The following is a 56076-nucleotide window of genomic DNA, read 5'->3' as shown; positions in this document are numbered from 1 at the left end:
CGGCGGAACAGGCGCCACAAGTGCACCTTGACGGTGTGTTCACTGATCTGCAGTTGCTCCGCGATGTCGCGGTTGCTCAGGCCACGGTCCAGCATGACCAGCAGCTGTTTCTGGCGTTTGGAAAGCTTGTCAGGAATGGTGGGAGCGTTTTCGTCTTCCACCTCGTCGGTCAGGAATTCGCGCAGCACCTTGGCGATCTGCGCCGCACCGGCCGACTTCTCCACGTAAGCGTCGGCACCGGCTTCGCGGGCCAGGTCTTCGTAATCGGATGAGGGTGAAGCCGACAGCACGATCAGCGATGTGTCGGGCAACATCTGGCGGACTTCGCGCACACCGGACACGCCGTTGGTGTCGGGCAGTTTGAGGTCGAGGCAGACCAGCTCTGGCTCACCGTGTTCGGCGATGGCCTTGCTCACGGACGCCAGCCGCTCAAGCTCAATCACCTGGGTCGAGGCCCGAAGGCGGCGAAGCAGCATGACGACGGCCTCACGCATGAGCGGGTGGTCGTCAATAACAAAAATACTCATATCGGGCTGTGCTGGTAATAAATGGTTTCAACCGAAGAGCATATCGGCAACTTTAACCTTTGGCGATAGCCGCCTCCGGCGAAAACAGTTCGGAGATGGGACTTGTTGCACGATATGCGTCGCGCGTCATGGGGCTTCCATCGAATACCCTACATGGTACGCGCATGGGAAGCGGGATGTTAGCCAAAAGCAGGCACCCTCCGGTGAGGCCGTCAGTGGGGATCTTTGCCGTGCCGGGGTCACGCGGGTTCAGTCGGCCTGCTCGCTGAAGGACTGCAGTGCAGCCGACACTGCCGCAGGATCGCCACGGGACGCCAGCTGACCCGACAGGGCTTCCAGCGCCACGTTGCCTTCGCGTTGCAGGCGCATCATGGCTTGAGCCGCATCACGTGGAGCGGTGAAGCCGGTGCTTTGCAGAAGAAGCGCGCCCTGGGCGTCGAGCAGCTTGAAATAGAACAGGCCGTCCGGTTCCCGGTATTGCTTGAAACTGGGGGCAGCACTCTTGCTGCCCTTGCTGACCACGGGAGCCGCCGCCAACTGAAGCGGGCGCAACCCGACGGCGTGGCGCAGTTTTGATGTGAATGGCGTGGCGATGGCGCGTGCTTTTTCAGCGCCTGCTTTCAAGGTCTTTTCAATCCGCTCGGGCTCCTGAATCAATTCGTCGTAGACCAAACGAAGCGGTGCAATTTCCCGGTCAAGGCGTTCGAACAAGACCTGCTTGGCCTCGCCCCAGGCGATGCCGTCGGCGTAGGCTTTTGCCAGCGCAGCGGTTTCTTCGGTCGAGGCGAAGGCCTGGTAGAGCTGGAACAGCGCGGAACCATCGGTGGACTTGGGCTCGCCCGGTGCGCGCGAGTCGGTCACGATGCCCATGATGAGTTTCTTCAACTGCTCGCGCGGCACGAACAGCGGGATGGTGTTGTCGTAGCTCTTGCTCATCTTGCGGCCATCAAGCCCGGGCAGGGTGGCCACGTGTTCTTCGATGGCGGCCTCGGGCAGCGTGAAGTGTTCGCCGTAGAGGTGGTTGAAACTGGCCGCGATGTCGCGCGCCATCTCGATGTGCTGGATCTGGTCACGCCCCACCGGCACCTGGTGCGCGTTGAACATGAGGATGTCGGCCGCCATCAGCACCGGGTACATGAAGAGTCCGGCGGTCACGCCAGCGTCAGGGTCGGCGTTGGCCGCGGTGTTCTTGTCGACCGACGCCTTGTAGGCGTGCGCGCGGTTGAGCACGCCCTTGCCGGTCACACAGGTCAGGAACCAGGTGAGTTCAGGAATCTCGGGAATGTCCGACTGGCGGTAGAAGGTGACCTTCTCGGGGTCGAGCCCGCAGGCCAGCCAGGTGGCGGCGATTTCCAGCGTGGAGCGCTGCACGCGTGCGGGCTCGCCCACCTTGATGAGCGCGTGGTAGTCGGCCAGGAAGTAAAAGCTCTCCACCTGGTCCAGGCGGCTGGCGCGCACGGTGGGACGGATGGCGCCGACGTAGTTGCCCAGATGGGGTGTGCCCGATGTGGTGATGCCGGTGAGGACGCGTTGGGTTTTCATGGGCAGGGTTCAGAGAATCAACAGGCGAAGCGGCGTGAGCAGCACCTCAATGAGGCTGCCGGTGAGCATCATCAATGGACGCAGCCAGAGGTTGCCCACCACACCGCTGATGACCAAGGCCATGACGATGAAGAAACCCCAAGGCTCGACGCGTGAGACCAGCTCGGCCTGGCGCATGGGCAGCAGGCCCACCAGAATGCGCCCGCCGTCCAGCGGGGGGAGGGGAAAGAGGTTGAAAGCGAACATGACCAGATTCACCAGCACGCCCGCGCGGCACATCTGCAGGAAGAACTGTTCCTGCACGCCCATCGCGGCCAGCACATAGAGCAGCATGGTCCAGGCGATCGCCTGGAACAGGTTGGCACCGGGCCCGGCAAGTGCGACCCACACCATGTCGCGCTTGGGGTTGCGCAGGCGCCCGAAGTTGACCGGCACCGGCTTGGCATAGCCGAACAGGAAGGCCCCGGCGGTGGCGAAGTACAGGATCAACGGCATCGCGATGGTGCCCACCGGATCGATGTGCTTGACCGGGTTGAGCGTGATGCGTCCCATGAGTTCGGCGGTGCGGTCGCCGAAGTGCCGGGCCGCGTAACCATGCGCTGCCTCGTGCAGCGTGATGGCGAACAGCACCGGAATGGCGTAGAGGGCGACGGTTTGAACGATCTGGGCGAAATCCATGGAGGGTGCGCTGAGGGCAAACGCGTATTGTCCCAGACTGGGCGAGAGCCCAGCCGGGGTGGCTCAGAGCCCGAGTGGACCGAGGGCGCCCTGACCTGCGCGGATCACTTCGGGTTCCCCGCCACTGCCCATCGGCGTGAGGTCGATCACCGTGGTGGGCTCCAGCGCACAGGCCCCGGCGTCGATCACGCCGGCCAGCTCGTGCTGCAGACGTTCGCGGATCTCCTGGGCGTCGTTCAGCGGATGGCTCTGGCCGGGCAGGATGAGCGTGGTGGAGAGCAACGGCGCACCATGCAGGCCGAGCAGCTCCAGCAGTGTCTTGTGCTCGGGCACGCGCAGGCCGATGGTCTTGCGCGAGGGGTGGCTCAGGCGCCGCGGCACCTCCTTGCTGGCCTCCAGGATGAAGGTGTAGGGGCCAGGTGTTGCGAGTTTGAGCAGCCGGTACTGGCGGTTGTCGACCCGAGCGTAGCTGGCGAGTTCACTCAGGTCGCGGCAGATCAGCGTGAGGTGGTGCTTGTCGTCCACCTGCCGAATGCGGCGAAGGCTGTCGGCTGCTGTCTTGTCGTCGAGGTGGCAGACCAGGGCGTAGCTCGAATCGGTGGGCACGGCCAGCACGCCACCGCGCTCGAGCAACTGCACCGCCTGCTTGAGCAGGCGCGGCTGGGGATTGTCGGGATGGACTTCGAAGAACTGGGACATGGCGCGATTGTGATCCCGCTCAAGCCTCGGGTTGGTCCACTGGCAGGCGTCGGTCACGCGCGGTGAGCCAGCTGGCGGTGGCGCCGCACAGAACGATCATCGCAATGCCGATGAGCTCCAGGCGGCCCGGCACATGGCCGAACACGACCCAGCCACAGAACATGGCGAAGCCGATCTGGCCGTAGAGGTAGGGCGTGAGCGTGGACGCCTGCGTGCGTTTGAACGCCAGGATCAGCAGAAAATGACCGACGGTGCCCATGAGGCCGATCAGGCACAGGAGCGCGAAGGTGGCTGCGTCGGGCACGGTCTGCCACACCACGGGCAGCACCAGGCTGGCGAGCAGCGCGCCGACCCAGCCGGTGTAGAAATGCATGGTCATGGGGTCTTCGGTTCGCGCCATCTTGCTGGTCAGAATCTGGAACCAGGCGTAGGTGAACACCATCACCAGCGGCAGCAGACTGGCCCAGCCGATCACATCACCACCGGGTTGCACCACCAGCAGCGCGCCGGCGAAGCCGCCGCACACCAGCACCCAGCGCAGCGGCGACACGCGCTCGCGCAGGAACAGCGCAGCCAGCAGCGTGACCACCAGCGGCGTGATCATGACGATGGCGGTGAATTCGCCCACCGGCATGTACTGCAGGGCGACGAACGAAATCGCGCTCACGGCCAGCAGCAAGGCACCTCGCAACACCTGGAAGCGGGGGTGGGCGGTTTGCAGCAGGCTGCGCCCGCGCAATGGCAGCATGACCGCCGTGACCAACACGGCGTGGAACGCGTAGCGGAACCACACAGCCATCAGCACGGGCACAAAGGCGCCGACGTACTTCACGGTGGTGTCCAGCACGGCAAAGAATGCCGTGGCCAGGACCAGAAAGGCGATGCCCAGCGCGGCCTGCGCGGGCGGATAGCGCGTCGGCTCCACCATCACTGCAGGATGCGCGACTGCAGCAGCTCCCACACCGGCGTGACGCTGCCGGGCAGGTCGGGCAGTTTGCCCAGGTCCATGTGGCTCTCTTCCGGGCTGTGGAAATCGCTGCCGCGCGATGCGGCGAGGCCGAATTCCTGGCAGTAGCCCGCGTACTTCGCGTAGTCGGACTGGTTGTGCGCACCGGTCATCACCTCCACCGCCTGACCGCCGTGGTTCTTGAATTCGGTGAACAGCGCGAACTCTTCATTGGGCGTGAGCTTGTAGCGGCCCGGGTGGGCGATCACGGCCACGCCGCCGGACTGCGTGATCCAGCCCACCGCGTCGGCCAGCTTGGCCCAGCGGTGTGGCACGAAGCCGGGTTTGCCCTCGGTGATGTATTTGCGAAAGACGTCGTTGGTGTCCTTGCTCACGCCTATTTCCACCAGATAGCGCGCGAAGTGGGAGCGAGAGATGAGTTCGGGGTTGCCCACGTACTTCAAGGCGCCTTCATAGACACCTTTGATGCCCACGCGGGCGAGGTCTTCGCTCATGTCGCGGGCCCGCTGTTCGCGCCCGCCGCGCGTGGCCCGCAGGCCGGTCAAGAGCGCGGGATGCGTGTGGTCCATGCCCAGGCCGACGATGTGCACCGTGATGCCGAGGAAGGTCACCGAGATCTCGACGCCTGTGAGGTAATTCATGCCCACCTCACGCGCAGCCGCCATGGCACGATCCTGTCCCCCGAGTTCATCGTGGTCGGTCAGGGCCCACAGCTCCACGCCGTTGGCCTGGGCGCGCTGCGCCAGCGCCTCGGGCGTGAGGGTGCCGTCGGAGACGACGGAGTGGCAGTGCAGGTCGGCGTTGGTCAATGTGTTCACCGAGTCATTTTAGGTTTTACCCATTCACCCTGTGTTTCGCAGGCCGGCCGCGATGCCGTTGATCGAAATGTGGATGCCGCGGCGCACGCGTTCGTTGCGATCGGCGTCGTTTTCACCAGCGCGGTAGCGCCGCACCAGTTCCACCTGCAGGTGGTGCAGCGGGTCGATGTAAGGGAAACGGTGGCGCATGGAGCGCTGCAGTGCGGCGTTGTTGACCAGGCGCTGCTTTTCACCGGTGATGAGCGCCAGCGCATCGGCCGTGCGGTGCCACTCGGCCTCGATGGCGGTGAACACCTGCTTGCGCAGGCGCTTGTCGGGCACCAGCTCTGAATACAACGAGGCGAGCGCCAGATCGCTCTTGGCCAGCACCATGTCCATGTTGGAGAGCAGGGTGCTGAAAAACGGCCACTGCTTCACCATCTTTTGCAGCAGCGCCTTTTGTGCGGCCACGCCTTTGGGGCCGTCGCGGTGCAGGAAGGTGTGCACCGCCGAACCAAACCCGTACCAGCCCGGCAGCGTGAGGCGGCACTGGCCCCAGCTGAAGCCCCAGGGTATCGCGCGCAGGTCCTCGATCTTCTGCGTGGCCTTGCGCGAGGCCGGGCGCGAGCCGATGTTGAGCTCGGCGATCTCGCGGATCGGTGTGGATGCGAAGAAGTACTCGGCGAAGCGCGGGGTGTCGTAGACCAGTGCGCGGTAGGCGGCCATGCTCTGGCGCGAGAGCTCGTCGGCGGCGGCCAGGAAAGCGGCGGGGGCGTTGCGCGTGGGCTTGAGCAGCGTGGCCTCCAGCGTGGCGGCCACCAGGGTTTCGAGGTTGCGCCGGCCGATTTCCGGGTTGGCGTACTTGGAGCCGATCACCTCGCCCTGTTCTGTGAGGCGGATCTGGCCGCGCACCGTGCCCGGCGGCTGCGCCAGGATGGCCTGAAAACTTGGACCGCCGCCACGTCCCACGGTGCCGCCTCGACCATGGAACATCCGCAACTGGATGGGTCTTTCCCGGCCCTGGTTGAGGGTGTCGAACAACTCGACCAACGCGATCTCGGCCCGGTACAACTCCCAGTTGCTGGTGAAGATGCCGCCGTCCTTGTTGCTGTCGGAGTAGCCCAGCATGATGTCCTGCTCGCAGTAGCCGTCGGCCGCGCCCCGTTCGACCATGGCGCGCACGCCGGGCAGGGCCAGGTACTCGCGCATGATGGGTGCGGACTGCGCAAGATCTTCGATGGTCTCGAACAGCGGCACCACGATCAGGTCGCACACCGCGTCGTCATTCAGCGTGCCGCGCATCAGCCCAGCCTCTTTTTGCAGCAGCAGCACCTCCAGCAGGTCGCTCACGGTTTCGGTGTGGCTGATGATGGCGTGGCGAATGGCCTGCGCGCCGAAGCGCTCGCGCCCGCTGCGCGCGGTGTCGAAGATGGCCAGTTCGCCCAGCGTGTGGGCCGAATAGGCAACACCGGGCACGCGCAAGGGTCGCGCGTCGTTGAGCTGGCGAAGCAGCACGACGCGCTTGCCGGCCTCGTCGAGTTGCGAATAGTGCGGCTCGATGCGCGCCGTGGCGAGCAGCTCCGCCACCACCTCCTCGTGTTTGTCTGAGCTTTGCCGCAGGTCGACCGTGGCCAGATGAAAGCCGAACACCTGCACGGCGCGCATCAGCGGCTGCAGGCGCGCGCGCGCCAGTGCGGCGCCGTGGTGCGACTTGAGCGAGTCTTCGATGGTGCGCAGGTCGTCGAGCAGCTCGGCTGCGCTGATGTAGGCGTCTTGTGGAGCCACGGCGTGGCGCGCCGCCTCGCCGCCGGTGAGGTGGTGAAGCGTGGCCGCGAGGCGCGCGTACATGCCGGTGAGTGCGCGGCGGTAGGGCTCGTCCTGTCGGTGGGCATTGGTGTCGGGCGAGCGCTTGGCCAGGGCTTGCATGGCCTGGCTCACGCTGGTGAGCATGGCCGACACGGAAAGCTCGGCGCCCAGGTGGTGCAGTTGGGTGAGATGGTGGCGCAGCACCATGTCGGCCTGGCTGTGCAGCGCAAGTTCGAGTGTCTGCGCGGTCACGTTGGGGTTGCCATCCCGGTCGCCACCGATCCACTGGCCCATGCGCAGGAAGGGCGCGATCACGGCGTTCCCGCCACTGTCGCCCAGACCTTCCTCGAGCTCGCGGTACAGACGCGGAATCTGCGTAAGGAAGGTGGCCTCGTAGTAGCTCAGCGCATTCTCGATCTCGTCGGCCACGGTCAGCTTGGTGAAGCGCAGCAGGCGCGTTTGCCAGAGCTGGGTGACACGGGCGCGGATCTGCGCCTCGATGTCGTCGCGCTCGCGCGGCAGGCGCTCCTGTTCGTCGCGCTCGCCGAGCAGCCGCGCGATGGCGCGCTCGGCGTCCAGGATGCTCTTGCGTTGCACTTCGGTGGGGTGGGCCGTGAGCACGGGCGAGATGTGGCTGTGTGCCAGCGTGTCGACGATGGCGCCCGGTGCGATGCCGGCCTTGTGCAGGCGCTGCAGCGTGCGCGCCAGACTGCCTTCCTGCAGCTCACCGGCGCGCTCGTGCACGGCGCGGCGGCGGATGTGGTGGCGGTCCTCGGCCAGGTTGGCCAGGTGACTGAAGTAGGTGAAGGCGCGGATCACGCTCACCGTCTGGTCACCGCTCAGGCCCTTGAGCAGCTTCTTGAGCGCCTTGTCGGCCGACTGGTCGGCGTGGCGTCGGAACGCGACCGAGAGCTGGCGGATCTGTTCGATCAGCTCAAAGGCCGCCAGGCCTTCCTGCTCGCGGATCACATCGCCCAGGATGCGACCCAGCAGGCGGATGTCGTCGATGAGCGGCTGGTCCTTGTCGGCGCGGCTGGAGGGGCGGGGGCGGGTTTGCGCGATCGTTCGGCTCATGGTGTTGTGAGATGAGAGGCCTGCCGACGGGGCCGGGTGATCTGGAGAAAACCCGGTCGAAGGGTCATGCTAGCATCCAAAAACACCCTGCCCGGTTACGAACCGGGTACCAAATTCCGCGCGTTGTGCCGCCCCCAGATCCTCCCCTCCCTTCATGTCCACTTCCACCTCCCAGGCCATCACCATCGCCACCCGCGAGAGCCGTCTGGCGTTGTGGCAGGCCGAACACGTCAAGGCCTTGCTGGAAGGCCTGGGCCACCGGGTGGCGCTGCTGGGCATGACCACGCTGGGCGACCAGATTCTGGACCGCAGCCTGTCCAAGGTCGGTGGCAAGGGCTTGTTCGTCAAGGAACTCGAAGTGGCGCTGGCAGAGGGCCGCGCCGACATCGCGGTGCATTCGCTCAAGGACGTGCCGATGCAGCTGCCCGACGGCTTTGCGCTGGCCTGCGTGATGGAGCGCGAAGACCCGCGCGATGCCTGGGTGTCGCCGGGTTGCGCAACGCTGGCCGAGTTGCCGGCAAACGCGGTGGTGGGCACCTCCAGCCTGCGCCGCCTGGTGCTGTTGCGCGAATCGCTGGACCGCCTGGGCCGCACCGATGTGCGCATCGAACCCCTGCGCGGCAACCTGGACACGCGCCTGCGCAAGCTCGACGAAGGCCAGTACCACGCCATCGTGCTGGCCGCGGCCGGCCTCAAGCGGCTGGGCCTGGGCCAGCGCATCCGCCACATCTTCGAGCCGGCCGACTCGTTGCCCGCCGCCGGCCAGGGGGCTTTGGGCATCGAGGTGCGATCGGATCGGCAAGACCTCGTCGATGCGCTGGCGCCGCTCGCGCACACCGCCAGCTGGCAGCGCGTGGCGGCCGAGCGCACCGTATCGCGCGCCATGGGTGGCAGCTGCTCCATGCCCCTGGCGGCCTACGCCGACTGGCAGGCAGACGGCACGCTGAAGCTCGACGCCGCCTGGGGCGATCCGCAAGGCCGGCATGCCGTGGTGCGGGCGAGCGGGCAGGCGCGCGTGCACACGCTGGCCGAGGCCGAGGCGCTGGGCCAGCGCGTGGCCGCCGACCTGCGCGCGGCCGGCGCCACACCGCCGTTGGTGGAGGTCTGAGGCCTTGAGCGAGACCACCGCCCAGCGGCCCGTGCCCAGCCGCCTGGCGCGACTGATCGTCACCCGTCCCGCGGGTGAAGCCGCCCACTGGGTGCAAGCGCTGCGCGCCCAGGGGTGGCCAGCGCAGGCACTGCCCCTGATCGACATTGGCGAGCCGGCGTCCGTCGAGGCCAGGGCTGCCTTGCAGTTCTGGCGCGCGAACTGGTCACAAGTCGATGCGCTGCTGTTCGTGAGCGGCGCGGCCGTGAGCCATTTTTTTGCCGAAGAGGCGGTTGCGCGTCCGCTGGCGCCATTCAAAACACGCTTCTGGGCCCCCGGGCCTGGCACGGCGCGCCAGCTCGAACAGGCGCTCGGCGCCTTGGGCATTGCACCCGAGCGCATCGACTCGCCGGCAGCCGACGCCGCGCAATTCGATTCCGAGCATCTCTGGCCCGTGGTCGCCCCGCAGGTGGTGGCGGGAAGCCGGATCCTCATCGTGCGGGGATCGACCATGGAAGCGCCTGCAGCCGAGGGCTCTGTGCCCGGGCATGGGCGCGACTGGTTGATTCGGCAATGCGAGGCCCGGGGTGCCCGGGTGGAAGGCTGTGTGGCCTACGAACGACGCCCGCCGGTGTTCGACGATGCCGATCGTGCGCTCGTGGCGCAGGCGACCCTGGCAGGCAGTGTGTGGCTGTTCAGCAGTTCCGAGGCGCTGGCTGCGCTGTGCGTGGCGCAGCCATCGGCCCGCTGGACGGCGGTCACGGCGCTGGTGACGCATCCGCGCATTGCCCAGGCTGCGCGCAACGCGGGCTTCGGGCGTGTGATCGAATCACGTCCCAGCCTGCCCGACGTGTTGCGCGTCCTAGAATCAGAGTGCACTGCACCATGAGCTCCAACCAACCTGTTCACCCCTCCACCGACACCGCGGCGCCCACCGCGGTGCCGATCCACGCAGCGCCGCTGTCTGCTGCTGCAGCGGGGCGCCGACCCGGCTCGGGGCTGACGTGGCTGGCCGTGCTGCTGGCCGCGCTGGCGCTCGTGCTGGCCGGCTTGCTGTGGCAAAAGCTCAGCCTCACCCAACAGGAGCTGGCCCGCCGCGCCCAAGACAGCGGCGAGCAGGCCGTGGAGGCTCGCACCATGGCCGCACAGGCCGAGGCGCTGGCGCAGGAGCTGCAGGCGCGGCTGGCCGTGGCGGAGGTGCGCTTGTCCGAAGTGAGCCTGCAGCGCAGCCAGCTCGAAGAACTCATGCTGGCGCTCTCACGCTCGCGCGACGACAACCTGGTGCAAGACCTGGAGTCGGCAGTGAAGCTCGCGCAGCAGCAGGCCCAGCTCACCGGCAGCGCCCAGCCGATCATCTCTGCGCTCCAGGCAGCGGACCAGCGCATTGCCCGAGCCGCCCAGCCACGGCTGAACCCGGTGCAGCGCGCCATTGCACGCGACATCGAACGCATCCAGGCCGCCCCGCTGGCCGACATCCCCGCGCTGGCCTTGCGGCTGGACGAGTTGGCTCGGCAGGTGGACGAGTGGCCCGTGCTCAACCAGGTGGGCTTGCAGAAGGCGGCGGCGCCTGCCGCACGCAAGACCGCAGCGGAGCCCGCGCCGGTGGCTGCGAAGAGCCCTGCCACGCCCGTCATCGCTGCGCCAGCCGCCCCCGCAGCCCAGGAGCCCGCTCTGGAGAGCGAGCCGGATGCCGAGCCGGGTGGATTCAGCCAAGGCTGGACGCGTGTCTCCGGCTGGTGGAGCGCCTTGTGGGAGCGCACCTGGACCGAGGTCACGCGCAGTGGCCGCGAGCTGGTTCGTGTGAGCCGCATTGACCGGCCCGAGGCCGCGTTGCTGGCGCCCGAGCAAGCGTTTTTCCTGCGCGAAAACATCAAGCTGAAGCTGCTCAACGCCCGTCTGGGGCTGCTGGCCCGGCACATGGCCGCCAGCCAGGCCGACGTGGTTGCGGTGGAGGCGTCCATCGCGCGCTACTTCGACACCGGCGCACCCCGGGTGGCCAGCGCGCAAGCCTTGCTGGGTCGCCTGCGCCGCGATCTGGTCGACAGCGAACTGCCGCGTCCGGAAGCGACCCTGTCCGCCCTGGCCGCGGCTGCGGGAGGCCGCTGATGCGCCGCCGTCAGCGGGGCGCGATGCGCAACGTGTTCTGGTTGCTGGGGCTGGCTGCCGTGGCGGTGGCGCTGGCGCTGCTGGTGGGACACAACGCGAGCACGGTGACGCTGTTCTGGCCCCCCTACCGGTTCGACGTCTCCTTCAATTTCGTCCTGTTCTGCCTGATCGCCGGCTTTGTGCTGCTGCACGCCGCGTTGCTGGCCATCGGTCTGGTTCGAGACTTGCCCGAACGGGCTCAGCGCTGGCGCAGCCAGCAGATCGAGCGCTCAGTGGTGGGTTCGGTCATGGACGCATTGGCGCACCAGCTGGCGGGCCGTTTCGTGCGTGCGCAGTCGGCAGCGCAGCACGCGCTCAATCAACTCAAGACCGTCGCGCCAGGCCAGTGGCCGCGGCGCGACCAGTTGCAGGTGCTCGCGCACTTGCTGGTCGCCGAAAGCGCGCAGTCGTTGCAGAACCGCGAGCGACGCGACGAAAATCTGCAGGCCGCGCTGGATCCAGCCTTGGCCAAGGGAGCGCCCGATGCGTCCGAGGGTGCCTTGTTGCGCGCGGTGCGCTGGGCAGTGGAAGACCGCGATGTGGAGGCTGCACGCAGCCGTCTGGCCGAGCTGCCGCAAGGCGCGGGCCGCCGCATCCAGGCGCTGCGGCTGAAGCTGCGCGTCGCGCGCCTGGGGGGCGCCACCTCGGAAGCGCTGGAGACCGCGCGCCTGCTCGCCAAGCACAAGGCGTTTTCACCCGAAGCCTCGCGCAGCATCGTGCGCGGGTTGGTGCTCGACGCCTTGCGCGAAGCACACGACATGGCGCAGCTTGAGGTCGTGTGGAATGGCCTGGACGCCAGCGAGCGCGCCATGCCCGAGCTGGCCCTGGCCGCCGCGCGGCGCGGCAACCAGCTGGTGCTCCAGCGCAGCGACGCTGACGGGGATGAAGCCCGCGCGGTGGCCGCTCGTCTGCGCTCGTGGCTGGAGCCGTTGTGGCAGGACTTCGACGCCCTGACGCCCGTGCAGCAACGCCAACTGGTCACGGCCTTCGAGCCCGGCCTGCCGCAGCTCGACAGCGCCTGGCTCGCTCGACTGGAGCAGCAACAGCGCCTGTCGCCGAACAACGCCTTTCTTCAGTACCTCGCCGGGCAGGCCTGCATGCAGCGCCAGCTCTGGGGCAAGGCCAGTCAGTTGCTCACGCAGGCCAGCCACGGCTTGAATGACGCCGCGCTGATGCGCCGCACCTGGCGCTCGCTGGCCCTGCTGGCCGAAGAGCGCGGCGACGAGACGGCGGCCCAGTCGGCCTGGAAACAAGCCGCGTTGCTGGACTGAGCGCCTGCTCACCCGGCAAAAGAAAAGCGCCCGAGGGCGCTTTTCTTTTGGGGTCCATACCTTCAGGCGCTTGCGCCTGAAGGTGGGCCGATCAGCGTGTTTCGAAAGGCAGCTGCATGTCGCGCAAGTCCTTGCGCGTTTCGACCAGCACCAGCGGGCCGTCGTCCAGCACCACCGCCGGCTTGGGCTCGCGCGGCACGTGCACGGGCTTGGGCTCGGCGGCGATCGCGGCTTGCACCTGGGCCACTTTGTCGGCGTTGGAGTTGACCCACTCCAGACCGCTGGACTGGGCGACTTGCTGCATCTCTTCCATGGGCAGCGAGAAGCCGGCCACCTTGGGCAGACCGCGGGCCGCGGGCGCCTCGGCCACCACCGGCGCTGCGGGCTTGGGTGTCGGCGCGCGAGGGGCGGGTGTCGGTGCTGGCGCGGCCACCGGGGCTGCCACCGGTGCCATCACAGGTGTGGCGATTGCGGGTGCCGGTGCGGCAGGCTCTGTCACCGGTGCTGTGATCGGAGTTGCGACGGGAGCAGGCGCGGCCACGGGAGCCTCGCTGACCACCGGCGTGAGCGCCGCATCTACCGGCAGGCTGAAGTAGCTGCGCGTGGGGGCTTCGTCCACCGGCTCGTGCACCAGTGTCGAGGCCGCGGCGAAGGCCACTTCGCTGGCCGGCATCTCACCGGCGGGTGCTGCCTGGCCTTCGCCGCCTTCGGGGGCGCCGTTGGCATCGCGTGGGCCGCGCTCGCGGCGGTCGCGGCCATATCGGTCACGGCTGCGGCGCTCGCGCGGGGCGCGCGGTGTGCCATCGGCACCGTCGGCCATCTCGCCTGCGCGAGGTGCCTCTGTGCTGTCGCCAGTTTCCTGTGTGACTGGAGCGACATCACCCTGGATGATAGGGGTCTGGCCTTCAGCGCCTTCGGCTGGACGGCGGCGGTTCTCGCCACCGCGCCCACCACGACCGCGGCGCTGGTTGTCGCCGCCTTCGTTCGCGTCGCCTTGTGCGACGACCTGCGTTCCGTTCACCAGTTCAGCGGGTGCTGCGCCCTCCACCGGTGCCACGTCGCGGCGGTTGTCGCGGCGGCCCTCACCTCGGCGGCCTTCACCGCGACCTTCGCCGCGTTCTCCACGGCCCTCACCGCGTGGTTCACCACGCGCTTCGCTGCGGCCTTCGCCTCGCGGCTCACCGCGGCCGCGGCCTTCGGCACGTCCTTCAGAACGGCCTTCCGGGCGTCCTTCCACACGGCCTTCGGCGCGTGGCTCGCCACGGCCTTCGATCGGACGGTTCTCGCGACCGCCTTCGCGCCCACCACGGCCACCTTCGCGGCCACGGCCTTCGGCGCCGCCGCGTCCACCGCGGCTGCGGCCATCGCGGCCACCTTCACGACCACCGTCGCGCTGACCACGACCATCGGAGCGCTCTTCGCGTGCGCCGGGTTTGGCGGCGGCCGGCGCGGCCACCACGGGCTTGGGTGCTGCGACGGGCGTGTCACCGCCACCGAACAGGCTCTTGAGCCAGCCGAAGAAGCCCTTTTCAGCGGGAGCAGCCGCCGCAGGCGCGGCCACAGGGGCTGCGGCAACAGCCTTGGCTGCCACGGGAGTTGCCACTGGCGCCGCCACCTCGGGGCGGGGTGCCGCCACAGGAGCCGGACCGTCGGGCAGCACGCCCTTGATCACAGGTTCCTGCTTGTTGGTGCGTTCCTGGCTGCGGCGCGTGAAGCCAGTGGCTTCGTCCGGCTCGTCGGCCAGCTTGTAGCTGGCGTCCAGATTGTCCAGGCGCGGGTCGTCGTGCTTCAAGCGCTCAAGCTTGTAGTTGGGCGTGTCCAGCGACTTGTTGGGCACGAGCAGCACGTTGATGCGTTGCTTGAGTTCGATCTTGGTGATCTCGGTGCGCTTCTCGTTGAGCAGGAAGCTGGCCACTTCGACCGGCACCTGCACCAGCACGGCGGCCGTGCTGTCCTTGAGCGACTCTTCCTGAATGATGCGCAGGATCTGCAGCGCCGACGATTCGGTGTCGCGGATGTGGCCCGAACCACCGCAGCGCGGGCAGGGGATGGAGGAACCCTCGTTCAGTGCGGGCTTGAGGCGCTGGCGACTCATCTCCAGCAGGCCGAACTTGCTGATGGCGCCGAACTGCACGCGGGCGCGGTCCTGGCGCAGCGCGTCGCGCAGGCGGTTTTCCACGTCGCGGCGGTTCTTCGACTCGTCCATGTCGATGAAGTCGATCACGATCAGGCCGCCCAAGTCGCGCAGGCGGGCCTGGCGCGCCACTTCGTCGGCGGCTTCGAGGTTGGTGCGGGTAGCGGTCTCTTCGATGTCGCCGCCCTTGATGGAGCGGGCCGAGTTCACGTCCACGGCCACCAGCGCTTCGGTCTGGTCGATCACGATCGCGCCACCGCTGGGCAGCTGTACGGTGCGGCTGTAGGCGGTCTCGATCTGGTGTTCGATCTGGAAGCGCGAGAACAGTGGTGCGTCGTCGCGGTAGCGCTTCACGCGATGGCCGTGCTCGGGCATCACGTGGCTCATGAACTGGTGCGCTTGTTCAAAGATGTCGTCGGTGTCGATCAGGATCTCGCCGATGTCGCCGTTGAAGTAGTCGCGGATGGCGCGGATCACCAGGCTCGATTCCTGGTAGATCAGGTAGGCGCCCTTGCCGCCCTGTGCCGCGCCGTCGATGGCGTTCCACAGCTTGAGCAGGTAGTTCAGGTCCCACTGGAGTTCGGGCGCGTCACGGCCGATACCGGCGGTGCGCGCGATGATGCTCATGCCGTTGGGGTATTCGAGCTGGTCTAGCGCCTGCTTGAGTTCCTGGCGGTCTTCGCCCTCGATGCGTCGGCTCACGCCGCCTCCGCGTGGGTTGTTCGGCATCAGCACCACGTAGCGGCCGGCCAGGCTCACGAAGGTGGTGAGGGCTGCGCCCTTGTTGCCGCGTTCTTCCTTTTCGACCTGGACCAGCAGTTCCTGGCCTTCGCGGATCACATCGTTGATGCGGGCCTGATTGACCGGCACACCGGCGGCGAAATACTGGCGCGAGATTTCCTTGAACGGCAGGAAGCCGTGGCGGTCTTCGCCGTAGTCCACAAAGCAGGCTTCCAGCGAAGGTTCGACGCGGGTGACGACGGCCTTGTAGATGTTGCCTTTGCGCTGTTCGCGCCCTTCAATTTCGATTTCGTAGTCGAGCAGTTTTTGCCCGTCCACAATGGCCAGCCGGCGCTCTTCGGCCTGCGTGGCGTTGATCAGCATGCGTTTCATGATGCGATTTCCTTCGTTCAAACACACAAGGACGCCCGGGTTCGAAAACCACAGGCGTCAACTCGCCGTGAACCAGCGGAAAAAGCGAACGGGGGAGGAATTGCCGGAGAGCCGTTGACCCGCAGTTCGGGGTAGGCGTTCAACACAGGCGGGCACCAAGGTGCCGCGTCGAACCGCCAGGTCAGGGCGTAGGCGCGTGGAGTTGGGTGAGCAGGGAAGGCTGGATGGCTGTCAATGACATGGATCTGGCCGGGTTATCTCTGTGTTCACTTTGTCCTCGACCAGCTTCACTTGGGAAAGCTGGTCGATTGGGGTATTCCGTAGTCGGGTTCGCTGTTTTCATCAACTGGTTCGCCCGCAGCGTCTACCGCACCTTGACCGCACCGGGATTCCATGGGGAATGGCCGCGGGTGCGATGGGAGGTGCCGGGTGCTGCGGGTGGCAACCTTCTCACGTCGGTCTCCCGCTTTGTCGGGCCGGGAGGTCTGTGCCTTCAGTGCTTGCCGTAAACTCAAGGCAAATCAATCACTTACAGCACGTGACGAGAGTGACGCATTATAGACAGCCAACCGTCACCGTGGTGTCCTATTTCCCCTCCGAATCCCTTGCTTCAGCCCCCGAACTCCGCAGCCGCCGCCGTGCGGCACCTCACGGTGGACGAAGAGTCGGCCGGGCAGCGCCTCGACAACTTCCTGTTCCGCGAGCTCAAGGGGGTGCCCAAAACCCACATCTACCGCATCATCCGCTCGGGTGAAGTGCGCCGGAACAAGGGCCGGGTCGGGGCGGACGATCGGGTGCAGGCCGGTGACGTGTTGCGCATTCCGCCGATACGCCTGTCCGAGCGGGCGGAAGAAAAGCAACTCAATCCTGCACCCGCCCGGCAGTTTCCGGTGATTTTCGAGGACGAGGCATTCCTGGCCATCGACAAGCCCGCCGGTGTGGCGGTGCACGGGGGCAGTGGCGTGAGTTTTGGCGTGATCGAACAAATACGCCAGGCCCGCCCCGACGCCAGGTTGCTTGAATTGGTCCATCGCCTCGACCGTGAAACCAGCGGCTTGCTGCTGATTGCCAAAAAGAAAAGTGCACTCAAGGCCTTGCAGGATCAATTCCGCGAACGCGAAACCGGCAAGACCTATCTCGCGCTGGTCAAAGGGGTTTGGCCCGCGCGCCTGAAGGTGCTGGATCAGCCATTGCACAAATACTTGCTGGCCGATGGCGAGCGGCGCGTGAAGGTGACAACCAAGGAAGACCCCGATGGCATGCGCTCGGTGACCCTGGTGAAGGTGGCGGCGCGCGTGCCCGTGCCCACTGCACTGGCCTCTGTGCTGCCTGAGGGCCTGAGCTTGCTGGAGGTGACCATCAAGACCGGCCGCACCCACCAGATACGGGTTCACCTCGCCAACGCCGGTCATCCGATTGCCGGTGACGACAAATACGGTGATTTCGAACTCAACCGTCAATTGGCGCGTGCGGGATTGAAACGGATGTTTTTACACGCCTGGCGCCTTCGATTGAGTCACCCCGTCGCGAATACGCCGGTGGAGTTGCACGCGGACTTGCCCGACGAACTGCGACCGTGGTCCGGTGGTTGGACGGGAAAAGGCGATTAGAATGTAGTTCCGCATCGGCAGCTTTTAATCGCACATTCCGATCGATTCCATCTTTATAAGGATTTATCAATGGCCAGCTATTCCGAACTCATGGCGCAAGCCCAATCCCTGATGGCGCAGGCCGAACAGGCACGCAAAGACGAACTCGCTTCCGTGATTGCCGATATCAGGGCCAAGATGAAACAATTCGGCATTTCGGTGGCCGATCTGGGTGGTGGGACCGGCGGGAAGAAGCCGGCCAAATCCAAATCGGCGTCGGCACCGAAATACCGAGGCCCCAACGGCGAGCTCTGGGCGGGCGGCCCGGGCCGCAAACCCGAGTGGGTGCGTGCCGTGCTGGCTTCCGGCAAGAGCGTCGACGACTACCTGATCTGAGCCTTTTCCGGCTTTTGCAAGGCCCGCCTCTGGCGGGCTTTGTTTTGCCCGCCTCTGGCGGGTTTTTGTTTTCCGAGACGTCTCACCGGGTGCTCGCGGCTCGCTATCCTTGCGGCATGACCAGGATCCTTCTTGTTTGCATGGGCAACATCTGCCGCTCACCGATGGCCGCCAGCGTGATGCACGCCGAAGTGCATCGCAGGCAGTTGGCCGATCGGGTGTCACTGGACTCTGCCGGCACCTACGGCGCGCACCGCGGGGAGAAGGCCGATCGTCGCGCCATCCTGCTTGCGCAGGCGCGCGGCTACAGCCAGATCGCCAAGGAGCGTTCGCGCAAGGTGACGGACGAGGACTTCGAGCGCTTCGATCTCATCCTGGCCATGGACCGCGACAACCTGGCGAACCTGCGGCAGGCGTGCCCGCCGCAGCACCAGCACAAGCTGCACTTGTTTCTGGAGTACGCGGGCGTGCCGGGGACCTTGGAGGTGCCCGACCCTTACTACGGCAACGCGGAAGGTTTCGAGGTCGTGCTGCGCCTGTGCGAGCAGGGCGCCGATGGGGTGCTCAGCCGCCTTTTTGCCAGATGATTTTCTTGCCCGACGCTTCCCAACTCTCGTAGTGCCTGGCGTACAGGTCCTCGATGCGGTTGCGCTTGACCTTGAAGGTGGGCGTGATGACGTCGTTGTCCACCGTCCAGGCGGTGGTGACCACCACGATGCACTGCAGTTGCTCGTGCGGATCGAGCGTGGCGTTGATGTTCTTCAGGTGGGCGGCCAGTGAGGCCTCCAGCTCGCTGCGCGCGCCGGGATCGCCCACTTGGGCCACCGCATCGGCGTTGAGCATCACGATGCCCAGCGGCTGGCCGAGGTTGGCGCCAGTGACCACGCAGGCCTCCACCGCTTCGTGCATCACCAGCTTGTCCTCGATCGGCGCGGGCGCCACGTACTTGCCCTTGCCGGTCTTGAACAGATCCTTCACGCGCCCGGTGATGCGCAGCAAGCCTTGCTTGTCGATCGTGCCCTTGTCCCCTGTCTTGAGCCAACCGTCATCGGTGAAGCTCTCTTTGCTCTTCTCGGGCTCCTTGTAGTAGCCCAGCATCATGGCGGAGTTGCGCATCTGAACCTCACCCGTTTCCGGGTCCAGGCGGTGCTGCACGCCCTCATAGGCCGGGCCTACCGTGCCTTGCTGGTTCTTGCCCGGTTCGGTGAGGTGGGAGAGCGCGAGGTTCTCCGTCATGCCGTAGCCTTCGTTGATGTTCAAGCCCAGCTTGCTGTACCACTGCAGCAATGCAATGGGCATGGGTGCTGCGCCCCCAGCGGCGAACGTGCACTGGTCCAGGCCCAGGGCCTTCATCACCTTCTTGCGAACGATGCCGCCAATGATCGGAATGCCGAGCAGGCGATTGAGTTTGGCGGGCGGCATCTTGTGATGAATGCCCTGCTGGAACTTGACCCAGAGGCGGGGCACAGAGAAAAAGATGGTGGGGCGGGCACGCTGCAGGTCGGCGGCAAAGGTGTCGAGGGACTCGGCGAAGAACACATGCATGCCTGTGCGCAGCCAGCCGTGCTCGACCAGCATGCGCTCGACCACATGGGCCAGTGGGAGGTACGACAACATGCGGTCGTTGCCGGACATGGGAATGCGCTTGAGGCCGGCGTCGAGTGCCCAGGCGAAGTTGGCGAAGGTGTGCATGACGCCCTTGGGCATTCCGGTGGTGCCCGAGGTGTAGATGAGGGTGGCGAGTTCTTCACCATCGCGCAAGGGCTCGCCGGCCATGGGCTGGCTGCGCTTGCAGATCGCGTCCCAGCCCTCGCAGTTCTTCACAACGTCTGCGGGCGAGAGCGGGTAGCTCATGCAGGGCAGGTCGGTGGGCACGCCGGGCTTCATGCCTTCCCAGCCGTCAAGCTTGCCCACGAACAGGGCCTTGGCGTCGCTGTGCGCCAGGATCTGACGGATGGTCTCGGGCGCGAGCGTGGGGTACAGCGGCACCGACACGTAGCCCGCCATCCAGATGGCCAGGTCGCTCATCATCCACCAGGCGCAATTCTTGGAGAGGATGGCCACTTTGGAGCCCGGCTCCCAGCCATGCGACTGCAGGTGGGTCGCCATGCGGCGCACCTGGTCGGCCACTTGTGCCCAGGTGAAGTCCTGCACCACACCACTTCCCATGGGTTGCGTGAGGGCCACGCGGGTGGGGGCGGTTGTTTCCCAGTGGTACAGGCGTTGAAGGGCCAGCAGCTCGGGCGCTATTCTGCTCATGTGGTTCGTCTCCGTTGTGTGTGCTGCGCACGAATCTACCAAGGCCGCAGCCTTGTGTTTAGAGGGTTTCACCTGCAAGAGAATGCCCGCCTCAACCGGTGAAGCGCACCGACAGGCCGGGCAGTGGCGAGGTGAAGCGGGCCGCCCAGCGCTCGCCGGGCGCAACAGGCCAGGCATCGGTCCAGGTGCCGGTGGTGATCACATCGCCGGCTTGCAGATCGGGTGCGCCAGGGCAAGCGCGCAAGGTCTGCGTGAAATGCTGCAGCGCGCGCAGTGGGCCATCCAGCACGTTCGAACCCTGGCCTTGCTCGACAGCCTGGTCGTCCTTGAGCAAGCTCACCTGGGCATGGGCCAGCAAGCTGTCGAGTCCGTCGGCGCTGCCGGTCAGCTCACGCACCGGCGTGCGGCGACCCACCACCAGGCGCGCGTGCAGCGCGCCATCCGCCACGGTGTCGGCAGGCAGAAACTTCCAGTCCGGCAGGTGCGACTGCACGACCTCGAAGCCTGGCGCGACCCAGGCGATGGCCTCGAACAGATCGTCCAGCGTGGCGTTGGCCGCGGGCGTGGCTCGCAGGCCGAACACGACCTCGGGCTCCAGCCTTGGCTGGCAGGTGTGGGCGAGCGACACGCTGCCTTCGCCCTCGCACAGGGTAAGCGTGCTGTCCCACACACTGCCCCAGATCGGCGCGAACACGTTGTAGCGCGGCCAGATCGAGCGGTTGGTGAAGCCCACCTTGTAGCCGCGCGGTTGTTCGCCGCGCGCGATGCGCAACTGACGCACCGCCAGCGCACGTTCATACGCGGTGTCAATGGACAGGCCGGACGGTGTGGACCAAAGGCTGCCGTGGTCGAGGTGGTTCAGAAGTGCGTCAGGTGTCATGGTCGTGGTGATGGGCCAGGGGAGTTCATCATAGGCAGCCGGTATGCTGCGCGTCATGACCTCACACACGCTTGACACCCTCGAACTCGTCACCGGGGGCAACCCCGCAGCCACGCCTGTGGCCAGCATCGTCGTGCTGCACGGCCTGGGCGCCGACGGCAACGACTTCGTACCCATTGCCCAGGAACTCGAACTGGACGCCATCGGCCCGGTGCGTTTCGTGTTTCCCAGTGCGCCAGTGCGCCCGGTGACGCTCAATGGTGGCTACGAGATGCGCGCCTGGTACGACATCCACCCACCCATCGGCCAGTCGCGTCGCGAAGACGAAGCCGGCCTGCGCGAGTCCTGCGCGCTGGTGCAGGGACTGCTGGACCGCGAGGCGTCGCGCGGCGTACCACCCGCGCGCACGGTGCTCATGGGTTTTTCGCAAGGCTGCGCCATGACGCTCATGGCCGGGCTTCGCGCACCGCAGCGCCTCGCCGGTCTGGTGGGCCTGTCGGGCTACCTGCCGTTGGCGGCCAGTGCCGCGGCCGAGCGCTCCGAGGTCAACCGCGACGTGCCCATCTTCCTGGCGCATGGCACGCACGACCCGGTGGTGGTGGTCGAGCGCGGTGTGGAGTCGCGCAATGCGCTGCAGGCGCTGGGCTACACGGTGGACTGGCACACCTACCCGATGGAGCACTCGGTGTGCGCACAGGAAGTGGCCGATCTCAACGTCTGGCTGGTGCGCCTGCTGGCGAGCTGAATGCCAGGCCTTGCGGGCTTCGTCACACGCCGCTGGCGCGGTGAGGTGCCGATGCGCGTGCTGTTCTGGCGCGACATGGTGACCGTGGGCACGGTCATCAACCTGCTGGCCACTGCGGTGGCGCTCGCCATTGCGTTGGCTGACGAGGCCATCGAACTGGCTGCGGCGGTGCACCTCGCGCCGCTGCCCTACAACCTGTTCCTCGTGGCCTCGGTCTGGCGCTTGAGCGACACCGGGCTTTATCGCTGGGCTTCGCTGGCGTGGCTGGTGGTCGTCACGCTGGTGTGAGCCGCGGTGCGGGTGCGCAGCCAGGTGCTCAAGTCGCGGCCGTACAGAATGAGTGCCAGCGCGAGCAGGATCATCGGCATCGCGACGAACACCCAACCCGTGAGCTGTTCACCGCCGAGCAGCACGCCCACGCAGAGCGCGACCACCGGGTTCACGAACGAGTAGCTGCCGGCCAGCGCAGCGGTGGTGTTTTTCAGCAGCCACAGGTAGGCATTGAGCGTGACCAGCGTGCCGATGACCACCAGGTACAACCAGGCCAGGGCGGACGCAGCGCTGACCTGTGCCCATTCGAACTGGCGCGCGCCGGGCTCGAACACGGCGGCCACCACCACTCCGAGCAAGCCGCCAATCATCCACTGCGCGCCCGAGGCCATGGCCGGTGCGGGTAACACCAGCTTGCGCGAGGCGTACGAGCCCAGGCTCCAGCACAGCGGCGCGCCGAAGGCCAGCAGCGCGCCCACTGGTGTGGCAGAAAAATCACCTTCCATCGCCAGCACCAAAGCGCCCAGCGCGCCGAGCGTCAACCCGATCCAGCTGGTGAGCGGCACGCGTTCGCCGCCCCACCGTGTCCACAGTGCGAGCCACATCGGCATCGTGGTGACCACCGTGGCCATGAGGCCCGAACCGATGCCCAGGCGCTGCGCAAGCACCATCAGCGCCATGGCCGCAAAAGCCATCAGCGCGCCGATGAGCGCGCTGCCGCGCCACTGCGATGCCGTGGGCCAGGGCAGGCCTTGCCAACGCGCAATCGCCAGCATCACCGCGCCTGCGACCACGAAGCGCGCGCCGTTCATCAACACCGGTGGCAGGCTCTGCATGGCCACGTCGAGCGCGAAATAGGTCGTGCCCCAGACGATGTACACAATCAACAGGGCGCTATACAGGCGTATCGTCTGGCGTTCCAGGCCCGCTGGGCTGATGAATGTCGGCATTTGCGTGTTCCCGTAAGATAATTTCCGGCGGATTTCTCCGGTGCCGTATTTTGAACAGGATTTTGGCCGTATGCAAGTAAATATTCAGCCAGACGACATGGATGCCAGAATTTTGACGGCACTGAGCTCTGATAGCCGACGTTCTTACGCCGATGTGGCGTCCGAGGTGGGCTTGTCCACGGCCGCCGTGCACGAGCGGGTGAAGAAGATGGTGGAGCGCGGCGTGATCGAGCGGTTTTCACTGCGGGTTGATCCCGACCGCGTGGGTCTGCGCTTCACCGCGTTCGTGGCCATCCGCAACGACGGCGGCATCCACTGCCGCGAGGTGGCGCCCCTGTTGCGCGAGATGCACGAGGTGCTGGAGCTGCACAGCGTGGCTGGCGAGTACGACTTTCTGGCCAAGATTCGCACCACGCACGCCCGTGCGCTGGAAGAGGTGCTCTACAAGATCAAGGCCATTCCCGGCGTGGCCCGCACCACCAGCACCGTGGTGCTCAACACCGAGTTCGAGGACCGGCCGCTGCAGCTGCCGGGTTCCCCCGCGGCCTGACGAGCGACCGGCGTGGTTCGCGCCTGAGTTCGATCCGGCCTTCGGCTGCTCGAACAGCCCGCATCACGCAACCGCCTGCGCCAGTTTCCTGGCCAGGCGGTTGTGTTTTTCCAGCAGCGGACCGAGATCCACCGTGGTGAGCTGGCCTTGCCGCACCACCACCCGCCCGTTCACCACCGTGTACGCGGCCTGCGGGCTGGCGCACAGCAGCAGGCTGGCCACCGGGTCGTGCACCGCGCCGCCGGCAAAACCCAGCGTGCGCAGATCAAAGAGCGCAAGGTCGGCGCACAGGCCAGGTGCGAGGTGGCCGATGTCGCGGCGCCCCAGCACCTGCGCACCGCCGCGCGTGGCGAGACACAGCGCGTCGCGCGCCGTCATCTCGGACGGGCCGAGGTCGCACCCGAAAAAGGTGTTGCCCGCACGCACTTCGGGTGGCTGCACCGCGCGGCCCACGCGGGCCAGCAGCAGCGCCTGGCGCGCTTCGCCCACCATGTGCGCGCCGTCGTTGCTGGCGCTGCCGTCCACCCCCAGGCCCACCGGCACGCCGGCGTCCAGCATGCGGCGCACCGGCGCGATGCCCGAGGCCAGTCGCATGTTGCTGCACGGGCAATGCGCCACGCCGGTGCGGCTCGCGGCAAACAGCGAGATGCCGTCGTCGTCGAGCTTGACGCAGTGGGCATGCCACACGTCATCGCCCAGCCAGCCCAGGTCTTGGGCGTATTGCGCGGGCGTGCGCTTGAACTTCTCCAGGCTGTAGGCGATGTCGTGGTCGTTCTCGGCCAGGTGGGTGTGCAGCCGCACCCCTTGGCCCTTGAAGGATCGTGCCAGTGCCGCGCTTTCCTTCATGAGCGCGGTGCTCACCGAAAACGGTGAACAGGGTGCGAGTGCGATCTGCAACATGGCGCCATGGCGCGCGTCGTGCCAGGTCTCGATGAGCCGCTGGCTGTCTTTCAAGATATCGTCCTCGCGCTCCACCACGGCGTCGGGCGGCAGGCCACCCGCGCTCTGGCCCACGCTCATGCTGCCGCGCGTGGCCATGAAGCGCATGCCGATGCGCTGCGCGGCTTCGATGCTGTCTTCCAGCCGCACGCCGTTGGGGTAGATGTAGAGGTGGTCGCTGGTGGTCGTGCAGCCGCTCATGAGCAACTCGGCCATGGCCACCTGGGTGGAGACCTGCACCATCTCCGGCGTGAGCCCTGTCCAGATCGGGTAAAGCCCCTGCAGCCAGCCGAACAGCTCGGCGTTCTGCACCGCAGGTATCGCGCGCGTGAGGCTTTGGTACATGTGGTGGTGCGTGTTCACCAGGCCGGGTGTGACAAGGTGGCCGCGCGCGTCGATCACCTCGTCGACTTCTTCGCGCAACGCGGGAGCAAGCTCGCTGGCCGGTCCGATCCACTCGATCAGGTTGTCGCGCACGAACAGGCTCGCGTCGTGGATTTCGCGTCCGCGCGCCGGGTCGTTGTGGTCGAAGGTGGCGATGCAGGCGGCGCGGTCGATCAGCAGGGTGGGCATGGGCCAGCGGTTTTTGATGTGGCGACAATGGAGGGCATGTTCACATTCTCAGCCAACCTCAGCACGCTCTTCACCGAGCTGCCCTTCGCCGATCGGTTCGCCGCGGCCCGCGCCTGCGGCTTCGAGGCGGTCGAGTGCCAGTTTCCCTACGGCCACACACCCGACCATCTGGCCGCCCTGCTGCGCGCCAACGGCTTGCGCATGGTGCTGCACAACCTGCCGGGCGGAGACGCGGCCGCAGGAGACCGTGGCATGGCCTGTCATCCGCAGCGGGTGGGCGAGTTCCGCGCCGGTGTGGCGCGCGGGCTCACGCATGCGCTGGCCCTCGGTGTGCCGCAACTCAACTGCCTGGCGGGTCTGCAGCCTCCCGGTGTGAGCGAAGCGCAAGCCCGCGCCACGCTGGTGGGCAACCTGCGTTTTGCCGCCGCCGCGCTGCGCGTGCATGGCCTGCGTTTGCTCATGGAGCCCCTCAACACGCGCGACGTGCCCGGCTTCTTTGTGAGCCGAACGGCGCAGGCGCTGGCCATCATGGACGAGGTCGGGGCCGACAACCTGTACCTGCAGCACGACCTCTACCACGCCCAGCGCATGCAGGGCGAACTGGCCGGCACGCTGCGCGCGCTGCTGCCGCGCATCGGCCACATCCAGATCGCCGACAACCCCGGGCGCGGTGAGCCCGGCAGCGGCGAGATCAACCACCGATTCCTGTTTGACGAGCTCGATCGTCTGGGCTACAGCGGCCATGTGGGCTGCGAGTATTTCCCCCTTGAAAAACGCGACGACGGCACCCGCGCCGGCCTCACCTGGCTGGCTGCCCACGGACGCCACCCCTCCGGAAGAACCCTGTGATGCAACCCACCCTGAACGATCCCCGCGCCCTGTTGCGCCACCTGTACGACGTGGCGGTGCAGCGCGCACTGCCCCTGCACAACACGGCCGCGTTCCTGCCGCCGCCGCCCAAGGGTCGCACCGTGGTGATCGGCGCCGGCAAGGCCGGTGGCGCCATGGCCCAGGCGGTGGAAGCGCTGTGGCCGGCAGACGCGCCGATTTCAGGCCTGGTCGTCACGCGTTACGACCACACACCGCCGCGCCCGGCAGGTTTGAAGGAGCGCATCGAGGTGGTGGAAGCCTCGCACCCGGTGCCCGACGCCGCGGGCCTGGCCGCCGCGCAGCGTATCCTGCAGCTCACCCAGGGCCTCACGTCTGACGACCTGGTGCTCTGCCTCATCTCCGGTGGCGGTTCCTCGCTGCTCACGCTGCCGGCCGACGGCCTCACGCTCGAAGACAAGCAGCGCATCAACCGCGAGCTGCTGAACAGCGGCGCCAACATCCTGGAAATGAACACCGTGCGCAAGCACCTTTCGCGCATCAAGGGCGGGCGGCTGGCGGCTGGTTGTGCGCCTGCGCGCGTGGTCACCATCACCATCAGCGACGTGCCGGGTGACGATGTGAGCGTGATCGCCAGCGGCCCCACCGTGGCCGATGCCACGAGCTGCGCCGACGCGCTCGACATCCTGCAGCGCTACGGCATTCAGGTGCCGGCAGCCGTGCGCGCGCAGCTGGAGCGCGGCGAGCTCGAAACACCCAAGCCGGGTGATGCGCGCCTGCAGGGCCACGAGGTGCACCTGATCGCCACGCCGCAGCAAAGCCTGGAGGCGGCTGCGGCCGCGGCGCGCGCGATCGGGCTCAACACCTACGTGCTCAGCGACGAGATCGAAGGTGAATCGCGCGAGGTGGGCAAGGTGCACGCCGCACTCGCGCGCTCGGCTGCGCTCGGGCGCAGCGATTTCAAGACACCCTGCGTGATCCTCAGCGGCGGCGAGACCACCGTCACAGTGCGACCCCGCGTGGAAGGCCAGGCCAAGGGCAAGGGCGGGCGGGCCGGCGAGTTCTGTCTGGGCATGGCGCAGGCGCTCAATGGCATGGCCCAGGTGTGGGCACTGGCGGCCGATACCGACGGCATCGACGGCATGGAAGACAACGCCGGCGCGCTCGTCACCCCTGACACCCTGGCGCGTGCCGCGGAGCGGGGGCTCAAGGTCACCGACCACCTGGCGCGCAACGACGCCTACGGTTATTTCAAGCCGCTGGGCGATCTGGTGATCACCGGGCCCACGCACACCAACGTGAACGATTTCCGGGCCGTGCTGGTGCTCTGACGCCGGCGCTGGCCGGCAGACGGTTACAAGTCGGTCCGGCGGATCGTTTCTAATGTCGCCTTGGCCGCCGGAAGTCCGGTCTGGCCACCGCTGACGGGCGTGCACGCCCCACCATGTCGGCAACCCACCCTGTACCCGATGCCGATTGCGCCCGCAGGGCGCCAAGGAATGCTTTTTTTGCGCAGCAACTTCAACCGCTCTGCCCTGGTGCGCCAGCTCGCCGGCTGGCTGCCCACGCCCACCGAGGTGCCCCGGCAGGATCTGGCCGAGCGGCTGGGCCAGTGGCTCAACGTGGCCGATGCCATCGCGCTGCACTCGGCCCACCAGGCCTTGCCGTCGGTGGCCCGGGCCCGGCGCCCGGCGGTGCCGGCCGCTGCCCGCGCCGTGCAGGCGGAGCTTGAGCGGGTGCGTGCCACCCTGCGCCAGGCCATCACCACCCCGTCGGGCGAGCCGGGTGACGAATCCGGCGATGACGCCGACGCCGGCTTTTCGCCGCACCACCAGCGCTGTCTGGACCAGCAGCGCCGCATGGAAATGGGCATCGACGCCTTGCGCGACCACGTGCGCAAGACCTTGACACATACCTCCCCGCGCCTGGCGCAGCTCGCCGCGCTGGACGCCGTGCTCGACACCATGCTGGGCGGGCGTGAACAGAAGCTGCTGTCCTCCTTGCCGGCCTTTCTCAAGGCGCGGTTCGACCAGCTGCGTCAGACCCACACCAGCGGCTGGCAACCACTGTTTGAACAAGATCTCCAACAGGCCCTGCAGGCCGAGCTCGACCTTCGGCTGCAGCCCGTGGCGGGCATGGTCGAAGCCCTCAGCCAGGAAGTGAAACAACACCCATGAGCAACAACGCAGTGAACCGTCTCTTTTTCGTCGGTGCCTTCGCACTCGGCCTGATCGCCGTGATCTGGGTTGGCTGGGGCTTTGTCGGCACCAGCGCCATCGCGCTGGCCATGACCGTGGCCATCGGTGGCGTCTACCTGCTGGGCGCGCAGGAGATCCGGCGCTTTCGCGCCACCACCGACGCACTGGCGCAGGCGCTGGTCAACGTGCCACAACCGCTGGTGCAATTGAGCGACTGGCTGGACCGTGTGCCAACAGCGCTGCAGAACGCTGTGCGCTCGCGCATCGAGGGCGAGCGCGCCGCCTTGCCGGGCCTGGCGCTCACGCCCTACCTGATTGGCCTGTTGGTGATGCTGGGCATGCTCGGCACTTTCCTCGGCCTGGTCGTCACCTTCCGCGGTGCCGTGTTCACGCTCGAAGGCACGGCCGACCTGCAGGCGATTCGCACGGCGCTGGCCGAACCCATCAGAGGCCTGGGTCTGGCCTTTGGCACTTCGGTCGTGGGCGTGGCCACCTCGGCCATGTTGGGCCTCATGTCGGTCATCAGCCGGCGCGAGCGCATGACCGTGGTGCGCCAGCTCGATGCCCACACCGCCACCGTGTTCCGCCCGTTTTCACTCGCGCACCAGCGCAACGAAACCTTCAAGGCGCTGCAGCAGCAAGCCGGCGCCTTGCCCGCCGTGGTGGACCAGCTGCAAGCCCTGATGGCGCAGATGGAGCGCCGGGGTCAGCAGCTCGACGACCAGTTGCTGGAGCGCCAGGCGCTGTTCCACCGCGAAGCCAGCGTGGCCTACCAGGAACTCGGTCAGTCGGTGGCGCGATCGCTCAACGAAACCCTGTCGGCCAGCGCGCGCGTTGCCGGTGAAACGCTCCAGCCGGTGGTGGAGAACGCCATGGCGACCATTGCGAGCGAGTCCACGCGCCTGCACGAGCGCGTGAGTGACGCGGTGCAGACGCAACTGGGCGGTCTCTCGACGCAGCTCGGTGCCACCGCCCGCACCGCGCTGGAGGGCTGGACCCAGGCGCTGCAACAGCACGCGCACGCCGGCGAGCAGCAGACCCACGGTCTGGAACGGGCGCTGGTGGCCTTCACCACCACGTTCGAGCAGCGCTCCGCCGCCTTGCTCATGAGCGTGCACGACACGGTGTCACGCTCGCATGCCGAACAGGCGGCGGTAGAACAACATCAGCAGACCGCCTGGAAAGAGGCGCTGCAGGCCATGGCCACCACGCTGCAGACCGAATGGCAGCAGCTGGGCGCACAGACCTTGGCCGAGCAGCAGGCCGTGGGCCAGACGCTGCAGCAGACAGCGACCCTCTGGCGCGCCGAGCTGGCTGCGCTGCGCGGCGAAGAGACCGCCCGGGGCGAGGCTGCCGTGCAGCGCCTGGGCGAACTGCAGGCTTCGCTCAACGGTCAGGTGGCCACCCACCTTGCCACGCTGGGCACCGCGATCGAGGCACCCATCGCGCGCCTGATGGAAACCGCCACCGAGGCGCCCAAGGCCGCGGCCGAGGTGATCGCGCAGCTGCGCCGCGAAACCACGCAGCTCGGCGAACGCGACAACCTCGCGTTGCAGGAGCGCGCCACGCTCATGAACAACATTGGCAGCCTGCTGCAGACCGTGCAGCAAGCCACGGGCGAACAGCGCGCGGCCATTGAATCGCTGGTGACATCGGCCAGTGCCGTGCTCGACCAGGTCGGCCGCCAGTTTGCCGACACGGTGGGTGTGCAAGCCCACCGCGCGCAAGACGTGGCCGCGCAGGTGAGTGGCAGCGCCATCGAGCTGGCCAGCCTGGGCGAGGCCTTCGGCCACGGCGTGCAGCTCTTTGCCGCCACCAACGAAAAACTCATCGGCAGCCTGCAACGCATCGAGGAGGCCGTGGGCCAGTCCATGCTGCGCAGCGACGAACAGCTTGCCTACTACGTGGCGCAGGCGCGCGAGGTGATCGACCTCAGCATCAGTTCGCAACAAGGCATCGTGGACGACCTGCACCGGCTGCGCACGGCCGAGAGGGCCGTGGGATGAACGGGCTGGACGACACTTGGGAAGAGGGCGCGGGCGAGCAGACCGCGCCGGTCTGGGCCGTGTTCGGCGACCTCATGGCCGGCCTCGTGGGCGCCTTCGTGCTCATCCTCATCGGTGTGCTGGTGGTGCAGATGGACCTGGTGGCCAGCCTGCAGGCCGAAGTGCAGAAACGCCAGCAGGAAGAAGCCCGCCGCATGGCACTGGAAAAAGCCCTGGCCATTCCGCTGCAGACCGGCCGCGTGACGCTGGACAACGGACGCATCGGCATCAGCGGCAGCGTGCTGTTTCCACTCAACTCCGACGAGCTGCGCTCCGAGGGGCGCCTGCTGCTCAAGAGCCTGGTGCCGCCGCTGCAGGTGTACCTGGGCGAGCGCGACGAGATGCTGATGGTCAGCGGCTTCACAGACGACCGACCGGTGCAGGCCAACAACCAGCGCTACGCCGACAACCTCGAACTCTCGGCCCAGCGGGCACTCACCGTGACCCGCGTGCTGATCCAGGAGGGCATGCCACCGCAGCGCGTGTTCAGCGCCGCTTTCGGTGCCGAACAGCCCGTGGCCTCCAACGCTGACGAGAAAGGTCGCTCGCTCAACCGGCGCGTGGAGATGGCCCCCGTGCCCAAGGCGGCCAGCGCAGCGAAGGCTCCTGCGCGTGAGTGACTCTGTGCGCGCCCACTACGCGCAGGCATTGCAGCGGCGCATGCAGGCCGCGCCTGCGGCCGTGCAGCGCGTGCTGCAAGACCGGGTGCAACGCGCCATGGCTGACGCTCCCGAGACCGGCGAAGCACAACCGCCACGCGCCCGTCAGAAGAAGACCCTCACCCCGTTGGGCCAGCTCAACCAGTACATGGCCACCGCCACGCAGGCCGGCCCCGAGCTGAAAAGCGCGCAGCGTTTCCGCGAAACCTGGTCCCGCATCTGCGCCGAAGAAGACGTGACCCAGGCCGTGGAGCGCGGCCCCGAGAACGCGGGCCCGCTCAACTCGCACATGCTCGTGCTGCGCACGCTGGGGCTCATGCGCGACCTCTCGCCCGACTACCTGCGGCGCTTCATGTCACACGCCGACACGCTGCTGTGGCTGGAGCAGGCGCACGGCAGGCTCAAGGAACCTGCGGGCAAAACAAAGCCCGTCAAGACGGGCCGTGTGAAGCGCTGAGGTTCAGCGGCCCGGCGGAATGTTCCGCCCGGCCGCTGCCGGTCGATCAGAGCTTGGCGGTGGTGATGAAGCTGTCGTAGCGCCATTCGGAGAAGCGGCTCCACAGCACCTGGTCGCGCTGGAAGGCGCGCATGTCCTGGTGGATCTTCTTGAATTCGGGCGACTTGGCTTCGTGCGCGGCGAACACTTCCTTCGCGGCCTTGAAGCCAGCGTCCATCACGTCCTTGGTGAACGGCTTGAGCTTGGTGCCGCTGCCCACCAGGCGCTTGAGTGCCTGCGGGTTCAGGGCATCGTACTTGGCGGTCATGTCGCGCGCGGCAACCGCGCCGGCGGCACGCACGATGGCCTTGTTTTCTGGCGACAGCGCGTCGAAGGCCTTCTTGTTGATGAAGAACTCCAGTTCGGCGCCACCCTCCCACCAGCCAGGGTAGTAGTAGAACGGAGCGACCTTGTTGAAGCCCAGGCGCTCGTCGTCCGCCGGACCGACGAACTCGGTGGCGTCCAGCGTGCCTTTTTCCAGCGCCTGGTACACCTCACCGGCGGGCATGTTCTGCGCCACCACGCCCAGCTTGGCCATGGTCTCGCCGAACAGGCCGCCACCCAGGCGCATCTTCAGGCCCTTGAGGTCGGCCACGCTCTTGATCTCTTTACGGTACCAGCCACCCATCTGGGTGCCGGTGTTGCCCGAGCTCATGGAGACCACGTTGAACTTGCCGTAGAACTCGTCCATCAGCTTGCGGCCGTTGCCGTGTTCCATCCAGGCGTCCATGTGGCGCGCGGTCAGGCCGAAGGGCACAGCGCAGCCGAACGCGAAGATGGGGTCCTTGCCGGTGAAGTAGTAAGGCGCGGTCTGCGCCATTTCGATGGTGTTGTCCTGGATGGCATCCACCACACCGAAGGCGGGCACGATGTCGCCTGCGGCGTGCACCGACACCTCGAACTTGCCGCCCGACAGGGCCTTGACGGTCTCGGAGAATTTTTCGGCCGAGCCGAAGATGGTGGGCAGTGACTTGGGAAAGCTGCTGGCCAGACGCCAGCGCACGGCGGCCTGCGCGTGCACAGCGGGGGCGATACCGGTGGTCAAAACGCCGGCGATGCCAGCGTTCTTGATCATTGAACGACGATCCATTGAATGTGTCTCCAGAGAGAAGTTGTCGGTGGGCGCTCGGCAGTGCGTTGCGCCCGCGAAGGGCGTCAAGTGTGCCACCTTCCGAAAGACCCTCCGGTACTCTCTGTACCGGGCGCGACATCGCGCCCGTTCCGGTTCAGCGTCGGATCTTCCAGCCCGTCTTGAACACCCACCAGACCACCGCCAGACACACCGCCATGAACGCCAGCGTCATGCCTGTGCTCACGGCGATGTGCACATCTGCCACGCCGTAGAAGGCCCAGCGCAGGCCGCTGATGAGGTAGACCACGGGGTTGAACAGCGAGACCGTTTGCCACACCGGCGGCAGCATGTTGATGCTGTAGAACGCGCCGCCCAGGAAGGTGAGCGGCGTGATGATGAGCAACGGGATCACCTGCAGTTTCTGGAAACTGTCGGCCCACAGGCCGATGATGAAACCGAACAGGCAGAAGGTGATGGAGGTGAGGATGAGGAAGCCCACCATCCACACCGGGTGCGCCACCTCGTACGGCACGAACACGCGCGCGGTCAGCAGGATCAGCAGGCCCAGCGTGAGGCTCTTGGTGGCAGCAGCGCCCACATACCCCAGCAGCACCTCGACCCAGTTCACCGGCGCACTCAGCAGCTCGTAGATGGTGCCGGACCACTTGGGCATGTAGATGCCGAAGGCCGCGTTGGAAATGCTTTCACTCAACAGCGAGAGCATGAGCAGGCCAGGGATGATGTAGGCGCCGTAGCTCACGCCGTCGATGTCGCCCATGCGCGAGCCGATGGCCGAGCCGAAGACGATGAAGTACAGCGAGGTGCTGAGCACCGGCGCGATGATGCTTTGTGCCCAGGTGCGCAGGGCGCGGTTCATTTCGAACTGGTAGATCGCCTTCACCGCGTGAATGTTCAACCCAATCATGCTCGGGCCTCTTCTTTCTTTTCGTGCACCAGGCTGACAAAGATGTCTTCCAGCGAACTCTCGCTGGAGCGCAGGTCCTTGAAGTGGATGTTGTTGTCGGCCAGCGCGCGCAGCAGCTCGGCGATGCCGGTGTCGTCCTTCTGCGCGTCGAAGGTGTAGGTGAGGGCGTGGCCGCCCTCGGTGATCTCCAGCGCCCAGGGCGCCAGGGTTTCGGGCACGCGCTCGATGGTCTGCTGCAGCGTGAGGGTGAGCTGCTTCTTGCCCAGCTTGCGCATGAGCACGTGTTTGTCTTCCACGAGGATCAGCTCGCCCTTGGCGATCACGCCGATGCGGTCGGCCATGTCTTCGGCTTCTTCGATGTAGTGCGTGGTGAGGATGATGGTCGTGCCCGCTTCGCGCAGCTCGCGCACCATGCGCCACATGTCGTGCCGCAGCTCCACATCCACGCCCGCGCTGGGCTCGTCCAGGAACAGGATCTTGGGCTCGTGCGAGAGCGCCTTGGCGATCAGGACGCGGCGCTTCATGCCACCCGAGAGCGCCATGATCTTGCTGTCCTTCTTGTCCCAGAGCGAGAGGTCCTTGAGGATCTTCTCGATGTAGGCCGGGTTGGGCGCCTTGCCGAAGAGGCCGCGGCTGAAGCTCACCGTGGCCCACACGGTTTCAAACGAGTCGGTGTGCAGTTCCTGCGGCACCAGGCCGATGGCGGCGCGTGCGGCGCGGTAGTCGCGCACCGTGTCGTGGCCGTCGGCCACCACCGTGCCTTCGGTGGCGTTGACCATGCCGCAGATGACGCTGATCAGCGTGGTCTTGCCGGCGCCGTTGGGGCCGAGCAGGGCCAGGATTTCGCCGCGGCGGATGTCCAGGTCGACCCGCTTGAGGGCCTGGAAGCCGCCGGCGTAGGTCTTGCTGACGCCGCGCACGGACACGATGGCCGCAGGGTCGGCGGCTGCAGGAGTTGAATGCATGGGAGCTCCACGGAGGTGGATGAAAGGAGGCCGGAAAAGAGGTCGAATTTTAGGCTGTACCTGTGTACAGTGTTTCAACCATGCCCACTACCCACATTCCGCTGCAGGCCATCAAGGGCCGCGGCCTGGCCCAGCACCAGCCGCACCGCTTCCAGCGCGACGCCCGCGAAGCGTTTGACGACGGCTGGGGCGCGCTCGACGACGCGGTGCTGGCGCGCGACGAGGCACCACCACCGGCCACCGAGGTGAGCTTTGAAGACGCGAAAAGCGCCATCACCCACAACGACTCGCCCGACATCGGCTTTCACCTCGGCCTCAACCCGTACCGGGGGTGCGAGCACGGCTGTGTGTATTGCTACGCGCGGCCCAGCCACAGTTTTCTCAATCTGTCGCCGGGCATTGATTTCGAGACCAAGCTGATCGCCAAGCGCAACATCGCCGAGGTGCTCAAGCGCGAACTCGCCAGCCCGCGCCATGTGCCCGAGCTGCTCGCCATCGGCACCGTGACCGACGCCTACCAGCCCGTCGAACGCGAGCTGCGGCTCATGCGCGGCGTGCTGCAGGTGCTGAGCGACACACGGCACCCGCTGGCCATCGTCACCAAGGGCAGCGGCGTGGAGCGCGACATCGACCTGCTCGCACCCATGGCCGCGCAGGGCCTGGCGGCGGTGTACCTGACCATCACTTCGCTGGATCCGAAACTCACCCGCCTGCTGGAGCCGCGCGCTGCCGCACCCCACCGCCGGCTGCGCACGATCCGCACGCTGGCCGAGGCCGGCATTCCGGTGGGTGTGAGCGTGGCGCCGCAGATTCCGTTCATCAACGACGACATGGAGCAGGTGCTCGAAGCGGCGTTTGAGGCCGGCGCACGGCGCGCCTTCTACACCGTGTTGCGCCTGCCGTTTGAGCTGAGCCCCATGTTTCGCCAATGGCTGGAGCTGCACTACCCGGACCGCGCCGCGCGCGTGATGGCTCGCGTGCAGGAGATGCGCGGCGGGCGCGACTACAACGCCGACTTTTCCCAACGCATGAAAGGCAGCGGCGTGTGGGCCGATCTCATCCGTCAGCGCTTCGAGAAAACCTGCGACCGCCTGGGCTACCAGCGTGAGCGCGAGCCGCTGAAGACCTCGCTGTTCAGGCCGGCGAGCCTGCAGGGGCAGCAGTCTCTGTTCTGAGCAAGACCAGCGCGTCCGTGCGCCAGTGGTGCAGGGCCTCGTAAAACCCTTCCCACACGCAGCCGTTGCAGCCGCGCCCGCAGCAGGTGGCGGGCTCGGGCGGTGGCGCGCGCAAGGCCGCGTCGAGGTTCATGCCGTGGCGCTGCGCCAGGCCGCGCAAGTGGGCAATGAGTGCTTGCGCGGTGGCCAGGTCAGCCAGTGGCACCAGGGCCGGGTCGTGGCGCACGAAGCGGGCTTGCGTGCGGCCCTCGAACTCGCCCGTTTCACCGAACATGGCCACCGGCCGCACCCACTGGCCCCAGCCACCGTAGAGCGCGCGGTACAGCGTCATGCCTTGCAGGGTCTCGCTGCAGCGCACGGTGTCCAGCACCTCGTACCAGCCGCCCTTGTAGTGGCGGTACAGGCCGGGCGGGGTGGGATTCAGCGGGGGCAGGTCGTGGTCGGTCATGGAGTGCGTGTGGCGGTTGCGCGCTTGAACTGCTGCAGCACGTGTGCCGCCATGCCGCGCGCCAGTTCGGTGTCGCCCAGGAAGACGGTGCCGAGGCTTTCTTGTTGCAGCATGTCGGCTTCCTCCTTGTTGTGGGTGCGCAGGAGCACCTCGATGTCGGGGTTGAGCATGCGTGCGATCTCCACCATCTTGCGCATGCCCATCGTGTCCGGGATCGTGATGACCAGCATGGCCGCCCGGGCGATGTGCGCCTGGATCAGCACGTCGGGCGTGGAGGCGTCGCCACTGACGGCAGCGATGCCCTCCTTGCGCAGCGCGTCGACGATCTCCCGGTTCTCCTCGGCCACGACGAAGGGAATGCCCTTTTCACGCAGGGTCTGCGCGATGCGCTGGCCCACGCGGCCAAAGCCCACCAGCACCACCTGCCTGGCCAGCAGCGACTCGTCGGTGGAGGCGGGCAGCTCGGCCAGCGGGTCGTCGCGCGCTTCCAGCTGCCGGGCGTAGGCCGAGCGCTTGCGAACCCAGGCCTGCAGGGGCTCCACCGCCGAGAACAACGCGGAGTTGGCTGCAATGGAAATGAGGGCGCCGGCCAGCACCAGGCTCTGGCCCTCCGCCGGCATCAGCTTGAGCGCAACGCCCAGGCCGGCGAGGATGAAGGAGAACTCGCCGATCTGCGCCAGGCTCACGCCCACCGTCAGGGCGGTGTTGAGCGGGTACCTGAACAGCAGCACCAGCACGACCGCTGCGACCGTCTTGCCCAGCATGATGATGGCCACCACCGCGAGCAGCTTGAACGGCTGGTTCAGAATCACCGCGGGGTCGAACAGCATGCCCACCGACACGAAGAACAGCACGGCAAAGGCATCGCGCAGCGGCAGCGACTCGTCGGCGGCGCGGTGGCTGAACTCGGACTCGCGCATCATCATGCCGGCGAAGAAGGCGCCCAGCGCGAAGGACACGTCGAACAGCTTGCCCGCGCCAAAGGCCACACCCACCGCCACGGCCACCACGCTCAGCGTGAACAGCTCCTGAGACCCGGTGCGCGCCACCCACCACAGCGCCTTGGGCAGCAACCGGCGGCCCACCACCAGCATCAGCACGATGAACGCGGTGACCTTGGCCAGCGTGATGCCGACGGTCTGCCAGATCTCGATGCCGGTGGGAGGCGCCACACCCTCGCTGGGGGCGATGACGCCGGCCAGCGCCGGCAGCAGCACCAGCACCAGCACCATCACCAGGTCTTCCACGACCAGCCAGCCCACCGCGATCTGACCGTTGATGGATTTGAGAAGGCCCTTGGCCTCCAGCGCGCGCAACAGCACCACCGTGCTCGCCACCGACAGGCACAGACCAAAGACCAGCGAGGCGGCCAGGCTCCAGCCCCAGAAGTGCGACAGGCCGATGCCCAGCAAGGTGGCCACGCCGATCTGCACGATGGCGCCCGGCACGGCGATGCGGCGCACGGCCATGAGGTCGTTGATCGAGAAGTGCAGGCCCACGCCGAACATCAGCAGCATGACGCCGATCTCGGCCAACTGGCTGGCCAGTCCCACGTCGGCCACGAAGCCTGGCGTGGCGGGGCTGATGACGATGCCAGCGAGCAGGTAGCCCACCAGGGGCGGCATGCGCAGCCGCACGGCGATGAACCCGAAGACCATCGCCAGGCCGAAGGCCGCCGCAATGGTGGCGATCAGGCTGACGTCGTGCGGCATCGGTGGGGCCTTTCTGCTGCTGGAGCGGTGGGTGGGGTTTCCTCCGGTGTGCCCGGCGCTGCGGTCGATTATGAAGGGCGATGTGGAGTGCCTGGCATTGCGCTTGCTTGGTGCCACGCAGGCGGCGGGCGCGGTTGTCAGCCGGTCCGCCGGTCTCGCCAGACCCTGGCGCAGACCAAGGTGCTCAACCATGTCCGCAGACCTGCCGTCGCCGATCGCCAACGCCGAAGTGCCGGCCTCGCCCAACACGCCGCACCCGCGCCACATCCGCCTGACCTCGCACTCGGGGGCTTCGGGGCCTTGCCCATCCAGTGATCGACCGCGAGCTCAACGACCACGGCTGCATACTGCCCGGCCTGTGCGGCGCGGGCGACCGCATTTTCGGCACGCAGTGAACGCTGGGCGCGGCGATCAGCCGGTGTAGCCGGCCAGCCGTGGCAGGAGCAGCACGAAGTCGGGCCACAGCGTGATCACGACCAGCGCGCCGATCATCACGCCCAGGAAAGGCACGACCTCGCGCACCAGCGCGAGCAGCGAGACGTCGGCGATCTTGGTCATCATGAACAGCAGCAGACCATAGGGCGGTGTGACCAGACCGATCATGATGTTGAGCACGGCCACCACACCGAAATGCACCGGGTCGATGCCCAGCGCGACCGCAGTGGGCAGCAGCACCGGCAGGATCACCAGGATGATGGTGGAGCCCTCCAGGAACGCGCCCAGCACCAGCAGCAGCAGGTTCACCGCCAGCAGGAACGCCAGTGGCGACATGTCCAGCGTGCGCAGCACCGTGCTGAGCGAGGCCGGAATGTTCTCGGACGTGATCACGTAGTTGAACACCAGCGCACCAGCGATCAGCATGCCGATGGAAACGCTGGTGCGCGCGCTCGACAGCAGCGAGTCGGCCATGTCGCGCCAGCCCAGGCTGCGGTAGAGCACCGAGGACACCAGCAGCGCATAGGCCGCGGCCAGGCCCGCCGCTTCGGTGGGGGTGGTGATGCCGCTGTAGAGGCAACCCAGCAGGATGATGGGCAGCATCAGCGCGGGCATGGCCTCGCGCGTGATGCCGGGCAACTCGCGCAGCGGCACGGCGGGCTCCACCGGAAAGTTGTGCCGCCGCGCCTGCACGTAGATCAGCGCCATCTGCACCGCGGCCAGGAGCAGGCCCGGCAACACACCGGCGAGGAAGAGAAAGCCGATGGACGTGCCGGAGATCAGCGCGTAGAGCACCAGTGGAATCGAGGGCGGCAGGATGGGGCCGATGACCGCCGAGACCGCGGTGAGCGCGCCCGCGAACGCCGGCGTGTACTTGCCGTTGCGGGTCATCATGGCCTGCATCAGCTTGCCCGAGCCCGCCGCGTCGGCCAGGGCCGAGCCCGACATGCTGGCGAACACGATGCTCTGCAGCACATTGACCTGCGCCAGCCCTCCGGGGAAGCGGCCCACGATGGCGTTGCAGAAACGCAGCAGGCGGTCGAGCACGCTGCCGGTGCTCATGAAGCTCGCGGCCAGGATGAACAGCGGAATGGCCAGCAGCAGGTAGCTGGAGTAGGTGCTGTTGAGCAGCTGCTCGGCCGCGCTGCCCATGTCCATGCCCTTGAGCCAGAGGTACAGGATGGAGCCACCGATCATGGCCTGCCCCACGGGCACACCCAGCAGGCTGAGCGCGACGATGGTGGCCAGCGCGAGCGAAAACGGACTGGTGAAGTTCACGGAGTTTTCAGGTGAGGGGAGGGTCGATCGGATCGATGCGGGGTCCGCGCAGCAGCCCGAAGATCTGCCACAGGTGGCGCGCGATCACGGCCACGGCAAACGCCAGGTAGATCGAGAACAACCAGTCGAAGCGGATCTTGAGGTAAGAGGTGCTCTCCACTTTCATGAAGCTCACGTAGTCCCAGGTGGCCGGCAGCGCCATGCCGAAGAGCACGACGATGGCGATGGACCCGATGGCCCGTGCGACGCGGCGCAGGCGAGGGCCGAAGGCGATGTCCAGCACGTCGATGCGGATCTCGTCCGCGTCCTTGAGCACGAAGGCCGAGCCCCACAGCACCAGCCAGAGCCAGGCCACGAGCGAGATCTCCGCCGTCCAGCCCACCGGCCAGTCGAACACGTAGCGCAGGACGATCTGCAGGATGAAGGCGATGAAGATGACCGCGAGCAGAGCTGCGGCCACCCCGTCGGCAAAACGTTGGAGGTTTCTCATCCGCAAGTCTCACCGGGGGGCACCGCGGAACCGGCTTTGCCGGGCCGCAGGTGCCGCCCCCTTGAGGGGGTCGCGCGAAGCGCGGCGGGGGCGCCTCTCATCTCATCGCGTTGATTTTTTCCAGCATGCCGGCTGGCCATGCCTTGGCCTCGTCAGACGCCAGGTAGATCTTCTGCGCGTATTCGCGGAAGGCGTTGATGTTGGGCGCGTACACGTCCAGGCCACCTCGGCGGAAGCCTTCGGCCAGGTCGGCCTCGCGCTTCTGGTGCTCGGCCGTGCTCCAGGCGATGGCCTTGTCCGCCGCGGCCTGAAACGCGCGCTGCTTCTCGGGCGACATGGCTTGCCAGGACTTGAGGTTCATCGTGAGCAGATCAAAGCCCACCAGGTGCGAGGTCAACACGATCTGGCCCATCACCTCGTTGAACTTCATGTTCTGCACGTTGGGCAGCGGGTTGTCCTGGCCGTCCACGGTGCCGGTCTGCAGGCCGGTGTAGGTCTCGGCGTAGGCCAGTGGCGTGGGGTTGGCGCCGAGCGAGCGGCCCAGCAGTTGCCAGGCGTCTCCCGGGGGCATGCGCAGCTTCACACCCGCCAGGTCGGCCGGGGTGTTGATCTTCTTCTTGCCGCGCAGACCCACGTGGCGCGTGCCGAAGAAGGTGGGGCCGAGGATCTTCACCTTGAGCTGGTCTTCGACCTGCTTCTTCATCTGTGCGCCCATGTCGCTGGCGAAGAAGGCGTTGAGGTGGTTGGCGTCGCGAAACAGGTAGGCCGAGGTCAGCAGCGACCACGAAGGCACCTGCTTCGAGATGTCTTGCGGCGAGATGTTGCCCATCTCCAGGTTGTCGCGTTGCAAAGCCACCAGCTCGGTGCCCTGGCGAAACAGCGTGGAGTTGAGGAACAGGTCGATCTTGTGGTCTGCGGCCACATCGGCAGCCAGGCGCTTCATCATCTCGGCGCGGATGTCGGTGTCTGAGAACACGGCGGCAAATCGCAGCGTGCTCTGGGCCTGGGCTAGGCCCGGCCACAGCGCTGCGGCGGCGAGGGTGGCGCCCGTGGCAAGGGCGCAACGGCGGGTGAGGGCAGCTTTCATGGTGTTGTCTCCTGTGAAGTTGTCGGTGGCGAAGAAAGCGGATGAAACGGGGGCCGCGTGCTCAGGCGGCAACGGCAGGTGTGAGGTGCCGGGCCAAGGCGTGCAATGCCAGTTCGTAGCCGTAGGGCCCGAGGCCGCAGATGACCCCGGTGGCGCCCAGCGAAATGATGGACTGCTGGTAGAGCGCCTCACGCCGGTGGATGTTGGTGAGGTGCACTTCCATCACCGGCTGGTCCAGCGTCTTGAGCGCATCGAGCAGCGGGATGGAGCGGAAAGACAGACCGGCCGGGTTGATGAGCACGGCCGCGCCCAGTGCGCGCGCCTCCTGCACCCAGTCGACCAGCACGCCTTCGTGGTTGGACTGACGGAACTCACACGGGAGCCCGAGTTCGGCGCACACCGCGCGGCAACGCTGCTCGATCTGGGCCAGTGTGGTGTGGCCGTAGAGGTGGGGTTCGCGGATGCCCAACAGGTTGAGGTTGGGGCCGTTGAGGATGTAGACGGTGGTGGTCATGGCGGTGAGAAGGTTGGCGCGGCTTGAGCGCGCCCGTGCGGTGCGGCGGGCTAGCCGTGGCGTGGGCTTGGCCCTATATTTGTCTCCAGGTTTTTCCGTGCTGCGATCAACCGGTGTGTGTCGATCACGCTTGTCTTGCAGCGATTCTTGCCCCGGTTCAGGAAACTCTTTCCAGATTGGAAAGTGATTCCGCATAAAGAAATCTCCCATGAACCTTGCCCTTGACCGTGGTCTTGCCTTGCTCGAACACCTCTCGCGCAACCCCGACGGGTTGCCCCTGGCCCACATGGCGCAGGACCTGGACATTCCCCTGAGCGCCTGCCACCGCCTGCTGGGTGATCTTCAGCACTGTGGCTATGTGCGGCAGAAGCGCAAGCAGGGCGACTACCAGCTCACCACCAAGGTGGTGTCCCTCGGCCTGGGTTACCTCAGCCACGCGGGCATCGTCGACATTGCCGAGCCGCTGCTGGAGCGGCTGGCGCTGCAATCGGGTGAACTCGTGCGGTTGTCGATCGTGGACGACGACCGCCTGATCTGGGTGGCCAAGGCGCAGGGCACGCGCCAGCAGGGCATCCGCTACGACCCCGACATGGGCATGGAGGCGCGCCTGTCCTGCACGGCCTCTGGCCACGCCTGGCTGCAGACCCTGAGCGACGAACGCGCGCTCGAACTGGTGGCGCACCAGGGCTTCGGCGCACCGAAGGAATTCGGCCCCAAGGCGCCGACCACCATCAAGGCGCTGCTGGGGTTTCTGCACGCCGCGCGGGTGCGTGGCTGCGCCATGATCGATGAGGTGTTTGCCCCCGGCATGAGCGCGATGGCAGCGCCGGTGTTTAGGCGCCACGAAGCCATCGGCGTCATCAGCATCGCCGGGCCGCGCCAGCGCCTCACCATGGATGCGATGCACAACCTCATGCCCGCCTTGCTGGCCGCGGCATCGGAGCTGGGACCCATCAGCAACGTCTCCAACCTCTTCGGCAGGCCACCGCTGGGCAAGGGCTGAAGGGGAACACGCATGCTTGACCTGCTGATCACCCACGCCACCCTGCCCGACGGCCGCGCCGACATGAGCGTGGCCGTGCAAGACGGCCGCATCACCGAGGTGAGCGCGGGGTTGAGCGCGCCCGCGCACGACACCGTGCACGCGCAAGGCCAGTTGCTCACCCCGCCGTTTTGCGACCCGCACTTCCACATGGACGCCACGCTGAGCTACGGCCTGCCGCGCGTGAACCAGAGCGGCACGCTGCTCGAAGGCATTGCCCTGTGGGGCGAGCTCAAGCCGCTGCTGACCGAAGAGGCGCTGGTGGAGCGTGCCCTGGCCTACGGCGACTGGGCCGTGGCCAAGGGGCTGCTGGCCATCCGCAGCCACGTGGACACCAGCGACCCGAGCCTGCTGCCGGTGCGCGCCATGCTGGAGGCCAAGAAGCGCATGGCGCCATACCTCGACGTGCAGCTGGTCGCCTTTCCGCAAGACGGTGTGCTGCGCTCACACGGCGGGCTGAACAACCTGATCCGTGCGCTGGACATGGGCGTTGACGTGGTCGGTGGCATCCCGCATTTCGAGCGCACTTTTGAGCAGGGCACCGCCAGCATCAAGCTGCTGTGTGAGTTGGCCGCCGAGTTGGGCCTGCCGGTGGACATGCACTGCGACGAAAGCGACGACCCGCTCTCGCGCCACATCGAGACCCTGGCCTTCGAGACGCAGCGCCTGGGCCTGCAGGGCCGCGTGAACGGCTCGCACCTCACCTCCATGCACAGCATGGACAACTACTACGTCTCCAAGCTGATTCCGCTGATCGCGGAGTCTGGCGTGAGCGCGGTGGCCAATCCGCTCATCAACATCACGCTGCAGGGCCGGCACGACACCTACCCCAAACGCCGAGGCATGACACGCGTGCCCGAGCTCATGGCCGCCGGCGTGACGGTGGCCTTTGGCCACGACTGCGTGATGGACCCCTGGTATTCGCTGGGCAGTGGCGACATGCTGGAGGTGGCCCACATGGGCCTGCACGTGGCGCAGATGACGAGCCAGGCCGGCATGCGCCAATGCTTTGAAGCCGTGACCACCAACGCCGCGAAAGTGATGGGGCTGCAGGGCTACGGCATTGAAGCGGGCTGTGATGCCAGCTTCGTGCTGCTGCAGGCGCGCGACCCGATCGAAGCCATCCGCCTGCGGGCCACGCGCTTGAAAGTGTGGCGCCAAGGGCGGCTGCTGTCGGAGATGGCGCCGGCCACCGCGCGCCTGAGCCTGCCCGGCCGCCCGGCGGTTGCGCCATGAACTCGTTTGGCAAACGCGCCCTGGGCGCGCGCCTGGAGCGCATGCGCGCATCAACGATGTGGGACGGTCTGGGCTTTCGCAACGTGCACCCGGCCTTGCCCGGGCTGCGCGATGCGACCGTGCCCCGGCCCACGCTCAAGGAATTTCTGAGCTCGGGCGGCCGGCGCGCGCCGACCGGGCCGCTGCCCTCACACGACCCGCGCGAGGCCTGGAGCCGCCCGGTGCAAAGCGGCTTGCGTGCCACCTGGCTGGGGCACTCCACGGTGCTGATCGAGATCGACGGCCACCGCGTGCTGACCGACCCGGTGTGGGGCACGCGCGCATCACCCTTTCGGCTGCTCGGCCCCAAGCGCTTTCAACCGGTGCCGCTGCGCCTGCGGCAGATGCCCGAGGTGGACGTGGTGGTGATCTCGCACGACCACTACGACCACCTCGACTACCCCACCATCCGCGCGCTGGCGAAACACAGCGCCGTGCCCTTCGTCACGTCGCTGGGCGTGGGCGCCCACCTGCAGGCCTGGGGCGTGGCGGCCGAGCGCATCACCGAGCTGGACTGGTGGGAGAGCCACCGCGTGCCCCACACCGGTCTCACCATCACCGCCGCGCCGTCGCAGCATTTTTCAGGACGCGGCTTCAAGGACCGCAACGCCACGCTGTGGTCGTCGATGGTGGTGCAGTCCGAGCAGCACCGCGTGTTCTTCAGCGGCGACACGGGCCTCACCACCGAGTACGCCACCATCCGTGAGCGGCTGGGCCCGTTCGATCTGGTCATGCTGGAAGTGGGCGCCTTCCACCCCGCCTGGGGCGACATCCACCTGGGCCCGGTGAACGCCTTGAAAGCCCACGCGCTCTTGGGCGGTGGTGCTTTTCTGCCGGTGCACTGGGGCACCTTCAGCCTGGCCATGCACGCCTGGGACGAACCGGTGGAGACCCTGCTGCAACTGGCGCCCTCGCTGGGTGTGCCGCTGCTCATGCCGCGCCTGGGCGAGGCGGTGGAGCCGGCGCATCTGGAGGGCGTGGTGCCGTGGTGGCGAGGGCTGGACGAGGGTGTGCAACCCGCGCGCCCCATTGAAGTGCCGGCCCTGCAGCGCGATCTGCCCTGGCCGTTGGACTGACGCATACCGCATCGACGCAGCTCTTTGCCGCGGCGCTGCAAGCTGTTGACCAAACCGCTTTCGCGGTACCCACAGGCATCCCCCATCTGTGGTAAATCCCCTCGACGCAGCTGGCAAACTGAGACGCTGAAACGACACCAAGTCCGCAGGGGGATCCCCAACGCCAGTTTGCTCTTGACGCCCTCGATGCGGTCATCGATAAACGAGCTCGGCATTTCTGTCACTTTTGGACACACCCTCGCCCGAGAGGTGGTCTGCATTTCTTTCAAGGGGGGAATTCATGAACAAGAAGTTGAAGTCGGTAGTGAGTGCGGCCGTCTTGTGTTGTGCGATTGGGGCCACCGTGGTCATACCTTCGGTGGTTTTCGCGCAAACGCAGGCGGAGCAACAAGAAACGTCGCGCCAGCTCGCCGAACTCGGCTGGTATGAGGCTGGCAAGGTCGGAAGCATTGCGGACAAGGCCACCTTCCTGGCCAGTGAAAAGTACAGCTTCCTCACACCGGCTGACACGGACAAGTTCCTGGTGATCAATGGCAACCCGTCTACTGGCGGCCGCAGCAACACCATTGCCGCCTTGGAGTCGGGCTGGTTCGCAATTCTGAGTTTTGCTCCAGAAGGTTTGGTAAAGGACGACGAGAAGATCGATGCCGACAATCTCCTCACCTCGCTGAAGGAGAACAACGCCAAAGAGGCGGCCACGCGCCGCGAACAAGGCTTTTCTGCTTTGACCTTGTTGGGTTGGGCCATCCCGCCGCGCTACGACACCGCCAACAAGCGACTGGAATGGGGCACCCTGCTGCGCGACGAGCAAACCCAGGCTGTCTACGCCAACGTGAGCACCAAGATCCTTGGCCGCAGCGGTTACACCAACGTTGTTCTGGTTACCGGCGCGCCAGACACCGTCGAGCGAGACCTTGCTGAGTTCAAGGTCGCCATGGCCAACTTCAACTACGTTGACGGTGAGAAATACAGCGACTGGAAACAGGGCGACAAGGTCGCCGCCTACGGCCTTGGCGCACTGGTCCTGGGTGGAGCCGCCGCGGTGGCCACGAGCAAGGGTGGCTTCAAAGCCATAGGCATTGCCATATTGGCCGGCCTGGCGGCCTTGTGGGGCGTGGTCAAGAACTTCTTCAACAAGAAGAAGACCTCGCAGTGAAGCCCGAACATGCCCAGTGAGACCGCCCTCTTTTGGCTGGTGGTGGCGGCCTTCCTCTTTTTCGACAACCTGATCATCGTGCCTCGTGGCTGCGATCTGTTGAGGTTCGGACGGCGCGGCGTTCTCCGCTACGACGCGTCCAGCCGATTGACCGCCGCCGGCAAGGAGATGGTCATGCTCAACCCGCTGAACCTGTTTGACCGGGGTCTTGTGACCACCGAGTGTTTTGGTGACGTGGATCCCAGGCAATGGAAGCAGGGGCGTTTGCTGGTGAGTTCCGCTTTGCCCACATTGAACGGCTTCAGCTCTCTGGGCTACGCATATTTGGTCATCGTGATTTTTCTTGCTGCACTGTCTTTTCGGATCGGCTTCACGCCAGCGCTTATCGGCTTCATCGTGCTGCACTTGGTCGTTTGGGTGGCGGCTTTGGCCGTGCTCATCACTCGACGCCACCAACTGCAGCTCAGCGGCTCTGCTGTGCTCGGCGCGGCAGCAGAGGCCCTGTTCGTTCCCGCTTACCTGATGAATCTGGGCAAGCGCCTCACGTACAAGAAGCGGGTCGCCATCTCGGCGCTTGGTCTGGGTCTGCGCGAGCTCAAACGTGTGGTGGACGGAGATGATCGTGAGGAATTCACCCAGAAACTTTCGAGCCGCATGGACATGCTGGAGATGACACAAGGGTACGAGCTCGATGAGGCGTCTACCGAGGACGCAAGCCCTTGGGATACCCGCGCAGGAGATCTGGGAGCGGCCAGCTCTGCAGTGCTGAATCACCTCAGCATCACCCAGCAGTGGATCATGGAGGCCAGAGGATGTTTGAAGACCTGAAGGTCAGTGAATGGTGGTTCGTCGGGCTCGCCGCCCTTGCGGGCTACTTTGTCGTCAAGCACTTCATGGACAAGCTGCCAGGCAACCAGGCTGAGCCCAGTCCAGGGGTCCAGTCTGAGGCTGCATCGCGCCAGCACGACAACACCTCTCGACGCGATGACTTCAAGGGCTTTCAGCAAAAGCAGGGACCCGGCGAGCAGCCCAACTGGTTTAGACGCGATGATGAGGAGGCCGCTCGCCAAGCGCAGCAGGAGGCGACCTCGAAAGCCGCTCAAGCCGCCAGCAATCCAGCCCCCAGGCTCTGGTACCAAGTGCTGGAGGTGAGTTCGGTGGCCAACATCGACGATATCAAGCAGGCCTACAAACGCAAGATCCGGATGTACCACCCCGACAAGGTGGCCGGCCTGGGGCCTGAGTTCACCGCGATCGCGGAGGCCAAGGCCAAGGAGATCAATGATGCGTACCGCCAGGCGTGCGCTAACCGCGGCATCTAAGTTGTTACCAGCGGCCGATTTCGGCCAGAAGCCGCTGCCTAGTTTGCACTGCTATCAGGCTGTTTCGGACTGACAGCGGTCTTTCGCAAGCGTTCGAAATTCTGACAAATCAGCTAAATCCAGACGAGCGATGTCGGCTGAAAATTGAGCGACTCAAGTTATTCTCAAACTACTAGAAGATTCGGAAGCCCCCTTAGTGACAAACTCGTCAGAATTTCGCACGAATTTTCGCCATGACATAAACGGGCTTCGTGCTTGGGCCGTCATCGCAGTCGTTTTTTACCATTTTGGCGTCCCCGGCTTCAGCGGCGGATTTGTCGGCGTCGATGTCTTTTTTGTCATTTCCGGCTATTTGATGACCAGCATCGTCATCAAGGGGTTGGAACGTGGATCTTTATCGGTGATCGGTTTTTACATGGCGCGGGGGCGAAGAATTGTGCCCGCGTTGCTCGTCCTGTGCGCGGTGTTGTTGGCTCTCGGCTGGTTTGTATTGCCTCCACCAGACTACAAGATGCTGAGCGCACATGCTGCCTACGCACTAACGTTCTTGTCCAATATGGCGTTTTGGCGAGAAGCGGGATACTTTGACGTGGCATCGCATGAAAAGTGGTTGCTCCATACGTGGTCGCTTTCAGTGGAGTGGCAGTTTTATTTGATCCTGCCTGTTGCTTTGTGGGCAGTGTGGCGCGTGAAGCCCGGGCGGGTGGCGCAAACGTGGGCAGTGACAGTAGCGCTAATGGCTTCGCTGTCTGCATCGATCTGGGTGACAAACACGCAACCTAGTGCGGCCTTCTATTTGCTTCATACCCGAGCGTGGGAGATGTTGACGGGTGGACTGGTGTTCTTGCTTGCCGCCAACTTCAAACGATCCGATGCCCAGCGTCGATGGATAGAGTCTGCGGGTTTGCTGCTGATCGTGCTGGCCATTGCGGTGTTTGACAAAGATACGGCTTGGCCAGGGTGGCGCGCTTTGCTGCCAGTGGCTGCGGCTGTTTTGGTGCTGGTAGCCAACCGCAGTTCGATATGGACTGCCAGCAGGATTCCTCAGTGGCTGGGTGACCGGTCTTATTCGCTTTACCTATGGCACTGGCCTGTATTCGTCGCTCTCGTTTACTATGATTTGCGCGACAACCCGATGGCGATTACTGGGGCGATTTTGCTCTCAGCGCTTTTGGGTCATTTATCGTATTTGTGGGTAGAAGGCACCTCACGGCGTTTTCTGGAGCGGCAGCAGTGGGTCTACGCTGGAGGTGGTTTGGCTTTGGCCGTGTTAGTAGTGGTGCTGCCTGCGGCGGGGGTTTGGAAACAACAGGGTGTAGCGAGTCGGTTTGCACCTGCCGTTGACTTGGCTGCAAGGGAGTCTGAGAACGTTAACCCGCGACGCAAAACGTGTCACCTTACAAAGGGCCTGACGACACCGTCTTGTGTTTACGGGGGGGAGGATTGGAAGGTTATTGTCATCGGCGACAGTCATGCCAACGCGCTGATAACCAGTCTTGCCGAAGCACAGGGAAAAGGAGATGCAGGGGTAGTCGAGTGGACGTACAGTGGCTGCGCTTTTGTTCCCGGCCTGAAGAGAACCACTAAAGCACTACGACGTCAAAATAAGGGCTATCAATGCCAGGAGTTCATTGAATGGGCCGAAGCGCACTTACAGACGCTGCCACCTGAAATTCCTGTCGTAATAGTCAACAGATACGCGCATGGGGCCTTTGGTCTTAATGAGGACCAGAATCCAGCAGAAGTGCCGGAGGCTTATTTTTCAAAGATTTATACGAGCGCTACGCCTGAATTTTTAGCTGAATTTGCCGACCACATTACTCAATCAGCCTGTCGAATGGCCAAACGACGCACCGTGTACATGGTGCGTCCCATTCCGGAGATGGGATTTCATGTGCCGAAGAAACTGTCACGGCGAATGGCAGTAGGGCTGAATGACGATCTTGCTATTTTCATAGATGCCTATCAACAACGCAATGCGTGGGTGTGGGCAGCGCAAGATGCTGCACGCGACCGATGTGGCATCAAGATTCTTGACCCGACTCCTTACCTATGTCTTGATGGCCGTTGTTACGGCAGCAGATCCGGTCGCCCTTTGTATTCTGATGATGACCATTTGAGTGAATTTGGAAACAAGCTGCTCGTGCCAATGTTTGCAGAGGTGTTTCGGACGCTTTGAGTTTGTCCAACTCGCATCAGACCCTTCGCTCAGTGTCGGCTCTAACTTCAAACCTATCACCGGCAGGACCTCACTGGAGGACCGTAGCGGGCCCAAAGCCGAAGTACGTCCTGCCCCAAAACAGCCACTCATGTGACGGTCTCGGTTCGTAGTCGACCGCATCGCGCGCTTCACCGAGAAGGACGTGGACCGTCTTCTGCAGGATGCGGGCATTGTTCGTCATCGCGGCAAGATCGAGGCGGTCATCAACAACGCACGCCGTGCGCAAGAGATGCTGCAGCGGGAGGGCTCACTGGCCGCCTCCCTCTGGCGCTACGAGCCCGACGAAACGCTGACGGGCCCGCCGCAGACTGCGTCCACCTCGGCGCAGTCGCATCAGCTCTCGAAAGATCTGAAGAAGCTCGCCTGGAAATTCGTCGGCCCCACGACGGTGTATGTCTTCATGCAGGCCATGGGCCTGATCAACGATCACGCCGAGGGTTGCGTGATTCGAGAGCAGGCTGAGCGAGCGCGCAAGCGCTTCTCGCGTCCGGGTTAGAGGGGCCGCGAAGGCTCGCTACAGCCGCACCCAGCGCGTCACGCAACATGCCGCTGTTCGCGCAGGTCGGCGTGGTCCGGGTAGGGCGCTGGCGGCTCGGTGCGGGCCGGTTCTCCGGCCAGTTGGCTGGACAGGCCGTGGTTGATGTCGCGGTGGTGCGCCTCGTCGGCGCGCACCACCAGCACCACGTCGCGCAAGGTGGCGTTGTCGCTGAGCTTCCAGTAGCGTTTGGCGATGTCGGGCGCGGGTCCGTTGGGTGCGCGGCCCGAGTCGATCTCGGCCAGGTACTGCGTGTAGCTGATCACCGCTTCTTCTTCAAAGTAGCCCACCAGGCGGTGCGCCGTGCGGCGCGAGACGAGATACAGCGCAAAGAACCCGAGGTAGAAGATCCACTGGGCAAAGAGGATGAGCCAGCGTTCCAGCACAGTGGGTCTGGCGACCTCGATGAAGGTCATCAGGTGCATGCGCTCGTTTTCTGCTTCTTCCATCAGGGTGCGGATCCAGCCTTCATCGTTGACCATGCGGCGCAAGGAATGCAGATGGGTGAGCGTGGCGCCCACCATGCCCGGCACGGCCGCCACCGTCTCCAGCACGATGGCGCGGTGGCCGTAACGTTTGGCAAAGAACGCATCCGCAAGAAATCGCAGCAGCTTCGTCACGCCCCGTGCGAAGTGGTCGCTGGCGGTGCGGGGCGGGTGGTGCAGCTGGGCGTCGTCAATCATGGATCTCCATTCGGGTGGGTCTTCCCAGGCATCCTGAGGGGTGCGCCTGGCGTGGTCTGGGCGCTGGCGCACAGATGCGATGGCGCATCCCGTCCAAGCTGTTCAATTGCGCACGGTTTGACCTGAGTCAACAGGCCAGGGGGGATCGTGCACCACACTGAAGTCCACCGCGGCAGCCTCCTGTCCGCATTCAATGAAAGGCCGTCCGATGTTTCCAGAGTACCGAGAGCTCATCACCAGCCTCAAGAACAACGACCACCACTTCACCCGGCTGTTTGACCAGCACAACGCCCTCGATCAGAAGATCAAGAACATGGAGGAGGGCATCGAGATGGCGACCCACGTCGAGATTGAAACGCTCAAGCGGGAAAAGCTGCAGATCAAGGACGAGTTGTACGCCGTCCTCAAGAAGGCCAGCAGCGCCTGACACACCCGGTTTTCAACTGTTCCAGGAGGGCCCATGGCCACCATGATGAAAGCAGCGGTCTTCGTCGAGAAGAACCGCATCGAAGTGGTGGACAAGCCCATCCCCGATGTGGGCGCCAACGACGCGTTGATCCGCATCACGACCACCACCATCTGCGGCACCGACGTGCACATCCTCAAAGGTGAGTATCCGGTGTCCAAGGGCCTGACCATTGGCCACGAACCTGTGGGCGTGATCGAAAAACTCGGCAGCGCCGTGCAGGGCTACACCGAAGGCCAGCGCGTGATCGCCGGCGCCATCTGCCCCAACTTCAACTCATACGCCGCACAAGACGGCGCGCCCTCGCAGGACGGCAGCTACCTGATTCCGCAAGGGCTGTGTGGCTGCCACGGTTTCAAGGCCACGGCGGGCTGGCGCTTCGGCAACCTCATCGACGGCACCCAGGCCGAGTTCGTGCTGGTGCCCGATGCACAGGCCAACCTGGCGCCTATTCCCGACGGCTTGACCGACGAACAGGTGTTGATGTGCCCCGACATCATGTCCACCGGTTTCAAGGGGGCGGAGAACGCCAACATCCGCATCGGCGACACGGTGGTGGTGTTTGCGCAAGGCCCCATCGGCCTGTGTGCCACGGCCGGCGCGCGCCTGCTGGGAGCGTCCACCATCATCGCGGTGGATGGCAATGACCACCGCCTGGGCATTGCAAAGAAGATGGGCGCCGACCTCACGCTCAATTTCAAGAATTGCGACGTGGTCGACGAGATCATGAAGATCACCGGCGGGCGCGGTGTGGATTCGTCCATCGAAGCGCTGGGCACGCAGGCCACGTTCGAGTCGGCGCTGCGCGTGCTCAAGCCCGGTGGCACCTTGTCCAGCCTGGGTGTGTATTCGAGCGACCTCACCATTCCCCTGTCGGCCTTCGCCGCCGGCCTGGGCGACCACCGCATCAATACCGCGCTGTGCCCGGGCGGCAAGGAGCGCATGCGCCGGCTCATGAACGTGGTGGCCTCGGGCCGCATCGACCTGGGCTTGATGGTGACGCACCAGTTCAAGCTCGACGACATCGTGGCCGCCTACGAGCTGTTTGCGAACCAGCGCGACGGGGTGCTGAAGGTGGCGATCAAGCCTTGAGGTCGTGGCGCGGTGACGCGCCGCCTTTCTCTTCTCGAAAGCTCACTTGCCTTGACTCATGTCAAGGTGCAAGGGACATCACAGGTTCAGCATCGAGCGAGATGCATCGCGGGCCACTTGCCATCTTGACGGGGCGGCGTCAGCGTCACTGGAGGCACACACCATGACAAACCAAACGAGCCCGCAGGCGCCCGTCACAGCCGCGCCCAGCGTTCAAGACCGGTTTCCCACCGCATACACCATCCTCTTCGCGCTGATCATCCTGATGGCCGCGCTCACCTGGATCCTGCCGGCCGGCCAGTACCAGCGCGTGGCCAACGAGGCCCTGGGCAAGGACGCGCCGGTGCCCGGCACCTACCAGGTGGTGGAGGCCGCGCCGCAGGGCATGTTCGACGTGCTGATGGCGCCGATCACCGGCTTCTACAACCAGACGACGGGCATGGCCAACGCCATCGACGTGTCGCTGTTCGTGCTCGTCATCGGCGGTTTCCTGGGTGTGGTGAACGCCACCGGCGCCGTCAACACCGGCATCGAGCGCGTGATGCTGCGCTTGAAGGGGCGCGAGAAATGGATGATCCCGGCCCTGATGCTGCTGTTTGCCGCTGGCGGCACCACCTATGGCATGGCCGAGGAGACGCTGGCGTTCTATGTGTTGCTGATCCCGCTGATGATCGCGGTGGGCTACGACGCGCTCACCGGCGTGGCTGTGATCATGGTGGGCGCCGGTGTGGGCGTGATCGGCTCCACCATCAACCCGTTCTCCACCGCCATCGCCTCCAACGCGGCCGGCATTCCGTTCACGCAGGGGCTGGCCTTGCGGCTGGTGATCCTGGCGCTGGGCTGGCTCATCTGCGTGGTCTACGTGATGCGCTATGCCGAGCGGGTGCGCAAGGACCCCTCGACCTCGCTGGTGGCCGATCTCAAGAATTCCAACGAGGCGCATTTCCTGCGCAACCGCGAAAGCCACCGCGAGGCGGTGCTCACCGGCCAGCAAAAAATCATCCTGCTGATGTTCGGCGCCACCTTCGCCGCCATGGTCTGGGGCGTGGCCTCGCAGGGCTGGTGGATGGCCGAGATGTCGGCCCTGTTCCTGGCCTCGGCCATCGCGGTGGGCCTGGTGGCGTGGATGGGCGAGAAGCCCTTCACCACCGCCTTCGTCGACGGCTCGCGCGATCTGCTGGGTGTGGCCCTGGTGATCGGCCTGGCGCGCGGCATCGTGGTCATCATGGACCAGGGCAAGATCACCGACACCATCCTGCACACCTTCGAAGGCTGGATCAGCGGCATGCCCGACGTGGCTTTTGTCAACGCGCTGTTCGCCACCGAAGGCCTGCTCAGTCTGCTGGTGCCGTCGACCTCGGGTCTGGCGGTGCTGAGCATGCCCATCCTGGCGCCGCTGTCCGACTTCGCCGGCGTGCCGCGCGAGTTGGCCGTGACCGCGTTCCAGACCGCGATCGGCATCACCAACCTGGTGACACCCACCTACGCCGTGGTGGTGGGCGGGCTGGCCATCGGCCGGGTGCCCTACCAGCGCTGGGTGCGATTCATCTGGCCCTTGATGTTGATGCTGGCGCTGCTCAGCATGGCCAGCCTGAGCGCGGCGGTGCTCCTGTGAGCGCAGTCGGTACCACCGAGGCCGGCGCCAGCCGGCTGGGCGTGTATTCCGAGGTGGGCAAGCTGCGGCGCGTGCTGGTCAGCGCGCCTGGCCTGGCGCACGAGCGCCTCACCCCGGCGAACTGCGATGCCTTGTTGTTCGACGACGTGTTCTGGGTCCAGCAGGCGCGCACCGACCATTTCGACTTTGTCTCCAAGATGCAGGACCGTGGTGTCGAGGTGCTGGAGATGGGCGAGCTGCTCGCCGAGACCCTGGCCATCCCGGCCGCGCGCGACTGGGTGCTGCAGCGCAAGATCACGCCGGACCACGTGGGCGTGGGCATGCTCGACGAGCTCAAGGGCTGGCTGTGGGGGTTGCCCGCCGAGGCGCTGGCGCGCTACCTCATCGGCGGTGTGGCGGTGCACGACCTGCCCTTCAAGCCAGCCGGCATGTTCGGGCCCTACCTGGGGGCCGATGGCTTCGTGCTGCCACCGCTGCCCAACATGCTGTTCACCCGCGACACCAGCGCCTGGATCGGTGGTGGTGTCACCCTCAACCCCATGCACTGGCCGGCGCGGCGGCAGGAAACGCTGCTGACCGCTGCCGTGTACCGGCACCACCCGCTGTTCGCGCAGGCCGGCTTCCCGGTGTGGTGGGGCGACCCCGACGTGGACCACGGCCCGGCCACGCTGGAAGGCGGCGACATCATGCCGATCGGCAACGGCGTGGTCTTGATCGGCATGGGTGAGCGCAGCACGCCGCAGGCGGTGGGGCAACTGGCGAAGGCCCTGTTTGCCGCGGGCGCCGTGCAGCGCGTGGTGGCCTGCCAGATGCCGCAGTCGCGCGCGGCCATGCACCTGGACACGGTGTTCTCGTTCTGCGACCGCGACACCGTGACCAGCTTCGTGGACGTGGCCGCGCAGATCGTCTGCCACAGCCTGTACCCGGACGACCACGGCGGCATCGACCACCGGCGCGAGAGCCTGTCGCTGTTCGAGGTGGTGGCGCAGTGTCTTGGCCTGAAGCAGCTGCGCGTGATACCGACCGGTGGCGACAGCTACGAGCAGGCGCGCGAACAATGGGACGACGGCAACAACCTGGTCGCCATCGAGCCGGGCGTGGTGATCGCCTACGACCGCAACACCCACACCAACACCCTGCTGCGCAAGGCCGGCATCGAGGTCATCACCATCCGCGGCAGCGAACTCGGCCGTGGCCGGGGCGGTGGCCACTGCATGACCTGTCCGATCTGGCGCGAGGCCTGACAAGGAAACACCATGGCATTCAATCTGAAAAACCGCAGCCTCCTGAGCTTGCGCGACTACACGGCGGGCGAGATCGGCTTCCTGCTCAAGCTCGCCGCCGACCTGAAAGCCGCCAAGTACGCAGGCACCGAGCAGCCGATGCTGCGCGGCAAGGAGATCGCGCTCATCTTCGAGAAGGACTCGACGCGCACCCGCGTCGGCTTCGAGGTGGCGGCGCACGACCAGGGCGCCACCGTTACCTACCTCGGGCCCTCGGGCAGCCACATCGGCCACAAGGAATCCATCAAGGACACGGCGCGGGTGCTGGGGCGCGTGTACGACGCGATCGAATACCGCGGCTTTGGCCAGGCGGTGGTGGAGACGCTGGCGCAGTGGTCGGGCGTGCCGGTCTACAACGGCCTGACCGACCAGTTCCACCCGACGCAGATCCTGGCCGACCTGCTCACCATGCGCGAGCACTGCGAGAAGCCGCTGCGCGAGATCGCCTTCTGCTTTCTCGGCGACACCGGCAACAACATGGGCGACTCGCTGCTGATCGGCGCGGCCAAGCTGGGCATGGACGTGCGCCTGTGCGGGCCGGCCTCGCTGTGGCCTGACCCGGCCATCGTCGATGAAGCGTCGGCGCTGGCGCGGGACAGCGGGGCGCGCATCCTGCTCACCGAGGACGTGGCCGCTGGCGTGAAGGGCTGCGACTTCCTCTACACCGACGTCTGGGTCTCGATGGGCGAGCCCGAATCGGTCTGGGCTGAGCGCATCCAGCTGCTGCTGCCCTACCAGGTGAACGCTGCGGCAATGGCGCTCACCGGCAACCCGCGCGTGCGCTTCATGCACTGCCTGCCCGCCTTCCACAACACCGAGACCGAGGTGGGCGCGCAGATCGAGCGGCTGCACGGCATCACCGCCATGGAAGTCACCGACGAGGTGTTCGAGAGCCCGGCGTCCATCGTGTTCGACCAGGCGGAGAACCGCATGCACACCATCAAGGCGGTGCTGGTCGCCACGCTGGGGGGGTGATGTGAAGCACCCCCCGC

At 66.0% G+C, this 56076-nt stretch carries 50 protein-coding genes and 4 pseudogenes (1 of these 54 running past the window's edge); 31 read left to right on the top strand and 23 right to left on the bottom strand.

Annotated features, from left to right (window positions below; genetic code table 11):
* From ASE11_RS14605 to ppc, 7 genes are all read right to left on the bottom strand, one after another.
* Positions 1-527 carry the 5' portion of a LuxR C-terminal-related transcriptional regulator gene (locus tag ASE11_RS14605; protein WP_082585758.1) on the bottom strand. The gene continues 67 nt to the left of window position 1, outside the view, so only the first 527 of its 594 coding nucleotides appear in the window; it begins with the start codon at positions 525-527; the stop codon falls past the left edge of the window.
* A 249-nt stretch (positions 528-776) separates the two neighbouring features.
* Entirely contained in the window at positions 777-2069 is a 1293-nt protein-coding gene (locus tag ASE11_RS14600; protein ID WP_056272805.1) for a tryptophan--tRNA ligase, read from the bottom strand.
* Positions 2070-2078: 9 nt separating this feature from the next.
* On the bottom strand, positions 2079-2747 hold the full coding sequence (locus tag ASE11_RS14595; RefSeq protein ID WP_056272801.1) for a site-2 protease family protein: 669 nt from the start codon (positions 2745-2747) through the stop codon (positions 2079-2081).
* A gap of 63 nt (positions 2748-2810) precedes the next feature.
* The gene (locus ASE11_RS14590) at positions 2811-3446 is read right to left on the bottom strand and encodes an L-threonylcarbamoyladenylate synthase (protein WP_056272796.1); all 636 of its coding nucleotides are present in this window, start codon (positions 3444-3446) and stop codon (positions 2811-2813) included.
* Positions 3447-3465: 19 nt separating this feature from the next.
* On the bottom strand, positions 3466-4374 hold the full coding sequence (locus tag ASE11_RS14585) for a DMT family transporter (RefSeq protein WP_082585757.1): 909 nt from the start codon (positions 4372-4374) through the stop codon (positions 3466-3468).
* Complete coding sequence (locus ASE11_RS14580) at positions 4374-5231, bottom strand: 3',5'-nucleoside bisphosphate phosphatase (RefSeq protein ID WP_056272790.1); 858 nt, start codon at positions 5229-5231, stop codon at positions 4374-4376. Before ASE11_RS14580 ends, ASE11_RS14585 begins: the two co-directional genes overlap by 1 nt.
* A 24-nt stretch (positions 5232-5255) precedes the next feature.
* On the bottom strand, positions 5256-8090 hold the full coding sequence (gene ppc / locus ASE11_RS14575; RefSeq protein WP_056272788.1) for a phosphoenolpyruvate carboxylase: 2835 nt from the start codon (positions 8088-8090) through the stop codon (positions 5256-5258).
* 154 nt (positions 8091-8244) lie between these two features.
* On the opposite strand from ppc, the gene hemC reads away from it, so the two are divergent.
* Genes hemC through ASE11_RS14555 form a run of 4 tightly spaced genes read left to right on the top strand, consistent with a single transcriptional unit; the run spans position 8245 to position 12593 of the window.
* Positions 8245-9198 (top strand): hydroxymethylbilane synthase, encoded by a 954-nt coding sequence (hemC, locus tag ASE11_RS14570; RefSeq protein ID WP_056272785.1) that lies wholly within the window; start codon positions 8245-8247, stop codon positions 9196-9198.
* Between the two features lie 4 nt (positions 9199-9202).
* The gene (locus ASE11_RS14565) at positions 9203-10066 is read left to right on the top strand and encodes a uroporphyrinogen-III synthase (RefSeq protein ID WP_200959375.1); all 864 of its coding nucleotides are present in this window, start codon (positions 9203-9205) and stop codon (positions 10064-10066) included.
* Complete coding sequence (locus ASE11_RS26920) at positions 10063-11283, top strand: uroporphyrinogen-III C-methyltransferase (protein ID WP_056272783.1); 1221 nt, start codon at positions 10063-10065, stop codon at positions 11281-11283. Before ASE11_RS14565 ends, ASE11_RS26920 begins: the two co-directional genes overlap by 4 nt.
* Entirely contained in the window at positions 11283-12593 is a 1311-nt protein-coding gene (locus ASE11_RS14555; RefSeq protein WP_321166263.1) for a heme biosynthesis protein HemY, read from the top strand. The genes ASE11_RS26920 and ASE11_RS14555 overlap by 1 nt, the downstream gene beginning before the upstream one ends.
* 91 nt (positions 12594-12684) lie before the next feature.
* On the opposite strand, the gene ASE11_RS14550 is transcribed toward ASE11_RS14555, so the two are convergent.
* On the bottom strand, positions 12685-15840 hold the full coding sequence (locus ASE11_RS14550; RefSeq protein WP_056272778.1) for an Rne/Rng family ribonuclease: 3156 nt from the start codon (positions 15838-15840) through the stop codon (positions 12685-12687).
* Positions 15841-16427: 587 nt separating this feature from the next.
* Between ASE11_RS14550 and ASE11_RS14545 the strand changes: the two genes are divergently transcribed.
* From ASE11_RS14545 to ASE11_RS14535, 3 genes are all read left to right on the top strand, one after another.
* Positions 16428-17450 carry an RluA family pseudouridine synthase gene (locus tag ASE11_RS14545; protein WP_235501330.1) on the top strand — a complete coding sequence of 341 codons (1023 nt, stop codon included), beginning with the start codon at positions 16428-16430 and terminating at the stop codon, positions 17448-17450.
* Positions 17451-17519: 69 nt separating this feature from the next.
* Positions 17520-17825, top strand: coding sequence for an H-NS family nucleoid-associated regulatory protein (locus ASE11_RS14540; protein ID WP_056272772.1), 306 nt, complete (start codon positions 17520-17522; stop codon positions 17823-17825).
* A gap of 116 nt (positions 17826-17941) precedes the next feature.
* Entirely contained in the window at positions 17942-18412 is a 471-nt protein-coding gene (locus tag ASE11_RS14535) for a low molecular weight protein-tyrosine-phosphatase (protein WP_056272770.1), read from the top strand.
* On the opposite strand, the gene ASE11_RS14530 is transcribed toward ASE11_RS14535, so the two are convergent.
* Positions 18390-20084, bottom strand: coding sequence for an AMP-binding protein (locus ASE11_RS14530; protein ID WP_056272767.1), 1695 nt, complete (start codon positions 20082-20084; stop codon positions 18390-18392). The genes ASE11_RS14535 and ASE11_RS14530 overlap by 23 nt on opposite strands.
* Before the next feature lie 91 nt (positions 20085-20175).
* Positions 20176-20964 carry a 2-keto-4-pentenoate hydratase gene (locus ASE11_RS14525; RefSeq protein ID WP_056274208.1) on the bottom strand — a complete coding sequence of 263 codons (789 nt, stop codon included), beginning with the start codon at positions 20962-20964 and terminating at the stop codon, positions 20176-20178.
* A gap of 55 nt (positions 20965-21019) precedes the next feature.
* Between ASE11_RS14525 and ASE11_RS14520 the strand changes: the two genes are divergently transcribed.
* The gene (locus ASE11_RS14520; protein WP_056274206.1) at positions 21020-21709 is read left to right on the top strand and encodes an alpha/beta hydrolase; all 690 of its coding nucleotides are present in this window, start codon (positions 21020-21022) and stop codon (positions 21707-21709) included.
* On the top strand, positions 21710-21997 hold the full coding sequence (locus ASE11_RS14515) for a hypothetical protein (protein ID WP_056272765.1): 288 nt from the start codon (positions 21710-21712) through the stop codon (positions 21995-21997).
* Here ASE11_RS14515 and ASE11_RS14510 read toward each other — a convergent pair.
* A complete protein-coding gene (locus tag ASE11_RS14510) occupies positions 21949-22929 on the bottom strand; it encodes an EamA family transporter (RefSeq protein WP_056272762.1) in 981 nt (326 codons plus the stop codon). The genes ASE11_RS14515 and ASE11_RS14510 overlap by 49 nt on opposite strands.
* A gap of 97 nt (positions 22930-23026) precedes the next feature.
* On the opposite strand from ASE11_RS14510, the gene ASE11_RS14505 reads away from it, so the two are divergent.
* The gene (locus ASE11_RS14505; RefSeq protein WP_056272759.1) at positions 23027-23479 is read left to right on the top strand and encodes an Lrp/AsnC family transcriptional regulator; all 453 of its coding nucleotides are present in this window, start codon (positions 23027-23029) and stop codon (positions 23477-23479) included.
* Between the two features lie 63 nt (positions 23480-23542).
* Here ASE11_RS14505 and ASE11_RS14500 read toward each other — a convergent pair whose 3' ends face one another.
* Complete coding sequence (locus ASE11_RS14500) at positions 23543-24991, bottom strand: 8-oxoguanine deaminase (RefSeq protein ID WP_056272755.1); 1449 nt, start codon at positions 24989-24991, stop codon at positions 23543-23545.
* A 36-nt stretch (positions 24992-25027) separates the two neighbouring features.
* Here ASE11_RS14500 and ASE11_RS14495 point away from each other — a divergent pair, with 36 nt between their 5' ends.
* The 6 genes from ASE11_RS14495 to ASE11_RS14470 all read left to right on the top strand — a co-directional run bounded on the left by ASE11_RS14495 (position 25028) and on the right by ASE11_RS14470 (position 31178).
* A complete protein-coding gene (locus ASE11_RS14495; protein WP_056274203.1) occupies positions 25028-25840 on the top strand; it encodes a hydroxypyruvate isomerase family protein in 813 nt (270 codons plus the stop codon).
* The gene (locus tag ASE11_RS14490; protein ID WP_056272752.1) at positions 25840-27150 is read left to right on the top strand and encodes a glycerate kinase; all 1311 of its coding nucleotides are present in this window, start codon (positions 25840-25842) and stop codon (positions 27148-27150) included. Before ASE11_RS14495 ends, ASE11_RS14490 begins: the two co-directional genes overlap by 1 nt.
* 177 nt (positions 27151-27327) lie before the next feature.
* Positions 27328-27996 carry a DUF3348 family protein gene (locus tag ASE11_RS14485; RefSeq protein WP_162258051.1) on the top strand — a complete coding sequence of 223 codons (669 nt, stop codon included), beginning with the start codon at positions 27328-27330 and terminating at the stop codon, positions 27994-27996.
* Positions 27993-30023, top strand: a complete 2031-nt coding sequence (locus ASE11_RS14480) for a DUF802 domain-containing protein (protein WP_082585753.1) — start codon at positions 27993-27995, stop codon at positions 30021-30023. The genes ASE11_RS14485 and ASE11_RS14480 overlap by 4 nt, the downstream gene beginning before the upstream one ends.
* Positions 30020-30682: an OmpA family protein gene (locus ASE11_RS14475; RefSeq protein WP_056272747.1), complete on the top strand. Its 663-nt coding sequence runs from the start codon at positions 30020-30022 to the stop codon at positions 30680-30682. The genes ASE11_RS14480 and ASE11_RS14475 overlap by 4 nt, the downstream gene beginning before the upstream one ends.
* Positions 30675-31178, top strand: coding sequence for a DUF2894 domain-containing protein (locus tag ASE11_RS14470; protein WP_156406366.1), 504 nt, complete (start codon positions 30675-30677; stop codon positions 31176-31178). The genes ASE11_RS14475 and ASE11_RS14470 overlap by 8 nt, the downstream gene beginning before the upstream one ends.
* 46 nt (positions 31179-31224) lie before the next feature.
* Here ASE11_RS14470 and ASE11_RS14465 read toward each other — a convergent pair whose 3' ends face one another.
* The 3 genes from ASE11_RS14465 to ASE11_RS14455 all read right to left on the bottom strand — a co-directional run bounded on the left by ASE11_RS14465 (position 31225) and on the right by ASE11_RS14455 (position 34179).
* Positions 31225-32307: a TRAP transporter substrate-binding protein gene (locus ASE11_RS14465; protein WP_056272744.1), complete on the bottom strand. Its 1083-nt coding sequence runs from the start codon at positions 32305-32307 to the stop codon at positions 31225-31227.
* Positions 32308-32443: 136 nt separating this feature from the next.
* Entirely contained in the window at positions 32444-33205 is a 762-nt protein-coding gene (locus tag ASE11_RS14460) for an ABC transporter permease (RefSeq protein ID WP_056274197.1), read from the bottom strand.
* Positions 33206-33210: 5 nt separating this feature from the next.
* Complete coding sequence (locus tag ASE11_RS14455) at positions 33211-34179, bottom strand: ABC transporter ATP-binding protein (protein WP_056272741.1); 969 nt, start codon at positions 34177-34179, stop codon at positions 33211-33213.
* Between the two features lie 80 nt (positions 34180-34259).
* On the opposite strand from ASE11_RS14455, the gene ASE11_RS14450 reads away from it, so the two are divergent.
* Positions 34260-35354: a PA0069 family radical SAM protein gene (locus ASE11_RS14450; RefSeq protein ID WP_056272739.1), complete on the top strand. Its 1095-nt coding sequence runs from the start codon at positions 34260-34262 to the stop codon at positions 35352-35354.
* Here ASE11_RS14450 and ASE11_RS25930 read toward each other — a convergent pair.
* From ASE11_RS25930 to ybaL, 3 genes and pseudogenes are all read right to left on the bottom strand, one after another.
* Positions 35314-35457 (bottom strand): annotated as a pseudogene (locus tag ASE11_RS25930) (oxidoreductase-like domain-containing protein); the annotation flags it as partial. The gene ASE11_RS14450 and the pseudogene ASE11_RS25930 sit on opposite strands and share 41 nt — an antisense overlap.
* A 123-nt stretch (positions 35458-35580) precedes the next feature.
* Positions 35581-35802: pseudogene (locus tag ASE11_RS26690) on the bottom strand (DUF1653 domain-containing protein); the annotation flags it as partial.
* Positions 35799-37514 carry a YbaL family putative K(+) efflux transporter gene (ybaL, locus tag ASE11_RS14440; RefSeq protein ID WP_056272736.1) on the bottom strand — a complete coding sequence of 572 codons (1716 nt, stop codon included), beginning with the start codon at positions 37512-37514 and terminating at the stop codon, positions 35799-35801. The pseudogene ASE11_RS26690 and the gene ybaL, both read right to left, overlap by 4 nt.
* A 311-nt stretch (positions 37515-37825) precedes the next feature.
* On the opposite strand from ybaL, the pseudogene ASE11_RS26685 reads away from it, so the two are divergent.
* Positions 37826-37909: pseudogene (locus tag ASE11_RS26685) on the top strand (uracil phosphoribosyltransferase); the annotation flags it as partial.
* A gap of 16 nt (positions 37910-37925) precedes the next feature.
* Here ASE11_RS26685 and ASE11_RS14435 read toward each other — a convergent pair.
* From ASE11_RS14435 to ASE11_RS14420, 4 genes are all read right to left on the bottom strand, one after another.
* The gene (locus ASE11_RS14435) at positions 37926-39227 is read right to left on the bottom strand and encodes a TRAP transporter large permease (protein ID WP_056272733.1); all 1302 of its coding nucleotides are present in this window, start codon (positions 39225-39227) and stop codon (positions 37926-37928) included.
* A 7-nt stretch (positions 39228-39234) separates the two neighbouring features.
* A complete protein-coding gene (locus tag ASE11_RS14430) occupies positions 39235-39717 on the bottom strand; it encodes a TRAP transporter small permease (RefSeq protein WP_056272731.1) in 483 nt (160 codons plus the stop codon).
* A 97-nt stretch (positions 39718-39814) separates the two neighbouring features.
* Positions 39815-40804 carry a TRAP transporter substrate-binding protein DctP gene (gene dctP, locus ASE11_RS14425; protein ID WP_056272728.1) on the bottom strand — a complete coding sequence of 330 codons (990 nt, stop codon included), beginning with the start codon at positions 40802-40804 and terminating at the stop codon, positions 39815-39817.
* 61 nt (positions 40805-40865) lie between these two features.
* On the bottom strand, positions 40866-41318 hold the full coding sequence (locus ASE11_RS14420) for a type II 3-dehydroquinate dehydratase (protein ID WP_056272725.1): 453 nt from the start codon (positions 41316-41318) through the stop codon (positions 40866-40868).
* 208 nt (positions 41319-41526) lie between these two features.
* Here ASE11_RS14420 and ASE11_RS14415 point away from each other — a divergent pair, with 208 nt between their 5' ends.
* From ASE11_RS14415 to ASE11_RS14385, 8 genes and pseudogenes are all read left to right on the top strand, one after another.
* Positions 41527-42321: an IclR family transcriptional regulator gene (locus tag ASE11_RS14415; RefSeq protein WP_056272722.1), complete on the top strand. Its 795-nt coding sequence runs from the start codon at positions 41527-41529 to the stop codon at positions 42319-42321.
* Positions 42322-42333: 12 nt separating this feature from the next.
* On the top strand, positions 42334-43596 hold the full coding sequence (locus ASE11_RS14410; protein ID WP_056272719.1) for an amidohydrolase family protein: 1263 nt from the start codon (positions 42334-42336) through the stop codon (positions 43594-43596).
* Positions 43593-44711: an MBL fold metallo-hydrolase gene (locus tag ASE11_RS14405; protein WP_056272716.1), complete on the top strand. Its 1119-nt coding sequence runs from the start codon at positions 43593-43595 to the stop codon at positions 44709-44711. Before ASE11_RS14410 ends, ASE11_RS14405 begins: the two co-directional genes overlap by 4 nt.
* A 280-nt stretch (positions 44712-44991) precedes the next feature.
* Complete coding sequence (locus ASE11_RS14400; RefSeq protein ID WP_056272713.1) at positions 44992-45867, top strand: DUF2167 domain-containing protein; 876 nt, start codon at positions 44992-44994, stop codon at positions 45865-45867.
* Between the two features lie 9 nt (positions 45868-45876).
* A complete protein-coding gene (locus ASE11_RS14395; RefSeq protein ID WP_056272709.1) occupies positions 45877-46695 on the top strand; it encodes a hypothetical protein in 819 nt (272 codons plus the stop codon).
* Positions 46680-47189, top strand: coding sequence for a J domain-containing protein (locus ASE11_RS26915; RefSeq protein ID WP_056272706.1), 510 nt, complete (start codon positions 46680-46682; stop codon positions 47187-47189). Before ASE11_RS14395 ends, ASE11_RS26915 begins: the two co-directional genes overlap by 16 nt.
* A 196-nt stretch (positions 47190-47385) precedes the next feature.
* Positions 47386-49368 carry an acyltransferase family protein gene (locus tag ASE11_RS25420; RefSeq protein WP_082585751.1) on the top strand — a complete coding sequence of 661 codons (1983 nt, stop codon included), beginning with the start codon at positions 47386-47388 and terminating at the stop codon, positions 49366-49368.
* Positions 49369-49513: 145 nt separating this feature from the next.
* Positions 49514-49906 (top strand): annotated as a pseudogene (locus ASE11_RS14385) (DNA-3-methyladenine glycosylase I); the annotation flags it as partial.
* A gap of 38 nt (positions 49907-49944) precedes the next feature.
* On the opposite strand, the gene ASE11_RS14380 reads toward ASE11_RS14385, so the two are convergent.
* The gene (locus ASE11_RS14380; RefSeq protein WP_056272703.1) at positions 49945-50628 is read right to left on the bottom strand and encodes an alternative oxidase; all 684 of its coding nucleotides are present in this window, start codon (positions 50626-50628) and stop codon (positions 49945-49947) included.
* 208 nt (positions 50629-50836) lie between these two features.
* Between ASE11_RS14380 and ASE11_RS14375 the strand changes: the two genes are divergently transcribed.
* From ASE11_RS14375 to argF, 5 genes are all read left to right on the top strand, one after another.
* On the top strand, positions 50837-51055 hold the full coding sequence (locus ASE11_RS14375) for a YdcH family protein (RefSeq protein ID WP_056272700.1): 219 nt from the start codon (positions 50837-50839) through the stop codon (positions 51053-51055).
* A 33-nt stretch (positions 51056-51088) separates the two neighbouring features.
* On the top strand, positions 51089-52186 hold the full coding sequence (locus tag ASE11_RS14370) for an NAD(P)-dependent alcohol dehydrogenase (RefSeq protein WP_056272697.1): 1098 nt from the start codon (positions 51089-51091) through the stop codon (positions 52184-52186).
* A gap of 163 nt (positions 52187-52349) precedes the next feature.
* Positions 52350-53801, top strand: coding sequence for a YfcC family protein (locus ASE11_RS14365; RefSeq protein ID WP_056272694.1), 1452 nt, complete (start codon positions 52350-52352; stop codon positions 53799-53801).
* Positions 53798-55045: an arginine deiminase gene (gene arcA / locus ASE11_RS14360; protein WP_056272692.1), complete on the top strand. Its 1248-nt coding sequence runs from the start codon at positions 53798-53800 to the stop codon at positions 55043-55045. The genes ASE11_RS14365 and arcA overlap by 4 nt, the downstream gene beginning before the upstream one ends.
* A gap of 12 nt (positions 55046-55057) precedes the next feature.
* Positions 55058-56059, top strand: a complete 1002-nt coding sequence (argF, locus tag ASE11_RS14355) for an ornithine carbamoyltransferase (protein WP_056272689.1) — start codon at positions 55058-55060, stop codon at positions 56057-56059.
* Positions 56060-56076: the final 17 nt, after the last annotated feature.

The organism is Hydrogenophaga sp. Root209, from assembly GCF_001428625.1.
In the GTDB taxonomy this organism is placed as follows: Bacteria; Pseudomonadota; Gammaproteobacteria; order Burkholderiales; family Burkholderiaceae_C; genus Hydrogenophaga.
Note: the sequence above shows the minus strand (reverse complement) of the source record. Positions and strands in the feature narration are given on the sequence as shown.

What these genes read in the sequence shown, in the direction of transcription:
- ASE11_RS14505 (WP_056272759.1), top strand. Translation starts at nt 23,027, where the DNA reads ATGGATGCCAGAATTTTGACGGCACTGAGCTCTGATAGCCGACGTTCT.
- ASE11_RS14510 (WP_056272762.1), bottom strand. Translation starts at nt 22,929, where the DNA reads ATGCCGACATTCATCAGCCCAGCGGGCCTGGAACGCCAGACGATACGC.
- ASE11_RS14515 (WP_056272765.1), top strand. Translation starts at nt 21,710, where the DNA reads ATGCCAGGCCTTGCGGGCTTCGTCACACGCCGCTGGCGCGGTGAGGTG.
- ybaL (WP_056272736.1), bottom strand. Translation starts at nt 37,514, where the DNA reads ATGCCGCACGACGTCAGCCTGATCGCCACCATTGCGGCGGCCTTCGGC.
- ASE11_RS14370 (WP_056272697.1), top strand. Translation starts at nt 51,089, where the DNA reads ATGGCCACCATGATGAAAGCAGCGGTCTTCGTCGAGAAGAACCGCATC.
- ASE11_RS14520 (WP_056274206.1), top strand. Translation starts at nt 21,020, where the DNA reads ATGACCTCACACACGCTTGACACCCTCGAACTCGTCACCGGGGGCAAC.
- ASE11_RS14365 (WP_056272694.1), top strand. Translation starts at nt 52,350, where the DNA reads ATGACAAACCAAACGAGCCCGCAGGCGCCCGTCACAGCCGCGCCCAGC.
- ppc (WP_056272788.1), bottom strand. Translation starts at nt 8,090, where the DNA reads ATGAGCCGAACGATCGCGCAAACCCGCCCCCGCCCCTCCAGCCGCGCC.
- ASE11_RS14600 (WP_056272805.1), bottom strand. Translation starts at nt 2,069, where the DNA reads ATGAAAACCCAACGCGTCCTCACCGGCATCACCACATCGGGCACACCC.
- ASE11_RS14480 (WP_082585753.1), top strand. Translation starts at nt 27,993, where the DNA reads ATGAGCAACAACGCAGTGAACCGTCTCTTTTTCGTCGGTGCCTTCGCA.
- ASE11_RS14400 (WP_056272713.1), top strand. Translation starts at nt 44,992, where the DNA reads ATGAACAAGAAGTTGAAGTCGGTAGTGAGTGCGGCCGTCTTGTGTTGT.
- argF (WP_056272689.1), top strand. Translation starts at nt 55,058, where the DNA reads ATGGCATTCAATCTGAAAAACCGCAGCCTCCTGAGCTTGCGCGACTAC.
- ASE11_RS14405 (WP_056272716.1), top strand. Translation starts at nt 43,593, where the DNA reads ATGAACTCGTTTGGCAAACGCGCCCTGGGCGCGCGCCTGGAGCGCATG.
- ASE11_RS14375 (WP_056272700.1), top strand. Translation starts at nt 50,837, where the DNA reads ATGTTTCCAGAGTACCGAGAGCTCATCACCAGCCTCAAGAACAACGAC.
- ASE11_RS14430 (WP_056272731.1), bottom strand. Translation starts at nt 39,717, where the DNA reads ATGAGAAACCTCCAACGTTTTGCCGACGGGGTGGCCGCAGCTCTGCTC.
- ASE11_RS14585 (WP_082585757.1), bottom strand. Translation starts at nt 4,374, where the DNA reads ATGGTGGAGCCGACGCGCTATCCGCCCGCGCAGGCCGCGCTGGGCATC.
- ASE11_RS14490 (WP_056272752.1), top strand. Translation starts at nt 25,840, where the DNA reads ATGCAACCCACCCTGAACGATCCCCGCGCCCTGTTGCGCCACCTGTAC.
- ASE11_RS14500 (WP_056272755.1), bottom strand. Translation starts at nt 24,991, where the DNA reads ATGCCCACCCTGCTGATCGACCGCGCCGCCTGCATCGCCACCTTCGAC.
- ASE11_RS14590 (WP_056272796.1), bottom strand. Translation starts at nt 3,446, where the DNA reads ATGTCCCAGTTCTTCGAAGTCCATCCCGACAATCCCCAGCCGCGCCTG.
- dctP (WP_056272728.1), bottom strand. Translation starts at nt 40,804, where the DNA reads ATGAAAGCTGCCCTCACCCGCCGTTGCGCCCTTGCCACGGGCGCCACC.
- ASE11_RS14595 (WP_056272801.1), bottom strand. Translation starts at nt 2,747, where the DNA reads ATGGATTTCGCCCAGATCGTTCAAACCGTCGCCCTCTACGCCATTCCG.
- ASE11_RS14555 (WP_321166263.1), top strand. Translation starts at nt 11,283, where the DNA reads ATGCGCCGCCGTCAGCGGGGCGCGATGCGCAACGTGTTCTGGTTGCTG.
- ASE11_RS14475 (WP_056272747.1), top strand. Translation starts at nt 30,020, where the DNA reads ATGAACGGGCTGGACGACACTTGGGAAGAGGGCGCGGGCGAGCAGACC.
- ASE11_RS14525 (WP_056274208.1), bottom strand. Translation starts at nt 20,964, where the DNA reads ATGACACCTGACGCACTTCTGAACCACCTCGACCACGGCAGCCTTTGG.
- ASE11_RS14495 (WP_056274203.1), top strand. Translation starts at nt 25,028, where the DNA reads ATGTTCACATTCTCAGCCAACCTCAGCACGCTCTTCACCGAGCTGCCC.
- ASE11_RS26920 (WP_056272783.1), top strand. Translation starts at nt 10,063, where the DNA reads ATGAGCTCCAACCAACCTGTTCACCCCTCCACCGACACCGCGGCGCCC.
- ASE11_RS14450 (WP_056272739.1), top strand. Translation starts at nt 34,260, where the DNA reads ATGCCCACTACCCACATTCCGCTGCAGGCCATCAAGGGCCGCGGCCTG.
- hemC (WP_056272785.1), top strand. Translation starts at nt 8,245, where the DNA reads ATGTCCACTTCCACCTCCCAGGCCATCACCATCGCCACCCGCGAGAGC.
- ASE11_RS14540 (WP_056272772.1), top strand. Translation starts at nt 17,520, where the DNA reads ATGGCCAGCTATTCCGAACTCATGGCGCAAGCCCAATCCCTGATGGCG.
- ASE11_RS14380 (WP_056272703.1), bottom strand. Translation starts at nt 50,628, where the DNA reads ATGATTGACGACGCCCAGCTGCACCACCCGCCCCGCACCGCCAGCGAC.
- ASE11_RS14455 (WP_056272741.1), bottom strand. Translation starts at nt 34,179, where the DNA reads ATGCATTCAACTCCTGCAGCCGCCGACCCTGCGGCCATCGTGTCCGTG.
- ASE11_RS14395 (WP_056272709.1), top strand. Translation starts at nt 45,877, where the DNA reads ATGCCCAGTGAGACCGCCCTCTTTTGGCTGGTGGTGGCGGCCTTCCTC.
- ASE11_RS14415 (WP_056272722.1), top strand. Translation starts at nt 41,527, where the DNA reads ATGAACCTTGCCCTTGACCGTGGTCTTGCCTTGCTCGAACACCTCTCG.
- ASE11_RS26915 (WP_056272706.1), top strand. Translation starts at nt 46,680, where the DNA reads ATGTTTGAAGACCTGAAGGTCAGTGAATGGTGGTTCGTCGGGCTCGCC.
- ASE11_RS14420 (WP_056272725.1), bottom strand. Translation starts at nt 41,318, where the DNA reads ATGACCACCACCGTCTACATCCTCAACGGCCCCAACCTCAACCTGTTG.
- ASE11_RS14410 (WP_056272719.1), top strand. Translation starts at nt 42,334, where the DNA reads ATGCTTGACCTGCTGATCACCCACGCCACCCTGCCCGACGGCCGCGCC.
- ASE11_RS14465 (WP_056272744.1), bottom strand. Translation starts at nt 32,307, where the DNA reads ATGGATCGTCGTTCAATGATCAAGAACGCTGGCATCGCCGGCGTTTTG.
- ASE11_RS14535 (WP_056272770.1), top strand. Translation starts at nt 17,942, where the DNA reads ATGACCAGGATCCTTCTTGTTTGCATGGGCAACATCTGCCGCTCACCG.
- ASE11_RS14530 (WP_056272767.1), bottom strand. Translation starts at nt 20,084, where the DNA reads ATGAGCAGAATAGCGCCCGAGCTGCTGGCCCTTCAACGCCTGTACCAC.
- ASE11_RS14550 (WP_056272778.1), bottom strand. Translation starts at nt 15,840, where the DNA reads ATGAAACGCATGCTGATCAACGCCACGCAGGCCGAAGAGCGCCGGCTG.